This window comes from Roseobacter sp. N2S (genome assembly GCF_031454055.1).
Lineage (GTDB): Bacteria > Pseudomonadota > Alphaproteobacteria > Rhodobacterales > Rhodobacteraceae > Amylibacter.
The window spans coordinates 227,519-284,051 of the sequence record NZ_JAVDQB010000006.1 but is presented as its reverse complement, the minus strand read 5'-3'; the positions used below and the strand labels follow the sequence as shown (position 1 = coordinate 284,051).

Genomic DNA, 56,533 nt, shown 5'->3' with positions numbered 1-56,533 from the left:
TGAATATGAAAAACATCTGTCGGCCATGACGGGGCCAAATCCGGTGTGGCCCGAAAGTACGCGGGCGATTTCACAGTTGCGGCTGTCTTTAAAGGTCGCGCCTGCGGGGGTGCTGTCGGCGATCAAATCCGTGCGCACCATTCATATTGATATTGTGGACTACCCTGGCGAATGGTTGCTGGACCTGCCACTGCTGGAACAGAATTTTGCACAGTGGTCACAGGGCGCGATTGCCTTGGCCCAAAAACCATCCCGCGCGAAATTTGCCGCCCCTTGGCTGGCGCTGCTTGATCAACTGGACCCGAGCGTTGAGCTGGATGAACCCCAAGCGCAGAAGCTTTCGCAAGCGTTTACGGATTACTTGCAGGCAGCACGGGAATCCGGCCTGTCAGCCTGCGCGCCGGGGCGGTTTTTGATGCCCGGCGATCTGGCGGGGTCGCCCGCTTTGACGTTTACGCCGCTGCCAGGGGATAAATACCCGCGAAATTCTTTGGGGCGGGCGTTTTCACGTCGGTATGAGGCGTATAAATCCCGCGTTGTGCAGCCGTTTTTCCGCGATCACTTTTCCCGTATTGATCGCCAAGTGGTGCTGGTCGATGCGCTGGGCGCGATCCATGCGGGGCCACAGGCGGTGGGGGATTTGCGCGATGCGCTGGCGGAAATCCTTGGCTGTTTCAAAACGGGGCGGAACGGGTTTTTATCGGCGTTGCGCGGTAAATCTGTGGAGCGAATCTTGTTTGCGGCCACCAAAGCGGACCATCTGCACCACAGCCAACACCCCGCTTTGACCAATATAATGGGCGCGCTTGTACGCAGTGCGCGGGACAAGGCGACCTATCAGGGGGCGCAAACCGATGCGATGGCGCTGGCCAGTTTGCGCGCCACAGTAGAAGAAACCCGCACCCATAACGGTGAAAGCCTTGATCTGGTGCGCGGGCGTTTGTTGTCTACGGGCAAACAGGCGGCGATGTATCCGGGGCTGTTGCCCACGGACCCTGCGGCCCTGTTAAAACCCGCAGATCAGGACGCATCGCAGTGGCTAAACGGGGATTATGCCATCATGGGGTTCGCCCCGGCCGAGGTTTCCCTGAAAGCGGGGGACGGGCCGCCCCATATCAGGCTGGACCGCGCGGCTGAATTTTTGATCGGGGATCGTTTGGGATGACACAGAAGCTTTCAAAACCTGTGGTGATTGATCTGGAAGACGCGCCGCAAAAGACCGTAACGCCAGCCACAGTGCCACCTGTGCCGGATCTGGATACCCCGCATCACACATCCGCAACCGAGGTCGGCTTGCGTTTTGCTGCAAGCAAACGATCCCTTGTATCGCGGGTATTTTGGTCGGCGCTGGGCGCGCTGGTTACCTTTATGATCGGGGTTTTCGTCTGGGATTTTGTCAGCGGATTGTTGTCGCGTAATATCTGGCTGGGGCGCACGGCATTGGTGCTAATGGTTCTGGTGGCCGGGGCTTTACTGGTGGTCGCTGGCCGCGAGTTGGCAACGTTATCCCGATTGCGCCGCATCGACGGGCTGCGCGCCGAAGCAGAGCACCTGTCCCAAGACGGCAGTCTGCCTGCAATCCATGTCTTTCAGAAAAAGCTGGAACGTTTGTATAAGGGGCGGGCCGAATTGCGTTGGGGGTTGGCCCAAATGCAGGACCGCCGTAGCGATGTGATGGATGCTGACGGGGCGCTGGCGTTGACTGAAACCACGTTGTTGCGCCCGCTGGATGATTTGGCCCGCAAACAGATTGAATCCGCCTCGCGGCAGGTAGCGACGGCCACGGCGATTGTGCCCTTGGCCTTTGCGGATGTGATTGTGGCGCTGACCGCAAACCTGCGGATGATTCGCCAGATTGCGCAGATTTACGGCGGTCGGTCGGGCACCTTCGGGTCTTGGCGGCTGACCAAGGCGGTGGCCGCCCATCTGGTGGCCACGGGGGCTGTGGCGATTGGCGATGATCTGATCGGTTCCGTTGCGGGGGGCGGCGTTCTGTCGAAAATCTCGCGCAGGTTTGGCGAGGGGGTGATCAACGGTGCCCTAACCGCCCGCGTGGGGGTGGCCACGATGGAGGTCTGCCGCCCGATGCCGTTTCAGGTTGAACCCAAACCCCGCGTGACCAACATCATCAAACGCAGCCTGACGGGGTTGTTTGGCAACTGATTAATTCAAAATGGGCGGTCCGACATGGATGCCGCTGGTGCCGCGGCTTTCCACACCCATGCGCAGCCCGCGCCCGATGCGGTGGGCCAGTGCGGACCATTGCTGCGCCACGGGTTCGGGCAGTTCCTGTGCCAATGTGTCGTCAAACAGGGCCAGCCAATGGGTGAACATTTCAGGACGGATGGCGGAAATGCCCGAATGTACCATCATGGGATTGCCGTCATAGCTGCGTTCATAAAGGATCGCATTGGCCCAGAAATTTGTGATCTTTGCCTCATGTATACGCCAGATTTCAGCGTCCTTTGACAGGCTTTCCAAAAACACAGGGCCGATCACCGGATGCAGGCGCACGTTGGCGTAAAAGCGGGTTACAACGCGTTCGATACCCGCGCGGGTCAGGTCGATGCGCGGGGGGAGGGAGGCGCGGGGCAAGGTCTCTGTCGTCAATGGAATATCCAGACAAGCAGCAGGCCGATGGGCAACCAGACCAACATATTCAGATAGGATCGCAGCAATCCCAGTTCTCCTTTGGGATCAATGCCAAGGGCGGCACAGATTCTTGTGCCGGGCCATAAAATCAGGTTTGCGAGTTTTTCCATCATTCGAATCCTTAATTCGTATTTCGGATGCGTATTTATTAGGCTTGTTTAATCCGCATTTCAAATGCTAATTATGTCGCATGCAGATGACGAAATTCACAGACTACGGGTTGCGCGTGCTGATGGCGCTGGCGGTGACACAGGAACGCGCCCTTGGCGCAGGGCAGATTGCGGCGCAATACGGGATTTCCCAACATCATGTGGCCAAGATCGCAACCGCGCTGGTGGCGGGTGGCTTTGTGGTGTCCGAGCGGGGGCGCGGCGGCGGGTTGCGGTTGGCGCGGGGGGCGGATCAAATCAGCCTTGGTGCGGTGGTGCGGCATCTGTCTGCGGGGGATGTTCTGGTGGAATGTCTTGGGGTCGGGTCAACCTGCTGCATCGCACCGGCCTGCGGGTTGCGCGGGCCGTTGCAATTGGCGCAAGAGGCATTTTATGCCACGCTCGACGGGTATTCGGTGGCAGATACGGTGGGTCAACGGGCGGCGTTGCGCGGGCTGTTGACCAATTGACCCAGTGACACCAATTCGCCGCTGACCATTTGTTGCAGGATGCTGCGCACAATTGGCAGGCCGCTGACAGGGGCCAGTACATGGTCCCGCAGGATCGGCAAAACCGTGCTGTCGGATTGGTAAAACGGGGTAAAAATCCGGCTAACCCACTGATACACCCGCACATGCCAGCGGCGGTTGCGGGCGTAGATGTCGAGCGCCTCGGGGATTGTGCGATGGTGCAGCGCATCGGCCAGTGCCAGCGCATCCAATAAGGCCATATTCGCACCTTGCCCCAATTGCGGGCTGGTGCGGTGGGCGGCGTCACCGATAAATGCCAGCCGCACATCGGTTGGATTGCGTAGGGTGCCATGGCTGTAACGGGCCATTGTCAGGTCGTCATGGCCGTTCAATTGATCCACATAAGGCGCGAAATCTGGCCAAAGTCTGGCAGCCGCGTTTTTCCAATCGTCAAACGGCGCATCCCGCCAATCGCTGTAACTGTCACGGGGCAAAGACCAGAAAACGGACGTTTTATGCTGGTTTCCATCGGGCAAAAAACCGACAGGCAGCACCCCCGCCATGGTCGAGGCTTTGTGGTAACATTGCGCAAGGGTGTTTTCAGGCGCAAATGGCGTGTTCACCACCCCCCAAAGCGCCCCATACCCCAGCGGGATCGGGCGCATGGGGGATAGGGGGGAATCCACCCCGCTGCCATCAATCACCAGATCATACAGGCCCAAATCGCGGGTATGACTGCGCAGCAAACGCCCCTCGGTCCGGTTTTCGCTGTCAGTGATCGGGGTGGCTGAAACCACAGTTGCCCCTGCCGATGTTGCCGCGTGGTGGACGCAGTCGAACAAGCTGGCGCGGTGCATTGCCAGCCCGAACCGCGCATGTTTGCCGTGATCGTAGCTGACGTTCAGAACCCTGCGTCCGGAACGGGCCTCGACGCCGATCATATCGTGAATGACGTTACCATAGGCCATCGCACGGTCGCCAACCCCAAGGGCGTGAAGCACCATCAGGCCGATGGGTTGCATCACCAACCCTGAACCCACGGGGGCAGGGGTGTCAAACTGATCAAAAACCGTAACACTATGGCCCGCGCGCGCCAGAAAGGCAGCGGCGGCAAGCCCCCCGATACCCGCGCCCGCCACGGCGATTTTGTATTTAACGCTCATCGCTTTTGCATAGCCCGTTTCCCCAGGTTTGTCTTTGCTTGATGTGTCGCATTTCGGTGGCTGGACGGGGCGGTTTTACAGGGCTATAACGCGCCCATGACACGTATATTCGGCAAAGTTCTTCGAATTACCTGCCCGGCGCTCTGATCCAATGAGCGGCCGGGAAAAGGCGCATGGACCCCACCGCGCCGCCCTTTGAAATGACATCAGATAATGACGGAGCCACAAATCATGTGTGCCGAAACCCCCGACTACAAAGACACCCTGCGCCTGCCAAAAACCGATTTCCCCATGCGGGCAGGTCTGCCCAAACGGGAACCCGAATGGCTGGAAAAATGGGCCAAACTGGACGTTTACCACAAACAACGCGCCGAAGCGGGCGACCGCACGCCGTTCATCCTGCATGACGGCCCCCCCTATGCCAACGGGCATTTGCACATCGGCCATGCGCTGAACAAGATTCTGAAAGACTTTATCGTGCGCAGCCAGCAAATGATGGGCAAAGACGCGCGTTATGTGCCGGGCTGGGATTGCCACGGTCTGCCGATTGAATGGAAGATCGAAGAGCAATACCGCAAAAAAGGCAAAAACAAAGACGACGTCCCTGTGATCGAGCTGCGTCAGGAATGCCGCAAGTTTGCCGAGGGCTGGATTGACATCCAGCGCGAGGAATTCAAACGCCTTGGCGTGCAGGGCAACTGGGAAGACCCCTACCTGACGATGAATTTCAGTTCCGAAGCGGTAATCGCCGAGGAATTCATGAAGTTCGTGATGAATGGTGCGCTGTATCAGGGATCAAAGCCCGTGATGTGGTCCCCCATCGAGAAAACCGCTTTGGCCGAGGCCGAGGTGGAGTATCACGACAAAGACAGCTTTACGGTTTGGGTGAAGTTCAAGGTTGTAGAGTCGAATGTAGACGAGACATTGGTAGACGCTGTCGGTGATATCGTAATCGGCACGGAAAAAGTTAAAGAAGAGGCGCGGGAATATGTTCGTCACCGCAATGATGACCTACTAAACTCTTATGTCGTTATTTGGACAACGACCCCTTGGACCATGCCTTCAAACAAGGCTGTGGTTTATGGCAAAGACATTTCCTATGGCTTGTATGAAGTCACGGGCACACCGGATGAAAGCTGGGCCAATGTTGGCGATCGTTTTGTGCTGGCGGATAATCTGGCCGCTGATGTGATGACCAAGGCGCGTCTTGAAGACGGGCAATACACCCGTCTGCGCGATGTGCCCGCGTCCGATCTAGAAGGTCTGGGTCTGTTGCACCCGCTGGCCGGTGCCGAAGGTGGCATGGGTGAATGGGATGACGTGCGCGATTTTCGTGCGGCTGATTTTGTTACAGACACCGAAGGCACAGGTTTTGTTCATTGCGCCCCGTCCCACGGGATGGAGGAATATGAACTTTACCGCGATCTGAACATGCTGGAACAGGTCATCACCTATAACGTGATGGACGATGGGTCTTATCGCAAAGACCTGCCGTTCTTTGGTGGCAAATACATCCTGAACCGCAAGGGCGGCGAAGGCGATGCCAATAAAGCAGTGATCGACAAACTGGTCGAAGTGGGCGGATTGCTGGCACGGGGCAAGGTCAAGCACAGCTATCCCCATTCGTGGCGGTCCAAAGCCCCTGTGATCTATCGCAACACACCCCAGTGGTTTGCAGCGATTGATAAACCCATTGGCGGCGATGATACCTACGGTGAAACCATCCGTGAACGGGCGCTGAATTCCATTGATCAACTGGTGAAATGGACCCCTGTAACAGGGCGTAACCGCCTGTATTCCATGATCGAATCCCGTCCCGACTGGGTGTTGTCCCGTCAACGGGCCTGGGGTGTGCCGCTGACCTGTTTCACCCGCAAAGGGTCACTGCCCACAGACGCAGATTACATCCTGCGCGATGATGCCGTGAACGCCCGCATCGCCGAGGCGTTCCGCGCTGAAGGTGCGGACTGCTGGTACGAAGACGGCGCCAAGGCGCGGTTCCTTGCAGATGACTATCCCCATGAAGACTGGGAACAGGTGTTCGATATTCTGGATGTGTGGTTTGATTCCGGTTCGACCCATTCTTTCGTGGTGCGGGATCGTCCAGATGGGTCGCCCGACGGGATTGCGGATGTGTATCTAGAAGGCACCGACCAGCATCGCGGCTGGTTCCATTCATCCATGTTGCAGGCCTGTGGCACCAAGGGGCGTGCGCCCTATAAGGCGGTTGTGACCCACGGGTTCACGCTGGATGAGAAGGGCATGAAAATGTCCAAATCCATCGGCAATACCATCGTGCCTGAAACCATTGTTAAACAATACGGCGCGGATATTCTGCGGCTTTGGGTGGCGCAAACCGACTTTACAGCAGACCAGCGGATCGGGCCGGAAATCCTGAAAGGCGTGGCTGACAGCTATCGCCGTTTGCGCAATACCATGCGGTTTTTGCTTGGGAACCTCGATGGGTTTAGCGACGCGGAAAAGGTTGATCCAAGTGAAATGCCCGAACTGGAACGTTGGGTGCTGCATCGTCTGGCAGAGCTGGATGACGTGGTGCGCAAAGGGTACGGCGCGTATAATTTCCAGAACGTGCTGCAGCAGTTGTTCCAGTTCTGCACCGTCGATTTGTCCTCGGTCTATTTCGATGTGCGCAAAGATGTTTTGTATTGCGACGCCGAAGACAGTCTGGCGCGGCGCTCGGCGCGTACGGTTTTGAATCTGCTGTTTGAGCGGCTGACCACATGGCTGGCACCGATGCTGGTATTCACCATGGAAGATGTCTGGCTGGAACGGTTCCCGGGCGCGGAAAGTTCAGTGCATTTGCAGGATTTCCCGGACACCCCAAGCGCATGGCGTGATGAGGATCTGGCCGCGAAGTGGGAAAAAATCCGCCGCGTGCGCCGTGTTGTGACCGGCGCGATTGAGGTACAGCGCCGTGACAAGGTGATCGGTGCTTCGTTGGAAGCCGCACCAATTGTTCATATCGGGGATGCCGATGTTCTTGCGGCGCTAAAATCCACGCCGTTTGCCGATCTGTGCATCACCTCTGGCGTGACCCTGACCGACGATCCAATTCCGGCCGAGGCTTTCCGCATGCCGGAAATCGACGGGGTTGGCGTGGTGTTTGAAACCGCTGAGGGTGAAAAATGTCAACGCTGTTGGAAAATCCTGCCAGACGTGGGAACCCACAGTCATGCGGGGACCTGTGGGCGCTGTTCTGACGCGCTTTCTTAAGGATTGCGTAGATTGGATTTTTGATTGGGGCCCTTCGGGGCCCCTTTTGAGTATTTGGGGAACATTGAAGCAGGCGGGTTAAGGCCAGAGCATCGGTTGTGTCGCGTAGGCGATGTAAAGCGGGTGTTTGGGGTGGCCTGCTTTGGACAGGCCGAGGTGGTAGAGCGGTTTGTCTTGGGCGCGCAGCACTTGTTCCATGGCGGGGCCACGGTTCTGGTGCGCGCCGTGGGTGCCCCAACCGCAGACGATACGGTCGGCGGTTTTGGCGGCGGCGAGGATCGCGGCATCGTTTTCCGGGCCGATAGGATCAGGCGCGGCGCGCATGTCGCGTGGGTCGGTGGCGCGGTAGGCGAAGATATTGCAGACGGTAAACCCGCCGAACCCCAGCGTGCGGGCACGGCGCTCGCAGCGTTCAACGGTTGGGTCGTTCTGGACTTCGGTTGCGGTGGACGGGTTGAGCATGACAAACAGCACATGCCCGCCGCTTGTGCTCCATTTACGGGTCAAAGTGTAGCGGAACTGTTCGCAGTCGGAATAGACCGCGACAGAGGCTGCATCGTCTTTCTGGTGGCTGCGTTCAATCGTCATTACGGGGGACAAAGACGCGGTTTGGGTGCAATTCGCCTGCTTTATAGACGCCGATTGCGATGGGTTCGTCGTTGCAGGCCACCCATGCCTCGTCGCCGTATTCAAGATCAGAGGCGATGACCATGGCAGGGTTGCCGTTGCGCAGGCGGGCGGCATCCTCAACGCGGCAGGAAAGGCGGGGCAGGTCGGTCAGGCCCGTTTCCAAAGGCAGCAGGTATTGATCCAGATCAGGTGTTTTTGCCAGCGCGTCGATGGTTTCCAGTGTGATCCCGTCCGAGGTTTCAAACGGGCCGGACCAGATGCGGCGCAGGTGGTGGACGTGGCCGTAACAGCCCAGCATCGCGCCCAGATCACGGGCGATGGCGCGGACATAACCGCCTTTGCCACAAGTGAGTTCCAATTCGACGTGGTCTGCATCCGGACGGGAAACGAAGGTCAGATCCTCGACCCAAAGCGGGCGGGCGGCGAGTTCAAAATCATCGTCACCGCTGCGGGCCATTTTATAGGCCCGTTGGCCGTCGACTTTGACGGCGGAAAACTTTGGCGGGACTTGTTCAATATCGCCAATAAACGCGCCAAGGGCGGCTTTGATCTGATCATCCGTTGGGCGCTGATCGGTTTCGGCAATCACTTCGCCTTCGGTATCGTCGGTGTTGGTGGCCTGCCCCAGACGCACGGTGAAAGTATAGGCTTTCAGCGCGTCGGTGATATAGGGAACGGTTTTTGTGGCCTCGCCCAATGCCACAGCCAGAACGCCGGTTGCATCAGGGTCAAGCGTGCCTGCATGGCCCGCTTTATTGGCGTTCAGCGCCCATTTCACTTTATTCACCACCGCAGTAGAGGTGATTCCAGCCGGTTTATCCACCACCAGCCAGCCCGAAATATCGCGGCCTTTTTTCTTGCGTCCCATAAGCTTGCCCTACTTGTCTGTCACAACACCGATGATCGGCCCCAGCGTAGTAAAGCCAAAGTCCGAACGGTTAAGGTTGGGGGCATACAGGCGCGAAATGTTGCCGTCAAAGTAAAGTGCCTGTGGCAGCTTTAAATAATCGCGGAAAAAGCTGGCGAAAGCGTGGAATGTGACCGAGACATTGGAAATCACAAAGGCTGCGGTCTTGCCATCCGCCGAGGTGCCCACCCCGTTGCGGATATAATGGCTGTCACTGTCAGGCAGAAAGCGCGGGTGCAACGCGCCGTCGATCACCAGCATCGGGCCGGATTGGGTGGCGTGGACGCAGTTGGGTTTTTCATCCAGATACCGCAGGGTTTCAAACACATCGGCACGGTTTTGGCGGATGCACAATACGCCATTGGGCAACAGGCCGAAATTGCCCGGACCTGCATTGGGGATTACTCTTTGCAGTTCTTTACCATCTTCGATGTAATGCCCCACAGGCGCGCGGTCCTCGTGGTACATGCCTGCGTTCATTGCAAAGCCCAGCTTTTTCCCCTGGTCCAGCAACATGCGATCCAGACTGGCGAACTGGCCATAAGGCGTGCCGTCGTCATTGTATAAAAACAGCCCGATCTGATCGGTGGTCATATCAACGGTGCAAACCGTATAGCTGTTGGTCAGATAGGTGACATCGCGGCAAGGGCTATGATCCGTTTGCGCCTGAACAGGGCCAAAAGCGCAGAGCATCAGGAAAACCAGAAAATGTTTCATGCGCTTTATCCTTGATCTTCGGGCTTGGCTTGCAGGTGCGGGGGCTAGTCTGTGTCCCGTTCCAAATCCTGTTTCACACTGGCTTGATCCAGCAGACGACGGGTCTCGTCCATTTGATCAAAGGTGCGGTCATAGACGAACTTTAACTCGGGTGAATATTTCAGGTCGAGGTTTTTATTAATGGAACGGCGCAATTCATAGGTGTTGCGGTTCAGCGCCGCCACGATCTGATCTGCGTTCACGCCGCCAAGGGGCAGCACATGTACGACCGCTTTGCGCAGGTCCGGGGTCGGGCGAACCTCGCCCACGGTAATGGAAACATGGGCCAGTTCGGCATCATGAATGTCACCGCGTGACAGGGTTTCTGCCAGACTGCGACGGATCAATTCACCCACGCGCAACTGGCGCTGGCTGGGGCCGGAATTTGAATCTGATGTACGTTTGGCCATGGTATCCTCTTTTCCTGCCCATTTATGGCAGAATCAGCGCGCGCACAACATGGCTTTGCGTCACGGGGGTTTGACTTTGGCTATGGGCGGGGTAAAGCCGATGCAACACATTAGAAGGAAGAGTACCATGTCAGACCTACCAGCAATTGCGATTGTGGGGGCCTCGGGGCGGATGGGGCAGATGTTGATCCAGACCGTACTGGACAGTGATCGCGCCACTTTGGCCGGTGTCACGGAACGGGCAGGGCATGACTGGATCGGCAAGGATCTGGGGGCCTGCATGAATGGTGCGGATTTGGGCGTGCTGGTGTCGGACGACCCGTTGGAAGTCTTCGCCAAAGCGCAGGCGGTGATTGATTTTACCCGTCCTGATGCCACGGTAGAACATGCGGCACTGGCGGCGCAAGCCCGCGCGGTGCATGTGATCGGCACCACAGGGATGGACGACAGCCACCTTGCAAAACTGTCCGCTGCTGCGCGTCACGCGCCGATTATCCGCGCGGGCAACATGAGCCTTGGGGTTAATCTGTTGATGCAGCTGACCAAGAAAGTTGCCGCAGCGCTGGACGCGGATTTTGACATTGAGGTGGTCGAAGCCCATCACCGTTATAAAGTAGACGCCCCAAGCGGCACTGCCCTGATGCTGGGCGAAGCCGCAGCCGAGGGGCGCGGCGTTGCGCTGGGTGATGTATCAGATCGCGGGCGCGACGGGATCACAGGCGAACGCAAACGGGGCGACATCGGTTTTAGCGCCATTCGCGGCGGCGATGTTGTGGGCGAACATGACGTGATTTTTGCCGCAGACGGGGAACGGATTGTGTTGCGCCATCTGGCAACAGATCGTCGCATTTTCGCCCGTGGCGCGTTGAAAGCCGCGCTTTGGGGGCAGGGCAAAAATCCCGGTGAATATGATATGCTGGATGTGCTGGGCCTGTAATGGCCCAGGGTCGAAAGGGGGCGGATCAGAAGTCTGACACGATCCCTTTCTTTTCCCAATCGCCGAAGCGGGTGGGTTCCGGCCCGTCACGCCCGCCCAGTTCAGACGGCAAATCCTGCGGCTTGGCGGCCGCGCGGCGGGCTTCAGCCTCGGCCAAAGCGCGTTCTGCGGCGGATTGCAGTTTTTTCTGTTTTTGATCGTCGCTCATTTGTGTCTGCCCAATGACTGCTCTATGGATGCTTTTGCACTTTATCCGATTTGGGTTGAATGTAAAAATACACAATTCACCGCATTAATCCGCCCCAAAGGGTTATGATTGGCGTTTCAGCAAAGGGATAACGGATGGCGAAATCATCGACCTCGGCCAGATTTGGCGCAGTTGCGCTGCTTCATGCGGTTCTGATGGAACATCAAATGCTGGGCGATTCGGTCGCACGCGAGGACGGGCCGTTGGCGAAATTGGTGCCATCGGATCGGGCGCGGGCGCAATCACTGGCGGCGCTGACCCTGCGCCATATGCCACGGATTGATGCGGTTTTGGCTGAATTTATGGATCACAAACCACCTTTGCGCGCGCTGAACGCGCTGCGGGTCTGTGCGGCGGAAATTGTTCTGGATGGTATTCCAGCCCACGGCGCAGTGAATGCTGCGGTGGAAATCGCGCGGGCCAGCCAAAAGACCAAACATCTGGCAGGTATGGTGAATGCGGTGGGGCGCAAGCTGGGGGAGTTGGATGTGTCCGCGCTGCAAGACCTGCCCGTGCCCCAACTGCCCAAAGCCCTGCGCGGCGCGGTGGTAAAGGCCTTTGGCGACGGGGCCACACAGGCGATTGAAGCCGCCCATCTGGTGCGCCCGCCGATTGATTTAACCCTGCGCGACCCGTCAACTGCGGCGGAGTGGGCTGAAAAACTGGGGGCGGTTCTGCTGCCCACTGGCAGTTTGCGGCTGCATCAACCGGGGCAGATTTCCACGCTCGAGGGCTTTGACGAGGGCGCGTGGTGGGTGCAAGACGCCGCCGCCGCCACGCCTGTGCGCTTGATGGGTGATATTGCAGGCAAACGGGTGCTGGATGTTTGCGCGGCACCGGGGGGCAAGACCATGCAGCTGTGTGCGGCTGGGGCGGATGTCACGGCGCTGGATCTGTCACCCGAACGGATGCACCGTGTAATGGAAAACACCCGCCGCATGGGGTTTCGCCCTGTAATGGAGGTGGCCAATGCCATGCATTGGACCCCTGACGGACAATTCGACGCCATCCTGCTGGATGCGCCTTGTTCGGCCACAGGCACCATTCGCCGCCATCCCGATCTGCCCTACGTGCGGCCCTCGCTGGATCTGAAACCGCTGCTTAGTTTGCAACAAAACATCCTGCAACGCTGTGCAGGCTGGCTGAAACCTGGCGGGCAGTTGGTCTATGCCACGTGCAGTTTGATCCCCGCCGAAGGGGAACGCCAGATCGCCCGCGCGCTGGAAAATGATACGCTGGTAGAGGCCGAAGTAGACGCGCAGGCGCTGGGTCTTGATCCTGCGTGGCAGATTTCAAGCGGCTCGATCCGCCTGCGGCCCGATTATTGGCCCGAATTGGGTGGAATGGACGGGTTTTACATGGCGCGACTGCACAAGCAGTGATGACAGCGCAGCCCTAACCCCCTATATCTTGTGGAAAATATGGGCGTGGGGCTGATATGACAGGGGTGACACACCTTCTCTGGTATCCAGCGGCGATGGGCGAGGCTTGTCGCCGTCGATGGTTGCGGTTGCGCGACTATCTGGCCCTGCGCGTCGCCCGTTTCGCCGCCCCTGCCACTGCGTTTAAATCCCAGCCCGAACCCCGCTCTTATGGCCTGTCCACCCGTGGGTTGCAGATGCTGGCGGGCAATCATCTGGTGCAGGGGGATGTGGTTGAAATCGGCAAAGATTCCCTGTGGGGGCCGTTGTTGAAAGACCCAGAAACCGCCGCTGATTTGCATGGCTTCGCTTGGCTTGACGATGTGGTTGCAGTGGACACGGCCGAGGCGCGTAAACAGGCGCAGGTCTGGTTGTTTCACTGGATTTCTGAATTTGGCGGCGGGCGTGGTGCGGGCTGGTCCCCTGATGTGACAGGGCGGCGGGTGGTGCGCTGGATCAACCACGCCATCATGATCCTGCATCAGGCCGAAGGTGCGGATTCCCGTGCCTATTTCCGCAGTTTGGGCCATCAATCGCGGTTTTTGATGAAGCGGTGGAAATCCACCCACGCAGGTTTGCCCCGATTCGAGGCGCTGACAGGGCTGGTTTATTGCGGCCTCGCACTTGAGGGCCAAAGCCATGTGCTGGCCCCTGCCTTGCGGGCTTTGGGGCGGGAATGTCAGCGGGAAATATCCGAAGACGGCGGCATCACCAGCCGAAACCCCGAAGAATTAATGGAGATTTTCACCCTGCTGTCATGGGTCAATCAAGCGGTCAGCACGCAAAGCAGTGGCATCAACCCTGAAATCATCCGCGCGCTGCAACGGATGGCCCCTGCCATTCGCGCATTGCGTCTGGGGGATGGTGCGATGGCGCGGTTTCACGGCGGCGGTGCGGGGCAGGCGGAACGGATTGATCAGGCGCTTGCGGATGCGGGAATCGGATCGCCGGCCCGAAACGGTGGCGCGATGGGATTTGCGCGATTGTCGGCAGGCGGCACAGTGGTTTTGATGGATGCGGACAAAGTTCCGACCACGGGGGCACCGGACCGCGCCCATGCCTCGACTCTTGCGATTGAACTGTCATCTGGGCGGATACCTGTGCTGGTGAATATGGGCGCGGCCAAGGGGTTTTCCGCCAAGCTGCGCAGTGCCGCGCGGGCCACGGCGGCCCATAGTGGTGTGACTGTGGCGGGCGCGTCCCTTGCGCGGTTCGCAGGTGCGGGGTTTGTGCGGCGCATCTACGGGCAACAGTTGATCGAGGCCCCGCGCAAAATTACCATTCAGCGCGACAATAACCAATACGGGCAGGCGGTTCGGAGCTCTCATGATGGGTACGGCCAGTCCCACGGGTTGATCCACAGCCGTGAAATCGCCCTGCTGCATTCTGGAAACGAAGTTCAGGGCCACGACCGTATCATAGCCCAGACCACCGCTGAAAAAGTCCGGTTCGCCAAAGCCGCAGAACAACGGGATTGGGATCACGAGCTGCCTTTTGCCGTCCATTTCCGTATCCATCCAGATGTGAAGGTGGATCTGGATATGGGGGGGACTGCGGCATCGTTGACCCTACCCAATTCGGAAATCTGGATTTTGCGGGCCTCGGGGCTGAAAATGGCGTTGCACGACACCATATTCTTTGAACATGGCAGATTGGTGCCCCGCGCGACAAAAGAGGTTGTGGTCACGGGCGCCGTTGTTGCGTATGAGGGCGCCATACGCTGGACTCTGTCGCGCCCGGCTTGATGGAACGGTCTGATTGAACGGGCTGAACTGCCCCCAAACGCGCGGCCTTTGACACAAGGAATGAACTGCTCTCATGTCCCAAAACCTGCAACCGATGCGCCGCGCGCTTTTGTCTGTTTCCGATAAAACCGGATTGATTGAACTGGCCACGGCCCTGAATGCCAAAGGTGTGGAACTGCTGTCCACGGGCGGCACAGCCAAAGCAATCCGCGATGCAGGCCTGCCTGTCAAAGACGTGGCGGATGTGACGAAGTTTCCCGAAATGATGGATGGGCGGGTGAAGACCCTGCATCCGATGGTACATGGCGGGTTGCTGGCCCTGCGCGATAATGCGGATCACACAGCCGCTATGGATGAACACGGCATTGATGCAATTGATCTGCTGGTGGTGAACCTCTATCCGTTCGAAGCCACGGTTGCAGCGGGTGGCGATTATGAAACCTGCATCGAAAACATCGACATCGGTGGCCCTGCGATGATCCGCGCCGCTGCCAAAAACCACGGGTTTGTATCGGTTGTGGTTGATGTCGAAGATTACCCTGCATTGCTGGCCGAGTTAGAGGTCAACGCAGGCCAGACCAGCATGGGGTTCCGCCAAAATCTGGCCCAAACCGCTTATGCGCGCACGGGCGCCTATGATGCGGCGGTGTCCACATGGATGGCTGGCGCGATCAAACAGGACGCACCACGGCGCAAGGCGATTGCCGGCACGTTGGCGCAATCCCTGCGCTACGGTGAAAACCCGCATCAGTCTGCGTCGTTTTACACCGATGGCAGCACGCGCCCCGGAGTGGCAACAGCCCAGCAGCATCAGGGCAAGGAACTGTCCTACAACAACATCAACGACACGGATGCGGCCTTTGAACTGGTGGCGGAATTTGATCCGGCAGACGGCCCTGCCGTTGCCATCATCAAACACGCCAACCCCTGCGGCGTGGCCCGCGGCGCGACCTTGGCTAAGGCGTATCAGGCCGCGTTTGACTGTGACCGTACTTCGGCCTTTGGCGGCATCATCGCGCTGAACCAGACGCTGGACGAAGCCACCGCCAAGCAGATCGTGGAAATCTTTACCGAAGTGGTGATCGCCCCTGATGTAACCGACGAAGCCAAAGCCGTTTTCGCCGCCAAAAAGAATCTGCGTTTGCTGACCACAGGTGGTTTGCCAGATGTGCGCAGCGCGGGCCAGACGTGGAAACAAGTGTCGGGCGGATATCTTATTCAGGACCGCGACAACGGGTTTATCATGCAGTCTGATCTGAAGGTTGTGACCAAACGCGCCCCAAGCGCGCAAGAACTTGCCGATCTGTTGCTGGCGTGGAAGATCGCCAAACACGTTAAATCTAACGCCATTGTCTATGTCAAAGACGGGGCCACTGTGGGCGTAGGTGCCGGCCAGATGAGCCGCGTTGACAGCACACGGATTGCCGCACGCAAATCTCAGGATATGGCTGACGTTCTGGGGCTGGATGCACCGCTGACCAAAGGGTCTGTTGTGGCATCTGACGCGTTCTTCCCGTTTTCTGACGGATTGCTGACTGCCGCCGAAGCAGGCGCAACAGCGGTGATCCAACCGGGCGGGTCCATGCGCGACGACGAAGTGATTGCAGCAGCGGATGAGGCGGGCTTGGCCATGGTCTTTACCGGCATGCGCCACTTCCGCCACTAAAGGGAATTTGATCATGCGGCGCATTTTGACCATGAGCCTTGGGATTTTCGGGCTGGATCAGGCCACCAAATTTTTGGTGGTCGAAATGCTGGATCTGAAAACACGGCTGGCAATCAACGTGCTGCCGCCGCTGATCAATTTTCGAATGGCGTGGAACGAAGGTATTAATTTCGGGCTACTGTCTGGCCTGCAAATCGACGCCATGCGCTGGATTTTGATTGTGATCTCGATCATTGTGTCTGTTTGGGTGCTGTGGTGGGGGCGTAAATTCACCAGTTGGTTCGGCGCGTTTCTGATTGGCTGTATCGTTGGCGGTGCGCTGGGCAATACGGTGGATCGGCTGGTCTATGGCGCTGTTGCGGATTTTCTGAATATGTCTTGTTGCGGCTTTAGAAACCCGTTTTCCTTTAATGTGGCAGATATCGCTATTTTCATTGGGGCCTTCGGTCTGGTACTGTTTTCCGAGCGGCTTCACAGAAAGGCGTGACGACAGATGAAAACTGCGATAAAACACCAAAAATCGCGTGGGTGAGAACATGAAAGCCATGAAAATTTCCGGTTTGAAATGGATAAGCGCACTTGTCGTGGCAAGTGCGGTGGCCGGGTGTGACACCTCGCAAGGCATTGGCCGGTTTTTTGCGGGGGATGTTTCTGATGTTGGCCCCGATGAATTCGGGATCGTTCCGACAAAACCGCTTGAATTGCCTGATGATCTTGTGACCTTGCCCGAACCCACACCGGGCGCGCGCAATCGCACGGATTTGCTGCCGGAACATGACGCGGTTGCAGCCCTTGGTGGTAAGCCGGAACGTCTGGACAGCACCACCGTTGGCGCTGGTGAAGGCGCTTTGCTGGCGGCAGGCACCCGCAATGGCACAACCCCGGAAATCCGCACAGTTCTTGCCGAGGAGGATGCAGATTTCCGTGAAAACAACGGTCCTTTGTTCCTGCAACGTCTGTTTAAAGTGAACACATACCTTAAGACCTATGAAGGTCAGACCCTGAAAGCGCGCAACACAAACGAGCTGATGCGTCGCAGCAATGTGAAAACCCCAAGCGTTTCACCGGAAAGTGAACGTTAAACGCCGCTTGCGACGTTATTTCCGTGCATCAGCGTTGAATGTGGCAGGCAAAACTCTACTGTCTGGGTATCTTTCATTCACAATGGGGGCCCCATGATTTTCAGGGCTTTGAGTATCGTGTGTTCTGTGGTTGCGCTGCCCATGATGGTGCAGGCTGAAACAGGCAAAGTCAGCACATTTTCGCTGGATAACGGATTAAAAGGCATCGTGATCGAAGATCACCGTGCGCCGATTGTCACCAATATGGTCTGGTATAATGTGGGTGCCGCGGATGAACCGCCCGGCATGTCAGGTGTGGCGCATTTTCTGGAACATCTGATGTTCAAGGGCACCAAAACCTTGAAGCCCGGTGAATTCAGTAAGATCGTCAAGGACAACGGCGGCGTGGATAATGCGTTCACCTCGTTTGATTACACTGGGTATTTTCAACGGGTTGCGGTGGATCGCCTGCCTTTGATGATGCAACTGGAAGCAGACCGGATGCGCAATCTGGTGCTGACCGAAAATGAAGTCCTGACCGAACGCAATGTGGTGCTAGAGGAACGCAACTCGCGCACAGAAAGTGACCCCGGCAGTCTGTTTCAGGAACAACGCCGTGCGGTGATGTTCATGAACCATCCCTACCGCACCCCCGTGATCGGCTGGCGGCATGAGATCGAACAGTTGAATCTGGACGATGCCATCGCCTTTTACAAAACCTATTACGCGCCCAATAATGCCACGCTGGTTGTGGCTGGGGATGTGACCCCCGAACAGGTGAAAACACTGGCCGAAGAGTATTTCGGCGCCCTGAAACCCTCGGAGAATATCCCGCCGCGCATTCGCCCACAGGAACCGCCCCATCTGTCACCGATCCGCATGACTTTCAGCGATCCGCGCCAGTCCCAGCCCTATATCGTGCGCAGCTATCTGGCCCCCAAACGGGTGTCTGGCGATCAATCCGAGGCAGCGGCCCTGACCATGTTGTCCTATCTGTTGGGCGGCTCTGGCATATCGTCGGTTCTGGGGCAAAAGCTGCAACTGGATCAGAAACTGGCCGTGTATACGGATGCTTGGTATGATTCCATGTCCTATGACCCTGAAACCTTTGGCATGTACGCCATGCCCCGTCCGGGTGTGACGTTGGAACAGTTGGAAACCGCGATGGATAAAGTGCTCGCCGATTTCCTGAAAGAAGGCATTGATACCGAACATCTGGCCCGCCTGAAAACGCAGATCGCCGCCGAAGACATTTATGAACTGGACGACCAATCCGGCGTGGCGCGCACCTACGGGCAGGCGATTACCGCAGGTCTGACAGTGGCTGACGTACAAAGCTGGTCGCAAACCCTGCAAGCGGTTACGCCTGACGATATTATGGCGGCTGCGGCCAAGGTTCTTAACTTGAAAAATTCGGTGACTGGCCTGATGCTGGCCCCAACGGAGGAGCGTTCAGAATGATCCGGTTTATCGCAGCGGCCTGCTGTACGGTTGTGCTGGCATTGCCCGCCACCGCCCAGCAAAAAATCGAAGAAGTCACCAGCGCGGGCGGGATTAAAGCCTGGCTGGTGAATGAACCCTCTATCCCGTTTATTGCCCTGCAAATCGCTTTTCGCGGTGGCACCTCGCTGGATACAGACGACCGTCTTGGCGCAACGAACCTGATGGCAGGCCTGTTGGAAGAAGGTACAGGCGATATGGATGCGGCGGCCTATCTGCGCGCCTCTGAATCGCTGGCGGCCAACTTTGGCTTTGACGCGGGGCGCGACAGCGTGCGGGTCAGTGCCCAAGTACTGAAATCCAACGCGGATGAGGCTTTGGCCCTGCTAAAACAGGCGATTGTATCCCCCGCATTCAACGAAGCGGCGATTGATCGGGTGCGGGGTCAGGTGATTTCCAGCATCGAAAGCGCGCTGAAGGACCCTAGCGCGATTGCTGAAAAGACCATGGCCAGAATTGCCTTTGGCGATCACCCTTATGGCCGCCCGTCTGACGGCACCGTTGAAAGCGTCACATCGCTGACCCAAGCCGATTTGATCGCTGCCCATAAAGCAGCGCTAAGCCGTGATCATCTGGTGATTGGCGTGGTGGGCGATGTGACCGCAGCGGAACTGGGGCCAATGCTGGATGCCTTGCTGGGCGATCTGCCCGCAACCGGTGCCGCGTTGCCGAAAGCCGTGAAATTTGCGGCCCCTGCGGGGGTGACTGTGGTGGATTTCCCGACGCCCCAATCGGTTGCAATCTGGGCGCAGGATACGGATATCAACCTGCAACACCCTGATTTCATGCCAACGTATGTGATGAATCACATTCTGGGTGGCGGTGGTTTTGGGTCACGCTTGACCGAAGAAGTGCGCGAAAAGCGCGGGCTGACCTATGGCGTTTATTCCTATCTGAATTGGATGGAAGCGACGGAATATATGGGTGGCTCTGTGGCCTCGGGTAACGGGACCATCGGACAGGCGATTGACGTGATACGGCACGAATGGGCGCGGATGGCGTCTGGCGGTGTGACTGCTGAAGAGTTGGAAAAAGCCAAGAAATACCTAACGGGCAGCTACGCCCTGCGCTTTGACGGCAATTCCAAAATCGCGCGGATTTTGGTCAGCAGCCAGATGGATCACTTCCCGATTGATTATGCCGCCACCCGCAATGATCGGGTGAATGCGGTCACCGTCGAAGACATCGCCCGCGTTGCCAAAGAAGTATTGCACCCCGATGCCCTGCAATTTGTGGTGGTCGGGCAGCCCGAAGGCGTTGTCAGTACCGAGTAAACAGCTGATAAAACCGGGGTCGCCGATCTGGCGGCCCTAATGTTTCATTAACTAAATCCCCATGTGCGAATCGCGGGGGTTCCTGCTATTTGTAGTGGTATGAACGTGCCAGACCCCCAAATACAGCCAACCCGCCCGCCGATCCGCCAATTGGATGACGCCGCCGCTAACCGTATTGCGGCAGGCGAGGTGGTGGAACGCCCCGCCAGTGCCATCAAGGAGCTGGTGGAAAACGCCATTGATGCCAATGCGCGGCGCATCGAAATTGCTTATGGCGATGGCGGCAAAACTCTGTTGCGGGTCAGCGATGACGGATATGGCATCCCTGCCGATCAACTGACGCTGGCCCTGTCGCGCCATGCCACATCAAAAATTGACGGATCAGACCTGCTGAACATCCACACTTTTGGCTTTCGCGGAGAGGCTTTGCCTTCCCTTGGGGCGGTTGGGCGGTTGTCGATAACATCCCGCGCCGAAGGGTCGGACTCTGCGGCGCAGATCGCTGTGAACGGCGGCGAAATGTCGGCGGTGCGCCCTGCGGCCCTGTCGCGCGGCACCGTGGTGGAATTGCGCGACCTGTTTCATGCGACGCCTGCGCGGTTGAAATTCCTGCGTACCGATCGGGCCGAAAGTGGCGCGATCATTGATGTGATCAAACGGCTGGCCATGGCCGAACCGCTGATCGGCTTTACCCTGCGGGATGTTTCGGGCGGCGGTGAAGGCCGCGTGGTGTTTCAGGTGGAACAACAGACCGGTGATCTGTTTGACGCGCTGCACGCACGGCTGGCGAAAATTTTGGGCACAGATTTCGCCGCCAATGCGCTGCGCATTGATGCGGAACGGGAAAACATCGCAATTACCGGATTTGCCAGCCTGCCAACATATTCCCGTGCTTCTGCTACGGCGCAATATATGTTTGTGAATGGCCGCCCTGTGCGCGACAAAGTGTTTTACGGCGCGATCCGTGGGGCCTATTCCGACTTTTTGCACCGCGAACGCCACCCTGCGCTGGCGCTGTTTCTGGAATGTGATCCCACCCTTGTGGATGTGAACGTCCACCCCGCCAAATCCGAGGTCCGCTTTCGCGATCCGGGGTTGGCACGCGGGTTGATCGTCAGCGCCCTGCGCCACGCTTTGGCAGAGGCTGGACACCGTGCATCGACCACAGTAGCAGATGCAACCCTTGGCGCATTTCGCCCCGAAAACACCCCCGTTGCGCCCGTTTACCAGATGGAATCGCGCGGGACGTCATTCATGCCGATGCGCCCGCAATCCTACGCGCCACCACCGCCCCAAAACGGCTTTGGCGAGGTCAGTCCAACCTATTCCGCGCGGGTCGAAGTGATCGACGAAACCCCCGTCACTGCCAGCCAGCCACTGGGGGCTGCGCGGGCGCAAGTGCATGAAAACTATGTGATTGCCCAGACGCCCGACGGGATTGTGATCGTCGATCAACACGCGGCCCACGAACGGCTGGTCTATGAACGGCTGAAACGCCAGATGGAGCAGAATGGTGTGGCCGCCCAAGCCTTGCTGATCCCTGAAATTGTCGAACTGGATGCCGGCACCCAAGCCAATGTTCTGGCCGCAGCGGATGAACTGGCTCAATTCGGGTTGGTAATCGAAGACTTCGGCGGCAACGCCATTTGTGTGCGCGAAACCCCCGCTTTGCTGGGCGAGGTGAACGCAGCAGCCTTAATCCGTGACATCGCCGATGAGCTGGCCGATCTGGACCAGACCCAAACGGTGAAAGACCGGATTGAGGCAATCCTCAGCCGTGTGGCCTGTCACGGTTCGATCCGATCGGGTCGTTTGATGCGGGCCGAGGAAATGAACGCCCTGCTGCGCGAAATGGAGGCTACGCCCCATTCCGGTCAGTGCAACCACGGACGGCCCACCTATGTGGAATTAAAGTTGACCGATATTGAAAAGCTGTTTGGCCGTCGATGATTACACTTGGAACGTATGTGATTGAACCGATGATGCTGGCCCTTTTGGGGGGCGCTGTTGTGCTGCTGATGTTGCTGTTTTTCGGCCTGCGGGCGTCAAACCGTGCGGCGCGGGCGGCAGAGCCTTTGGCCAATCAGATGTTGATGATGGGCGACGCGCTGCGCATTCTGAACGAAAGCCAACATGTGTTAAAAGGCGGGCTGGACAGTCTGTCCCAATCCCAAGCCCAATCCATGCAGACAGTAGAGGCGCGGTTGTCAGGGGTGCAACAGCAGATGCAGGAAAAACTGCATGAAAACGCATTGCGCTCTGCGCGGTCTTTGGCGGATTTACAGGCGCAGATGCGCGACACGCTGCATGGCAGCAGTGAAAAAACCACCAAATCCCTGACCCAGTTGCAAGAGCGTCTGGCGACCATAGATAAAGCGCAGGTGAATATCGAAAAACTGTCCAGCAACGTTTTGTCTTTGCAGGATATCCTGTCCAACAAACAAACCCGCGGGGCCTTTGGTGAAATTCAGTTGAATGACATCGTGCGCAAGGCGATGCCGCCCGATGCGTTTTCGTTTCAACAAACCTTAAGTAATGGCAAAAGGGCGGATTGCCTGATCCATTTGCCCAATCCACCGGGTCCGATTGTGATCGACAGTAAATTCCCGCTTGAAGCCTATGAAGCGATCCGCGCGGCGGAAAATCCGGCGCAGGTGCAACTGGCCGCGCGGGATATGCGCACGGCTTTGCGGGCCCATATCAAAGCCATTTCTGAAAAATACATCATTGAAGGCGAAACTGCTGACGGTGCCTTGTTGTTCCTGCCGTCCGAGGCGGTTTACGCTGAATTGCACGCAAACTTCCCCGAAGTGGTGCGCGAAGGATTTGCAGCGCGGGTCTGGATCGTGTCGCCGACCACCTGTATGGCCACACTGAACACCATGCGGGCGGTTCTGAAAGATGCGCGGATGAAGGAACAGGCGGGTGCGATCCGCACCGAACTGGGCCTGTTGCACAAAGATGTGGAACGGCTGGAATCCCGCGTGTTCAATCTAGATCGCCATTTTGGTCAGGCGTCAAAAGACATTGAGGAAATCAAGATTTCTGCCACCAAAGCTGGCGGGCGGGCGCGGCGGTTGGAAGCCATCGATTTTGACCCGATTGAAGATGACATCGCCGACCCTCTGACGCCGATTGCAGGCGATAAATAGCGAACGCTGCGTCAAGTTGCGTCTTGCAAGCGGGCCCGTTGCGGTTTTGACTGCGAAACCTTTCAAGTTTCGGAACTCAACATGCCTTTGTCCTCGATCACGCCCCATCCAGACCGCATTGCGCTCAGCAATGAACTGCACGCGCGGCCGTTTCCAGTGTTGCAGGCGCCCAGCCGTGCGGCCTCTATTGCGGTGGAGCGGGATACAACCCACCCCGACAGTGATCGCGACCATCTGATTGCCCTACTGGATAGATACGGCGCGCCCCACCCAGCACCTGATGCGGCCCATCACGGGGTTGATCTGGGCAAGGTTCATTTGAAATGGGAACGGCATTCCGAATTCAACACCTACTCGCTGTTTGCTGATGGCCTGTCCGAGGTGCCGTTTGACGGGGCTTTGTTCGATTATTTTCCTGACAAATGGCTGGCTGCCAGCAAAGGGCGGCTGTTGTCCTCGGTTCTGGTGCGTTTGGAATATGCGGCCAGCGAACAGGATGTCAGCGCCCGCGTGGCAGAAGTGGCCGCCGACTGGTTTCACGCCGAGGCCACAGCGGCGTCGTTTGTGTTGGAACGCGGGGCGGCGATTGTCGGGGACTTTCGGCTGGATGCGAAGGAAAACATCCGTTTTGCAGTGTTCCAGATCGGTGCGACGGGCGCGAACCGTATGGGGCGGATCGTGCAGCGTTTGATTGAAATCGAAACCTACAAAGCCATGTCCATGCTGACCCTGCCCATCGCGCGGGACGTGTTTGCGCGGCTGTCTGATCTGGATCGGGATTTGGGGCAGGTGGTCAACGAAATGACTGATACTTTTGAAAATTCCCACGATGAACTGGATCGGTTACTGGATATTTCCAGTCGGGTTGAAAGCTTTTCCGCTGACACCGCCTATCGGTTTACCGCGGCCGAGGCCTATTCTGCGCTGGTACACCAGCGTGTCACAGTCCTGCACGAGGAACGTTTGGCGGGGTATCAGTTGTTTTCCGAATTCATGATGCGCCGCTTTGAACCTGCCATGCGCACTTGCCAGTCTGCGTCCAAACGGCTGGCAGATATTTCGGCCCGTGCGGCGCGGGCGTCCGATTTGCTTAGCACGCGGGTCAGTGTGGACGCCAATGACCAGAATCGCCGTATTTTGAAACAGATGGACACCCGTGCCGCCCTGCAATTGCGCTTGCAGGAAACGGTCGAGGGTCTGTCCGTGGTGGCGATCAGTTATTATGCGGTGAACCTTCTGGCCAAGCTGCTGGATCCCGTGGCCGGCACCTTGAATATATCGTCCAAATTACTGGGGGCAGGGCTGGTGGTTCCTGTCGTGCTGGTGGTCTGGCTGATGGTGCGCAACATTCGCAAGCTGGCGGAAAAGCGGGCTAATGGGGCGGCGCCGCCCAGTTAGGTGCCAAACCAACCGTTTAGCGGCCTGTTCAGATGCGGAAAATCGGTTGCAGCAGGCGGGGGATCAGGCTGTTGAAACGCAAAGGCGCATCTGTGGCGGCCAGACAGATGCAATCCGCATCCTCGCTGGCGATCGGCTGGTGGTTCAGGTCTTCGTTGGCGATTTCAATGTCGCCGCGCGCAAAGGTATCCACCTCGTCTGAAAAAGCGCCTTGCAGAACCAGCGTCAATTCGGTGCCACGGTGGCCGTGATCGGGAACGGCGGCGCCTGCGGGAATGAACAACAACCGCGCCTGTGCTTTGCCGGATGTGCGCAGGATGGCCTGTTTCACACCGCCGCCAAGGGGGCGCCATTTTATTTTATCCACATCGCCGCCCACGTAATCTTGCAGAGGCTCTGGCAGGATGCCGGGTTTTGCGTGTTTGATGGCAGGTTTGCTCTGAACCGTCCCTTCGGATTTGATCCGTCCCATCACAGAGGCCAGCGCATCCGCGCCCATTTCAACTGCGTCGCTGTCTTCCATGACCGCGCCGCCAATGGCTTCATAGCCGCCAAGCATGGCGCGGCTTTCGTCAGACAGGCTCAGGTGGGATGCCACAACCAGATCAAAGGCTTCGGGCAGGATGCCAGCGGCATATCCCATCAACAATTGTTCGTTTAAGATGTGTTTTACAGTCATCGTACAGGCTCGTTTAGTGTCTGGCGCAGGCGCTCGAGCGCCAATCTAATGCGGGATTTGATGGTGCCAAGGGGGAGGCCGGTTTCTTTGGCCAGCTCTGAATGGGACAGATCGCCGTAATAGGCGCGTTTCACGATGTCCCTTTGTGATTCGGGCAAAGCGTTCAGGGCTTCGGCCAGTTGTGCGGTTTCCTGGCTTAGAGCCAACGCATCTGCAGCCTCGGGTTCCGGCTCGGGGCCCCATGGCAGGTCTTCGGGTTCCACACGAGCCGCACGGCGAAAGGCGTCGATTTTTTTATTGCGCGCGATGGTAAAAATCCACGTGGCCGCAGAGGCTCGGGACGGATCAAACAGATGCGCCTTATGCCAAAGGGTAATCATGGTTTCTTGAGCGCATTCTTCGGCCATGGTGCCGCTGGCACCCGAATTGACCAAAAATCCCTTAATGCGGGGGGCAAAGTGGTTGAACAACGCGGCAAATGCGGTCTCGTCACGGTGATTGCGCACACGCAGGATTTGCGCATTCCAATCGTCACCATGACTGCGCGTTTGCTCAGTAGGGCTCATCTTCAACTTTCGCTTCGACAATCGCCAAGGCGCTGCCATCTGGCTGCGGGCAAAGGCGGTGTCGGTTTTTTCCAACAATGGTGTTGCATGTATCATAAACCTTCTACGTGCGACAAACCCTGTTGGATCAACGGACTGAAATAAAAATCTAACGTGATTAATGTGATCCAAGTCAATTTGCGGCACGTATGGTTTTTACAACAAGAACAAGGAAGACACAGATGCCATTCGAATTTGCCCCCACTGCTCCGGTGAAGATTGCTGTTATCGGTGCGGGCGTGTCTGGCATGGGGGCGGCGCATATGCTGTCCAAGGCACACTCAGTGACGCTGTTTGAAACAGAAAAACGGCTGGGCGGTCATGCGCGCACAGTGATTGCGGGGAAAAACGGGGATCAGCCAGTGGATACGGGGTTTATCGTGTTCAACTATGCCAATTACCCGCGCCTGACGGCATTGTTCAAAGAACTGGATGTGCCGGTCGCCAAAAGCAACATGAGCTTTGGGGTATCTGCGGATGACGGGCGGATTGAATATGCGCTGAACGATCTGGCGGCGCTGTTTGCGCAAAAACGCAACATCGTGAACCCGCTGTTTTTGGGGATGCTGGTGGATATCATGCGGTTTAATTCAAAAGCCGTGGATATGGCGGCGGACCCTGAAATCACCTTGGGGGAATTGATGCGCCGTTTGCGTCTGGGGGAGTGGTTTCAGAAATACTATCTGCTGCCGTTTTCAGGCGCGATCTGGTCCACGCCGCTGGAACAGATGTTGTCGTTTCCTGCCCAAGCCCTGACACGGTTTTTCCAGAACCACAATTTGCTAAACATTTACGGCCAGCACCAGTGGTACACAGTGGAAGGCGGCTCTATCCAATATGTCACACGGCTGGAATCGGCCCTACGTGTACAGGGCTGCGATATCCGTCTTGGGACGGATGTGATCGGCGTGCGTCGCCATGACAACGGTGTTGATGTGCGGGTAAAGGGGGGCGAGTGGGAACATTTTGACCGTGTGGTCTTTGCCTGCCATTCGGATCAGGCGCTTGCCATGTTGTCTGATCCGTCACCCGAGGAATCCGCCACCCTTGGCGCAATCAAATACCAGCCGAACCGTGCCGTGTTGCACGCGGACCCGTCGATCATGCCCAAACGCAAATCCTGTTGGGCCAGTTGGACCTATACCACCACGAAACAGAACCGCGCTGATCCAGTTGGCATCAGCTATTGGATGAACACGCTGCAATCCATCCCCCATAACGATCTGGTGCTCAGTTCCCTGAACCCCACAGTGGCGATCAAGGATGAGCTGATCTTTGAAGAAAACACCTTCATGCACCCCGTTTTTGATCGGGCTGCGCTGCACGCGCAATCGCGGATCAAAGCCTTGCAAGGCACACGCAACACGTGGTTTTGCGGCGCGTATCTGCGCAATGGATTTCACGAGGACGGCTATTCCAGCGGGGTGGATGTGGCACAGGATATGGGGTTGATACCGGAATGGGCCTAACCCCCGAACATATCTGCGGCAGCACCTATCACGGGCGGCACGGGGCGATTAAAAACGCCTTTCGCTATCGCGTGGATTATGTGTTGTCCGATCTGTCGGACGATGGCTCCAAACCGTTGCTGTTTTCGCGTAATCGCGCAAATCTGACCGCTTTGCATGATGTGGACCATGGTGGCATTCGCGGGCAGGGGCGCGGTCTGGACTGGGCGCAAGAGGTGTTGATCGCGCACGGGTTCGACGCATTGACCAAAGGCCGCATCCTGCTGTTGGCCCAGCCTCGCGTTCTGGGCCATGTGTTCAATCCGGTCAGTTTCTGGCTGGTGTTTGACGCCCAAAACATCCTGCGTCTGGTAATTGCCGAGGTGAATAACACCTACGGCGACCGCCATTCCTATCTGTGTTATCACAAAGACCTTAGCCCGATCCGTGCCAGTGACCGGCTGAAAGCCCGCAAAATTTTCCACGTGTCGCCGTTTCAACCTGTCAGTGGCGATTACACGTTCCGTTTTGATGTGACCGATCGGCATATCGGCATCGTGATTGATTTTCGCAGCACGGACGGCGGGGTTTATGCCAGTTTTCATGGCCGCCGCCGCCCGCTCAGCAACCGCTCCATTCTGGCTGCCAGCTTTGCGCGGCCCTTTGGGTCTTTGCGGGTGGTGGGGCTGATCCACTGGCAGGCGCTGCGCCTGTGGTGGAAGGGGGCCGGATTTCGCGCCCGCCCTGACGCCCCTGACAATGAGGTGTCGTCATGAAGGATATTATGTTCACAGCTGCAATTGTCTTTGGCCTGTTGGTCTGCGGCATCGCAAGAGCGCAACCCGTGCCAAAGGAAATATCTCGGGAGTTGGGGACGGCCCACTTGCAAGGGCAGGCTGCTTCGCGGCTTTGGGGGTTTAAGCTCTATGATGCTCAATTGTGGACGGGATCAAACGGTGCTTTTGATCAAAACCAGAAATTCGCACTGTCCCTGCGCTATGCCTATGATTTCAGCGCCGATCTTTTGGCCCGCACATCAATCAAGGAAATCGTCCGGGTCGAGGGCGGAAATGTCAAAGATCATAAAGCGTTAGAAGACCAGTTGCGCACCTGTCTGGTAGATGTCAGCGACGGGGTGCGGGTGACAGGCGTGTCCGAAAGCGCCAGCCGTGCCAGCATGTATGTGAACGGGCAGAAAACATGCACTTTTTCCTATCCGCGTCTGCGGGACCGGTTTTTTGGCATCTGGCTGGCCCCGACGTCGCGCGATACACGGGCCGCGTCCAAGCTGCGGGGGCATAGCTGAATGACGCCACGCACGACCACAGGTGCAACCACCCGCTCCAAGAACGGCCTGCACCGCTATTCGGCCTTTGCGGGAGTTCTGGCGGCGGCGGGTTTGCCGCTTTATATTCATGCGCCGAAATATTACGTGGATACCTATGATCTAAGCCTGTCCACAATCGGTGTGGCTTTGCTGGGGTTGCGGGTTCTGGATTTTGTGCAAGACCCTGTACTGGGCTGGGTCGTCGATCATTTAGGCCCGTGGCGCGGTGTCTTTGCAGGCGGGATGACCGCATTGCTGGCGCTCGCCATGGTGGCGCTGTTTGCGGTCACCGCCCCGATCAACCCGATTGTCTGGTTCGTGCTATGCCTTGCGGTTCTGTTCACCGCTTTCAGCGCCCTGTCGATCCTGTTTTATGCCCGTGGCATCGTCAAAGGTGATACACTGGGGGCGGACGGGCATTTGCGGCTGGCGGGCTGGCGGGAAACCGGCGGGCTGATCGGTATTTGCCTTGCCGCGATCTTGCCGACGGTTTTCTTGGGCATGGGGGCGAGTGCGCCTTTGGCAGTGTTTGCCGTGGTGTTTTGCATTGCAGCCCTGATTGGCGGCGCGATGATGCGGCATGAATGGCGGGGCGGCGCCGAGGTAGACCATACCAGTATATTAACCCTTCTGGCAGACCCGATCCTGCGCCGCCTGTTGCTGGTGGGCCTGTTGAATGCCGCGCCCTCGGCGGTCAGTGCCAGCCTGTTTCTGTTTTTTGTGGAATACCGCCTTGGCAATGAAACTGCCGCAGGCCCCTTGCTGTTGATCTTTTTTCTGGCGGCGGCGGTTTCGGTGCCGTTCTGGGCCAAGGTCGCGCGTCAACGGGGCGCTAAATGGACGTTGTTGCTGGGCATGACCCTGTCCATCGTCGCCTTTAGTTTTGCGATCACCCTTGGCCAAGGGGACGCGGGTCTGTTTGCGGTTGTATGCCTTGCGTCCGGTGCGGCGCTGGGCGCGGATATGACCCTGTTACCGGCGTTGTTTTCCGAACGGGTGGAACGGGTTCACGGGGCTGGCGGGCAGGCGTTCGGCTTGTGGAATTTCTGCTCCAAGCTGACCCTTGCGGTGGCAGCGGCTACGGTTTTACCCGCGTTAGATCAATCGGGGTTTTCCACCCATCACCCCAATTCACCGCAGGTATTGATGGTACTGACCTTTACCTATGCGGTGGTCCCGTCGATCCTGAAAACTATCGCTTTGGCGGTCTTGTACTGGACCCCGATAAAGGAGACTTGCCATGTCTGATCTTGCGCTTTTCGCCCTTGGAGCTATCGCCGTACTGCTGTTGGTCCTGCTCAAAGAGCGCTTGACAGGGTTCGCCGCCCAACGCCCGCAAGATTATCTGGACGGCGGGCCTGAAATGGACATTCGCCGTCATTTGAACGGTCCGCTGATATGTGAGGGGGTGCTTTATGGCCCGCTTGGTCGGGTCTCGGCGCGGTTTGTGGCGCAGATGCATGGCAGTTGGGATGGCAACACAGGGCGTCTGGTAGAGGAATTCAAATACGACGGCGGCACACAACAACGCCGCGAGTGGTTTTTGACCAGCAAAAATGACGGCAGTTTTCTGGCAGAGGCCCCTGACGTGATCGGTGTCGGGCAGGGGGTGCAGATGGGGTCGGCGATCCGTCTGAATTATCGGATCAAACTGACGCAAAGTGCGGGGGGCCATGAACTGGACGTGACCGACTGGATGTATCTGCTCGAAGACGGGGCTTTGGTGAATCGCAGCCAGATGCGCAAATTCGGTGTCAAAGTGGCAGAACTGGTCGCCACAATCCGCCCCGTGACGCCCTGATGCAAGCGGGCAAAAAATATTGGCTGGTTGGCGCATCCGAAGGGTTGGGCCGTGCTTTGGCCGAAAAACTATCCGCACAAGGGATTGAACTGGCCCTCAGTGCGCGCAACGCGGATCGCTTGCAGGAATTAGCGGAAACCTTGCCCTCTGCGGCCAGCGTTCACCCGCTGGACGTGCGTGATCTGGCGCAAGTGCAGCAGGTGGCAGCGGAAATCGGCCCGCTTGACGGGGTGATCTACGGCGCAGGGGTCTATTGGCCGATGACGGCGCAGGAATGGGATGCGCGCGCGGTGGAAACCATGTGTGACATCAATTTCACTGGCGCGGCACGGGTGCTGGGCGCGGTGGTGCCCCAGATGATAGCGCAGGGGCGTGGCCATGTAGTGCTGATCGGCAGCCTGTCAGGCTTTCGCGGTTTGCCCGGCGCCATTGGCTATGGGGCCAGCAAGGCGGGGCTGATGCATCTGGCGGAAAACCTGCATGCAGAAACCCATCGCAGCGGTGTTCGGGTGCAGCTGGTGAACCCGGGCTTCATCAAGACCCGCCTGACTGACAAAAACGACTTTAAAATGCCCTTCGTGATGGGCACGGGCAAGGCTGCCGATCAGGTTATGGCTGCCATGCGTTCTTCACGGTTCCAAACCAATTTTCCACGGATGTTTTCGTGGCTGTTTCGCGGCGCGAACTTTCTGCCTGCGCCGCTGTACTATCGCGTGTTCGGCAGCCGTTAAACCTGCGCTACAAAAGTGTCGAACACGGTTTTTGCACGCCCCCAGACACCCGCATCAATCCGGTCCAGATCCAGTAAGGCAGGCAGCAATTGCGCTGCATAATCCTGTGAACTTTCCAGTGGTAGCATTGACGGTAGGTTGTCGATGGCCGTCACATCCAGCGGCGGTGGCCCTTGGGTCGCGCGGGTGAGCGGGGCGTCAAAGCTGGACGATTCGCTGTAGATCGGGATCGGATTGTATTGTGAACTGGGATCACAGCTTACATCAGCGATAACGGTCAGTTTGCGCGGGGCGGCCAAAGCGGATTTTGGCACAAAAACCGGTACATTCGGATTGGCTAGAATACAGTTCACAAAGATCGCATGATCCAGAATTTCAGGAAAGGGCCCGCCCTGGGCGGTTTCCGCCATGTCCCATTTGGTTACCGATAGGCCAAGTGTTGTGGCAAGGTCCACCGCCCCTGATCCTACGCGCCCCAAAGCGCCGATCACGATCATATCGGGCTGGGTGGCACCACCCTTTAACGCTATCGCCAGATCGGCCTGCAAATCCGCCACCAGCGCGTCGCGGTTGGCGTATACCCCGATGGAATCGGGGCCGGGTTGGTCACTTGCCTGTTGTGCGGCCCAGACTTTCAGCCCCACGGCCGCGCCTGCAAATCCGGCCCAATAGCCAAAGGCGGCGATGCGGCGTCCGTTCGGGTCTGTCAGATATTCCAGATCATAAAGCGCGCCGCCGCCATCGCGAAAGCGGCGCAACAGGGCGGGGCCGTCGGCTTGGCCTTTATAGGCGTGGCCGAACATAATGTGGCGGTGGCGCAGGATCGGGCCGTCGGGGTCCAGCTCTTTCAGACCAAAGATAATCGCGTCATCGGGGGCGGTTTGCCATGCGCCTGCCGGTGCAATATCACATCCCGTGGCGCGGTAGCCGTCAATTGGCACGGCGCGGGCGTCAGACTGTTCAACCGTCACGCGGTGCCCCGCAGCAAGCAGGGCCGCGACACCGTCTGGCATGATACCTACACGCTGTTCCGCGGGGCGCTGTTCGGCGCGAACCCAGAGATGTACCATTTTATGACCCTTCGCTTTTAGGCCAAGTTTTGACGGAATTACCCACAAGCTGCCAGTGGAAACTTTACCTGTGTAACGGGGCTAGTTCCGCGCTAGAAAGGCATTGATCGTGGTCAGCGGCGTACTGTTGCGGATGCGACGGTATTCCAGTTCCAAGCCCCCGTCAGCCAAGGTGCGGTCATATTCCTGCACCTCGTAGCCGCCTTCTTCGTCGATCAAAAGCGAATAGAGCGTCAGGGTATCGCCTGAAAGCCTGCTCCAGACATAAGGGTCGCCTTTCAACGGGTCGAGCGGTTCAGACTTGCCAAACACATTGGTTTTCATCGCCGAAGCGTAGATGTTTTCCCGCGCAGAAGGGACAAATCCGATGGTGTATTTCTTTTCCTTCAGGCGCCCATCCTGCTTGTGGGTGATCGAGGTCCATGTGACTTGAAAGCCCGCGTCGGTCTGGATGATCCGCACGCCCATGTCCCGCGCTACAGTGCCGCCGTCGTCTTCCACCTTGGCAGAACCGGTGTAAGCGCCGAAAAAGTCACTGATTTCCGCTGCAAACAGGGTTTGCCCGCTCAACAGGATCAGTATCGTCGCGAGGCTGCACAGTTTTTTCATTTTCGGGCCTTTTCGAAACCTTTGGGAATGATTTGGGTCATTCTCGCCGCTTTGCAAGTTTTTCGAAAGCGACAATTGGTTGGCGGATATTTTCTAGGGGCTTAGCGCAATTGCGTCCACAATGGTCGGTAATCCGCTTTGCGAATGGTTTGGTGTATGGTCTAACTGGATGAAACACACGAATAAGTCGGAGTCTTTGTCATGGCAGATGCAATTGAATTCACCCTTGATGGGCAGGTTGTTCTGGCCGGACCGGATGAAACCATTTGGGAGGTTGCCAAGCGCGAAGGCACCACCATCCCCCATCTGTGCCATTCGGGTGAAAAGGGTTATCGCTCGGACGGAAACTGTCGCGCCTGTATGGTCGAGGTGGACGGCGAGCGCACTTTGGTAGCGTCCTGTATTCGCAAACCATCAGACGGGATGGTGGTGAAATCCCAATCCAGCCGCGCAACAACTGCGCGCAAGATGGTGATGGAGTTGTTGGTGGCCGATCAGCCTGCTCGCGAACAGGCCCATGATAAATCCTCGCATCTTTGGGATATGGCCGATCTGCAAGGGGTGACGGACAGCCGTTTCCCCGCGATGGAGCCGGATCATATTCCGCTGCTGGATGACAGCCACGTGGCCATGCGGGTCAATCTGGATGCCTGTATCCAGTGCAATCTGTGTGTGCGCGCCTGCCGTGAAGTGCAGGTTAATGACGTGATCGGCATGGCAGGGCGTGGTCATGACAGCCAGATCGTGTTTGATATGAATGACCCCATGGGCGAAAGTTCCTGTGTGGCTTGCGGTGAATGTGTGCAGGCTTGCCCGACAGGGGCTTTGATGCCAGCAACGGCGCTGGATGACATGCAAGTGGGCGACAGTCAGGATTTCGACCGCGAGGTGAAATCCGTCTGCCCGTTCTGTGGTGTGGGGTGCCAGATCAGCCTGAAAATCAAAGACGACAAGGTGGCATGGGTCGATGGTATCGACGGCCCTGCAAACGAAGGACGGCTTTGTGTGAAAGGCCGTTTCGGTTTTGACTATATCCACCACGAACACCGCCTGACCAAACCGCTGATCCGCCGCGATGATGCCCCTGCCAAAGGGCTGAACGTGCATCCTGACAATGTTCTGGATTTCTTTCGCGAAGCGTCTTGGGAAGAAGCGATGAGCGTTGCGGCAGGCGGGCTTGGCAGCCTGCGCGACGAAAAAGGGGGCAAGTCCATTGCTGGGTTCGGGTCGGCCAAATGCACCAACGAAGAGGCCTATCTGTTCCAGAAACTGATCCGTCAGGGCTTTGGCCACAATAATGTGGATCACTGCACGCGGTTGTGCCACGCCAGCTCGGTTGCGGCCTTGATGGAAAACGTTGGCTCGGCTGCGGTGTCTGCCACATTCAATGAAATCGTAAACTCTGATGTGGCCATTGTGATCGGGGCTAATCCGGTGGAAAACCACCCCGTTGCGGCCACCTATTTCAAGCAGTTCACCAAACGGGGCGGCAAGCTGATTGTCATGGACCCGCGCGGTGTCGGGCTTGGCAAATACGCGACCCATCGTTTGAAATTCCGCCCCGGCACGGATGTGTCGATGCTGAACGCGATCATGCACACGATCGTCGAAGAGGAATTGTACGACAAACAATATATCGCCGCCTATACCGAAAACTGGGAGGCCCAGAAGGCCCACCTGAAAGACTTCTCGCCCGAAAAAATGGCCCCGCTCTGTGGGGTTGATGCCGAGGAGTTGAAAGAGGTTGCCCGTCTGTTTGCAGGGGCGAAAGCGGGGATGATTTTCTGGGGGATGGGCATTTCCCAGCACATCCACGGCACGGATAATTCCCGCTGTCTGATCAGTCTGGCGCTGATGACAGGGCAGGTGGGGCGTCCGGGCGCAGGGCTGCATCCGCTGCGCGGGCAAAACAACGTGCAGGGTGCATCTGACGCGGGGATGATCCCCATGTTCCTGCCCGATTATCAACCTGTGGGCGATGACGGTGTGCGCTCTGCGTTTAACGAAATCTGGAAGTCTGACGTGGATTTCGGGGCTGAAAAAGGCCTGACCGTGGTGGAAATCATGGACGCGATTCACGCAGGCGACATTCACGGCATGTATATTCTGGGCGAAAACCCTGCCATGTCGGACCCCGATGTGGAACATGCCCGCGACGCGCTGGCCAAGCTGGAACATCTGGTGGTGCAGGATATTTTCCTTACCGAAACCGCCAATTACGCCGATGTGATCCTGCCCGCCAGTGCTTTCGCCGAAAAGACCGGCACGGTGACCAATACCAACCGTCAAGTGCAAATGGGTCGCCCTGCCGTGCCTTTGCCCGGGGATGCGCGCGAAGATTGGGTGATCACCACCGAACTGGCCCAGAGGTTGGGGCTGGACTGGGACTATACCCATCCCCGTCAGGTGTTTGCGGAAATGAAAATGGGCATGAACAGTCTGGACAATATCACATGGGACCGGCTGGAAGCCGAGGCTGTGACCTACCCGTCGCTGTCCCCAACGGACCCGGGGCAAGCGATTGTGTTCGGCGATGGTTTCCCGCGTCCCGAAGGCCGCGCGAAATTCACCCCCGCCAGTATCATCGCTCCTGATGATGTGCCCGATGCAGATTTCCCGATGATCCTGACCACAGGGCGTCAGTTGGAACACTGGCACACGGGTTCAATGACCCGCCGCGCCACGGTTCTGGACGCCATGGAGCCTGAGGCAAACTGTTCCCTTCATCCCAAGACCCTGCGCAAAATGGGCGTGGAACCGGGCGGGATGATCCGCCTGACCACCAAACGGGGGACGATTGTGACAATGGCGCGGGCCGACCGTGCGGTGGCCGAAGACATGGTTTTCCTACCTTTCGCCTATGTAGAGGCGGCGGCGAATATCCTGACCAACTCGGCGTTGGACCCGTTCGGTAAAATTCCAGAGTTCAAGTTTTCTGCGGTGCGGGCGGAAAAGGTTGAGGACGCCATCGCCGCCGAGTGATTTGAGACACGGTGGGGTTTGAGTATTTTGGGAACATTGAAGATAAAGGGGCAGGAGTGGGATACACGGCTGCCCTTTTTAATAGGTTGCTTTTGTAAACGGTTGGCGTCTTTAATCTACCCAAGATGGTAAACGCGATTTTCATTCAAAATGTAGAATCAATTTATGATGACAAGCCTGGTGAGGCTTATCATTTCCCAAAGCGGTATCTGGGAACAGTGCGCCAAACTGTTGGGGACTGGGTCGTTTTCTATGAAAACCGCAAAGGGGCCTTTGGTTATGTCGCGGTTCAAAAGGTGTTGGACGTTGTACCAGACCTCAAAAATGATCAGCATTTTTATGCTATTTTAGATCGAGGCTCCCAGTGGCAGTTTGAACAGGTTGTACAGCGGGCGGATGCGAACGGTCTAGCCTACGAGACTTCGTTGCGTAAAGCAGATGGCAGCCCGATGTCAGGAGGTGCTTCGGTCTCTGCGGTGCGCAAGCTGACTCCCTTGGAGTTTGCCAATATTGTAGATGCGGGACTGGTGGAAATCGAAGGCGTAGACGCTATTCCAAGGCAAGATACTGTTGTGCCTGTGGTTGGTTTGTCGGAGCAGGCTGTGACATTTGAAGGGCTACAACCCGTCACGGAGCGAACAAAGGTATTAAGCTCGCGGCCTGCGCGTGATGCTTCTTTTCAAAGGCTGGTAAAGGCGGCTTATAAAGGGCGCTGTGCAATTTCGGGGCTGCAACTGCGCAACGGGGGCGGGCGGCCCGAGGTTCAGGCCGCGCATATACGGGCTGTCGCAGATGACGGTCCAGACGTGGTGCAGAATGGATTGGCATTATCTGGCACATTGCATTGGATGTTTGATCGCGGGCTGATTTCAGTGGCCAAGGATCATCGCATCTTGATTTCACACAATAAAGTGCCCAGCGACGTCGCTGCGCGGCTGATCACGCCAGGTCAGAAACTGCTTTTGCCGGATAACCCAAGGCATCACCCGCACCCCGAATACCTGCGGTTTCATCGGGAAAACTGCTTTGGCCACGGCGACCCTATGTAAGGCTACATAGGGCGCCACGGCTGCCTCTTTCTTCTTAGTTGATAAAATGCAGTTTGTTGAAATTCGCGCGGAACGCGGCGGTTTCGGGGGCGCGTGTTGCGGGGTCATTGGCTTTTAGGGCGCGGATCAGCAGATTGGCGAGTTCGGGGACGTGGTCGCGGGTGACGCCCCAGCGGACGATCTCGGGGGTGCCGATGCGCAGGCCGTTCAGGTCGTTTGCGACCTCGTCAATAGGCAGGCCGATGCCGCAGGTCAGAAAGCCTGCTGCGCGCAGTTTCTTGGCGGCGGTTTGCCCACCCCCATAGGCGGCGGCTTTTATGGCAAATTGATGGGACTGGGTGCCGCCTTTTTCGGCCTGAAACACAGGGATATCTTGGGCGGATAGGGCGGCGGCGAGGGCTTGGGACACGGCCACCATTTCTGCTGCATAAGCCGCGCCGTGGTCGCGCCAGTCCAGCAGGCACATGGCAAGGGCAGCGGATTTGGCGGCGTCAAAGTTGGCGGTCATGCCGGGAAAGGCGATGGCGTCCAGTTTTTCGGCCAGTTCGGCATCATTGCTGACGATCAGCCCGCCAGCGGGACCGCCGAGCGATTTATAGGTGCTCATGGTCATCAAATGGGCACCTTGGGCCAGCGGATCGGGCCAGGCTTGCCCTGCGATAATGCCGCATTGATGGGCCGCATCAAACAGCAGTTTTGCACCGACCTGATCCGCGATACTGCGGATTTCGGGGACGGGATGGGGGAACAGGTTCAGCGAGCAGCCGATGGTGATGAGTTTGGGGCGGGCCTTTTGGGCCATGGTGCGCAGCCCGTCCAGATCGACGGTATAACCGTCTGCGTCCACCGGTGCGTGCAGCACATTTAGCCCGTAAAGCCCCGCGCAGCCTGCGGCGTGATGGGTCACATGGCCACCGATGCTGGCGGGGGGGGCGATGATGGTGTCACCGGGTTTGCAGGTGGCCATAAAGGCGTAGAGGTTGGCGATTGCCCCCGACGGTACGCGGATTTCGGCGAATTTGGCGCGGAACACTTCGGCGGCCAGTTCGTCGCAGATAACCTCAATTTCTTCAATCGCTTCCAGACCCATTTCGTATTTGTCACCGGGGTAGCCGAGGGACGGACGCTCGCCGATGCCGCTCGATAGCAGGGCGGCGGCGCGGGGGTTGATCACGTTGGTGGCGGGGTTCAGGTTGAAACACTGCTGTTCGTGAATGGTGCGATTGTCCTGCGCCAGTGTTTCCAGCCGTGCGGCGATATCGGGTGATGGGGCGGCGGCGGTTTTTGTAGCGATGGATTGGATCAGGGTTTCGGACCGGGCTGGTACCCAGTTGCGATGTGTTAATGCGGTCATTTTAGGCCTCTTGCGGTTGTTTGACAAAAGGATCGCTTTTGGCCGTTGGTTTTGCAAATCAGAAATGCTAATAAATAGGCCTAGAAAAACTGGGTCTAAATCATGTCTGTAAATCCCCCAAGGCCATCTTTGCCGCCGCTCAATGCCTTGCGGGCGTTTGAATCAGCGGCGCGGTTAGGGGGATTTAAACAGGCGGCGGGGGAATTGAACGTTTCGGCAGGGGCGGTAGCCCAGCATATCAAGGGGCTAGAGGCGTGGTGCGGCGGGGCCTTGTTTGAACGTCATGCCCAAGGGGTTAGCCTGTCTGATCTGGGACGCCAGGTGCTGCCGGATTTTGTACGTGCCTTTGACGAGGTCAGTCTGGCCAGCCAGAAATTGCGCAAATTGGCGGCGCCGAATAATCTGGCGATTGCAACCTTGCCAAGCGTGGCGCAACTGCTGTTGGCACCGTGGTTGCCTGACTTGCGGGGGGCGATCAAAGGGGTGCAGATTTCAGTGACGGCGATGGAAACACCGCCCAATCTGGCCCGCGAGCCGTTTGATATCAGCCTGTTTTTCACCCCTACTGCCGATACGGGACAGCTTCTCGTGGGGCCGGATGCGCTGGTGCCTGTCTGTGCGCCTGAACTGGGAAAATCTATAAATTCGTTTACAGATTTGATGGGCGTGCCGCATATTTCCGATCAATTCTGGCCCCATGATTGGGCCGACTGGACCAAGGCGGCCTATCCTGATCAGGTCTACAGCGGTGCGGGGCCGAGCTATTCATTATACAGTGTAGCGGTGCAAGAGGCGGTCAACGGCGGGGGCGTTTTGATGGGGCATCGCAGTTTGGTCACGCCTTTGCTGGCGCGGGGGGATTTGGTGGTGGCGGTGGATCATCCTGTGCCGCTGGCGCTGTTTTTGACCCTGCACCGCAGCCCGATAACCGGGGCGACGGGGGTGGTGGATCAACTGGTTGAAACCCTGCAAGCCTTGGCAGGGCAGGGCTGATCACTGCCAGTGAACCTCGCCCAGAAAAATATAGCCAGCGCCGTATATGGTTTTGATAAGTTTGGGGTTTTTCGGGTCGTCGCGCAGTTTGGTGCGCAGGCGGGAAACCCGCACATCCATGGCGCGATCAAAGCTGTCGCCCGCTTCGCCCCCCAGCAGTTCCTGCATATGAGCGCGAGAGATCAGGCGGTTTGGCGCGTCTAGGAACAGACGCAGCACTTCGGCTTCGGCTTGACTGAAGGGCACAGGGGTGCCGTCTTGGGGGATCAGGATATATTGGTCGAAATCGGCGGACCAGCCTGTGAAACTGGCGATACGGGATTTGCTGCTGCTGGTGGATCTGCCACGGCGCAGCAAGGCGCGGGCGCGGGCGACCACCTCGGCGGGATCGAAGGGTTTGATGATGTAATCATCCGCGCCCAGTTCCAGCCCGGTGATTTTATCCTGCACCTGATTGCGTCCCGAAATGATGATGATCGCCGCGCCCAGATTGGTGGCCAGTCGATGGACCAGCGCCAGTCCGTCCTTATCGGGCAGGCCCAGATCCACCAGACAGATATCGGGGTTCATGCTGGCCATTGCGGCCTCGAACTCGGTGGCGCGGCCAAAGCTGGCAGTGCGGAATCCTGCGGCTTGCAGGGCGTCGGCCAGCATCAGGCGGATTTGTGGTTCATCGTCCAGAATGGTGACCAGATGGGCGCTTTGGGGGGTGCTCATGCCTGAACCTCGTCAAATTTATCGGCCAGATGGGACTCGCCAAAGGGTTTGGGTAACAGCGGAAACTGCGCCTCGGCTTGTTGGCGGATCGGGTCGTTGGCGGGCAGACCTGTCATCATAATGACAGGAACATTGATCCCCGTATCCAGCAGGGCGCGGGCCATGTCTAGGCCTGTCATCCCGTCCCCGAGCATAATATCGGATAGCACATGGCTGATTCCAGGCACTTGGGCCAGCACAAGCGCTTCTTCGGCGTTGTCGGTTTCCAGCACCACATGCCCCATAGCCCGCAGCATTTCGCGGGTTTGTACGCGCAGGTCTTCTTTGTCTTCGACCAGCAGGATCATCCCCAAGCCCGAGGCAAGCGAACCATAGCGCAGGGGCAGTTGCACCGTAACCTCGGCACCACTTTGGGGGCGGTTGGCAATGCGCACCCGCCCGCCGGATAGTTGGGCAAAGTCATAAACCATGGTCAGCCCCAGCCCCGACCCTTCAGAGGCCTTAGAAGTGAAAAACGGATCGAGTGCGTTTTGCAAACCCGTGGGAGAAAAGCCCGGGCCTGTGTCAGTGACCTGAAATTCAACCCAAGTGGTGCCACGCAGGCGGGCCGTGATGCCGATCTGGCCTGCGCTGCGATCTGCACCCAAAATGGCATCCCGTGCGTTCAGGACAAGGTTCAGCAACCCGTCCTGCATAAAGCCGCGATCCAGCATCACGGGTCTTTCGATACCGTCATTTGTCAACTCCAGCGTGATCGTGTCGGGCAGGGCAGCTTTGGCCAGTGCGGACAGATCGGCGAATAATGTGTCGATGAACACAGCCGAGACCGTAAGGTCGCGCCGCCCCGAAACACCTGACAATTTATCCAGCAACATCCCGCCCCGCAGCGCCGCTGCCTTGGTTGTTGCAATAGCTTCGAGCGCTTTTGCGGGCAGGCTTTCCATCCGTTCCAACTGACCTTGCAGGCCCAGAATAACGGTTAAAAGATTGGCGAAATCATGGGCCAGCCCGCTGGTCAGTTGGGCGGCCAATTCCCGTTTGCGGGTCTGTTGCAAGGCGGCGCGGGCCTGTGCCTCGGCGGTGATGTCCATAGATAAAACATAAGCCCCGACAATATTGCCATCAGCGTCAATATCGGGGGTAAAGGCGGCGCGCACGCGGCGGGTGCCTTCGTGCAGATCAAATTCGCTGACGTTGGGTTCGCCTGCCAAGGCTTTGTCAAACATCGGGTTGATCTGGCGGTGGGCGGCCTCGCCCAGGGCCTCGCGGGTGCTAAGGCCGATGATGTCACGGCGGGAATTTCCGATCACTTCGAACAGCTTGCGGTTGGAATAGGTGTATATTTTATTGCGGTCCACATGGGCGATATGGGCGGGGGTCATTTCGGCGGTGACCCTTGCGCGGGCCTCGGCCTCGGTCAGGTCGCGTTTGGTTTCTTCTAGGGCGATGTTGGTGGCGGCAAGGCGGCGGTTGGTTTCGGTCAGTTCTTCGGATCGGGTGATCAGATCGGCCGACAGCTTTTCCCCCTCGGATCGCAACAAGGCCTCTTGGCGTTTGATCTGGGTGATATCGGTATAAACCGTCACCCAGCCACCGGTGCGCAATGGGCTGCCCTCGACCGAAATCCAATGCCCGTTGGCGCGCTGGCGTTCCATATAATGGGGTTCAAAGGCGCGGGCCTGATCCACGCGCAGTTTTACAAAACCGTCAACGTCATCCACCACGCCATATTCCCCGCGTGAGGCAAGGTAATGGATGGTTTCGATAAAACTGGCCCCTGCAACCACCAGATGGTCGGGCAGGCCGAACAATTCCTGAAACCGCCGGTTCGATACCGAAAGTTCCAAGTCTTCGTTGTAGATGGTCAGGGCCTGACCAATCAGGTTCAGGCCCGCGCGCATCATTTGGGGGGTGGTTTGATCCGACATGCTTTATCGCTAGCAGAGGCGGCGCGGCTAAATCCAGCGAAGAATGCGCTTGTTACAATTTGATACAATCCTGTAAAATTTCAGAATAATTTTGACGTCAGGGTGGCGGCAATGAATGATGTTGTGCGGGGAATCATAGACCCTGCACACAAGTTTGTGTGCGAAAGGGAACGTGCACAGACATCTGGGAGGAAATTCTGTGACATCTGGACCGACACCGACAGGTGAGATCAATACGATTCCGCGTCTACTGGCGCGCAATGCGTCCGTCTACGCCAATAAACCTGCTTACCGCGAAAAAGAATTCGGTATCTGGCAAAGCTGGACTTGGCGCCAAGTCAGCGAAGAGGTCAACGCGCTGGCGCTGGGCCTGCTGGATATGGGGCTGTCCGAGGGTGACCATGTTGCCATCATCGGGCGCAACCGGCCGTATTTCTATTGGGCTATGGTGGCGATCCAGTCTTGTGGCGCAGTGCCGGTTCCATTGTACCGCGATGCGGTGGCCGAAGAGATGGCCTATGTGTTGGATCATTGTTCCGCCCGTTTTGTGATCGCTGAAGATCAGGAGCAGGTGGATAAGGTGCTTGAAGTGGGCGAGCGTCTGCCAACGCTGGAACAGATGATCTATCTGGATCCGCGCGGCATGCGCAAATACGACCGCACCAAATTGCATGACTACCGCGAAGTGCAGGACAAGGGTCGTGCCAGCGATCTGCAAGGGGCGCTGGATACCCGTCTGGCCAAGCAGGATTTTGATACCACCTGCATTATGCTTTACACTTCGGGCACCACAGGGCGGCCCAAAGGGGTGGTTCTGTCAAACCGCAACATCGTGAAATCCGGTCAGGCCGCGTCTGAATTCGACAGTCTGACCTCGGATGACAGGGTTTTGGCCTATCTGCCGATGGCCTGGGTCGGGGATTACATCTTTACTGTGGGGCAGGGGTTCTGGACCGGCTTTTGTGTGGCCTGTCCCGAAAGCCCTGACACCATGCAGGCGGATTTGCGGGAAATCGGGCCGACTTATTTCTTTGCCCCTCCCCGCTATTTTGAAGGCCTGCTGACCAACGTAATGATCCGCATGGAAGACGCCTCCCCGCGCAAGCAGCGGATGTTCAAGAAATACATGGATTTCGCCCGCGAGGTCGGGCCTAAATTGCTGGACGGTAAACCCGTCAGCTTTGGCGAGCGCCTGAAATACGCCATTGGCAATATTCTGGTCTATGGCCCGCTGAAAAACACACTTGGTCTCAGCCGGATGCGGGTGGGCTATACCGCAGGCGAGGCCATTGGTCCCGAGATTTTCGATTTCTACCGCTCGTTGGGGATCAACCTGAAACAGCTTTACGGCCAGACCGAAGCCACGGTTTTTGTCACAATCCAGCCGGACGGCGAAGTGCGCGCTGATACGGTGGGCGTGCCTGCACCGGGTGTAGAACTGCGCATCGCAGAAAATGGCGAGGTCTTCTACCGCTCGCCCGGGGCATTTGTGGAATACTATAAGAACCCTGAAAGCACTGCTGACACCAAAGACCCTGAAGGCTGGGTGGCCACAGGTGACGCGGGGTTCATCGAACAAGACACAGGACATCTGCGCATTATCGACCGCGCCAAAGATGTTGGCAAAATGTCCGACGGGGGCATGTTTGCGCCGAAATATGTGGAAAACAAGCTGAAGTTCTATCCCAATATCCTTGAAGCCGTTGTCTTCGGGAATAATCGGGAAAAATGCTGTGCGTTCATCAACATTGACCTGTCTTCAGTGGGGAACTGGGCAGAGCGCAACAACATTGCCTATTCGTCCTATCAGGAACTTGCCGGACATCCGCAGGTGATGGCCACGGTACAAGAACACGTCGAAGCGGTGAACCGTTCGGTGGCCGAAGACGAAATGCTGTCAGGCTGTCAAATCCACCGCTTCTGCATCTTGCACAAACAACTTGATGCGGATGACGGTGAATTGACCCGCACCCAGAAAGTGCGCCGCCGGATTATTGAGGAAAAGTTCAAGGATCTGATCGATGGGCTTTACGACGGCTCGACCGCAGTCTCGACCGAGACCGAAGTAACATATGAGGACGGGCGCAAAGGCTCGATCAAGGCAACGCTGGAAATGCGGGATGCGAAAGTGTTCCCGACGGCTGCGCAGAAAGTGGCAGCAGAATGAGCACAGCAGAAACATATCAAACCCCTGACGGGCGCACCATTGGTGCGCAGATGATGGAAATGAAAAACATCACGCTGCGGTTTGGCGGGGTGAAAGCGATCACGGATATTTCCTTTGATATCCGTGAAGGCGAAATTCGCGCGATTATCGGCCCGAACGGGGCGGGTAAATCATCTATGTTGAACGTGATGAACGGCTTTTATCACCCGCAGGAAGGCGAAGTCTGGTTTCACGGCAAGAAACGTGGTCCGATGAAGCCGCACCAGATCGCCAAGCAAGGTATCGCGCGCACCTTTCAGAACATCGCGCTGTTCAGTGGCATGTCCACGTTGGATAATATCATGACAGGGCGTCTGACCCATATGAATGCAGGCATCCTGAAACAGGCGCTGTGGTGGGGGCCTGCGGAAAAAGAAGAAACCGAAAACCGCGAAGTGGTGGAAAAGGTGATCGACTTTCTGGAAATCCAGACCATCCGCAAGACCCCTGTTGGCCGTTTGCCCTATGGTTTGCAAAAGCGGGTTGAACTGGGTCGTGCGCTGGCTGCCGAACCCAAGCTGTTGCTGCTGGATGAACCCATGGCGGGTATGAACGTCGAGGAAAAAGAGGACATGAGCCGCTTTATTCTGGATGTGAACGACGAATTTGGCACCACAATTGCCCTGATCGAACATGACATGGGTGTGGTGATGGATATCGCGGATCGCGTAGTGGTGATGGATTACGGCAAGAAAATCGGGGACGGCACCCCGGATGATGTGCGCAACAATCAGGATGTGATTGATGCCTATCTGGGGGTGGCCCATGACTGATTTCACTAAGATGACGGACAAAGTGGAGACAATCCGATGAGCGCTGGTTTTTACTTTGGAGCCGAGGTTTTTATCAACGGTCTGATGACGGGCGTGCTGTATTCGCTTGTGGCGCTGGGCTTTGTGCTGATTTTTAAATCTTCGGGGATTTTCAATTACGCCCAAGGGGTTATGGCCCTGTTTGCGGCGCTGACGCTGGTGGGTTTGCAAGACGGGCAAGTACCTTTCGCCCATCTGATCAACTCGATTTTTGGCACGCAGGTGCATCATTTCGGCTGGCATCTGCCCGCCTTGCTGGCGATCCTTTTGACGGCTGGGGTGATGGTGGTTCTGGCCATACTTGTCGAACGCTATATCCTGCGCCATCTGGTCAACCAGCCCGACATCATCCTGTTCATGGCCACCATTGGTATGGCCTATTTCATGGAAGGTTTCGGCGATCTGATGTGGGGTTCGGAAATCAAAAAGCTGGACGTGGGCATCCCACAGGGCGGCAATTTCTGGATCGAAGAGAATACCGCATTTTTGGGCGGCGAAGATTTCTACGGCTTTTATCTGGACAGTCTGGACATTGTGGCCGCGGTTTTTGCGGGGCTGCTGGTGCTGTCTTTGGTGCTGTTTTCCCAATACACCAAAACCGGCCGCGCCTTGCGGGCTGTGGCGGATGACCATCAGGCGGCTTTGTCTGTGGGGATTTCCCTGCGGTTCATCTGGGTCGTGGTTTGGTCGATTGCAGGCTTCATCGCGCTGGTCGCGGGGATCATGTGGGGCTCTAAATCCGGTGTGCAATTCTCGCTGTCTTTGATCGCGCTCAAAGCATTGCCAGTACTGATGCTGGGCGGATTTACATCCATCCCCGGTGCCATTGTCGGTGGTTTGATCATCGGTGTGGGCGAAAAAATGTTTGAATTCCTGATTGGTGCACCCTTCCTTGGCGGGGCTACAGAAAACTGGTTCGCTTATATGCTGGCGCTGTTGTTCCTTGTGTTCAGACCGCAAGGCCTGTTCGGCGACAAAATCATCGAAAGGGTGTGACGATGGCGTTATTTGCAGTCGTCGGAGCCTCCGGCGGGGATATTTCGGGAAAGAAGAAGGCCGGTGGTCTGGAAAATCAAAGAGGGCATAGCTGATGTTTTATCGTGAAGCGGGTGATTTCAAAACGTCTTATGCGGACGATAGCCAGACCTTTCCGATCAAGTTTGATCGCTATCGCTATTGGGCGGTTCTGGGTTTTGCCTTTCTGGTGGTGCCGTTTATCATCAACGATTACTGGCTGAACGCGGTTGTGCTGCCGTTTCTGATTTATTCGGTGGCGGCGATCGGGCTGAATATCCTGACGGGATATTGCGGGCAGGTCAGTTTGGGCAGCGGCGGGTTTATGGCTGTTGGGGCCTATGCCTGTTACAAGTTCATGACGTCTTTTCCGGGGATGGATATTTTCTCGGTCATTCTGCTGTCAGGCTTTGTCACAGCAGCGGTGGGCATTCTTTTCGGGCTGCCCAGTCTGCGGATCAAAGGCTTCTATCTGGCCGTTGCCACATTGGCGGCGCAGTTCTTTCTGGTTTGGTTGTTCAACAAAGTTCCGTGGTTTTACAACTATTCCGCATCGGGTCAGATCAACGCGCCAGAACGTACAGTGCTTGGCTATGCGGTGACAGGGGCAGAAACCCAAGCCTGGGCGGTTTACCTTGTGGCGCTGGTCTTTGTGGTGGTTCTGGCGGTGGTTGCGCGCAATCTGACGCGCGGATCACTGGGGCGCAAATGGATGGCCATCCGCGATATGGATATTGCGGCCGAAATCATCGGGGTGAACCCGATGACCGCGAAACTGTCGGCTTTTGCCATCAGTTCGTTTTACGTCGGGATCAGCGGTGCGATGTTCTTTGTGCTGTATCTGGGCGCTGTGGAAGTGGGCGAGGCCTTTGGGATTTCCAAGTCGTTTATCATTCTGTTCATGGTGATTATCGGCGGTTTGGGGTCGATCTTTGGGTCGTTTGCGGGCGCTGCATTTATGGTGCTGATGCCTGTTTTGCTGAAAAATATCATGGTGGGCCAGTTGGGCTGGGCCACCGATCTTGCCGCCCATTTCGAGTTTGTAATCGTTGGCGGTTTGATCATTGTATTCCTTATTCTGGAACCACACGGGCTTGCCCAATTGTGGCGTCTGGCAAAGGAGAAACTGAGACTTTGGCCTTTCCCACACTAAGGCCAAATTAATTGCCCTGAATTGGGGCTAAACCTGTGTCATTACCTTGGGAGGAAAGAACACATGAAATTTACGAAACTAGCAGTGGCAGCCGTGGCGGCTGTGATGACTGCGGCTCCTGTGGCAGCGGATTTGCTGCTGCCGTCGCTTAGCTACCGCACCGGACCTTATGCAGCGGGTGGTATTCCCTTTGCTGACGGCTATGCCGATTACCTGACGCTGATGAACGAGCGTGACGGCGGTGTTGGCGGCGAAATGATCAAAATGACCGAATGTGAAACCGGTTATAACACTGAAAAAGGTGTGGAATGTTACGAGGCCACCAAAGGCGGCGGCGCCTTGGTCTATGAACCGCTGTCCACCGGCATTACCTATCAGTTGATCCCCAAAGTGACTTCGGATGATATTCCGATGCACACGCTGGGCTATGGTCGGACCTCTGCCAAAAACGGCAATGTGTTCAGCCATGTATTCAACTATCCCGCCAACTATTGGGATGGCGCCTCTGGCATGATCAACTATCTGCTGGAAACCAACAACGACGACATCAATGGCAAAACCATTGCGCTGGTCTATCACAACTCTGCCTTTGGCAAAGAGCCGATCCGCACGTTGGAAGAGCTGGCCAAAAAGCACGGTTTCAAACTGACACTGTTGCCTGTGGACCATCCCGGCCAAGAGCAGAAATCACAGTGGCTGCAAATCCGTCGTGAAAAGCCTGACTATGTTCTGATGTGGGGCTGGGGCGTGATGAACCAGGTTGCTGTTCAGGAAGCTGCGAACATCCGCTACCCGATGGAAAACTTCATCGGTATCTGGTGGTCTGGTGCGGATCACGACGTTCTGCCTGCTGGCGAAGCGGCGAACGGCTATAAAGCTGTGACGTTCCACGGTGTTGGCAAAGACTTTCCAATTTACGACGATATTCAGAAATACGTTGTAGACACTGGCAAGGCTGCGGGCACAGGCGATACGGTCGGCTCGGTTCTGTACAACCGTGGTCTTTATGCCGCCATGCTGGCTGTTGAAGCCATCAAAGACGCCCAAGCCGCAACAGGCCACGCAAATGTCACAGCCCCCGAGCTGCGCGATGCGATGGAAAACCTGAACATCACCGAAGAGCGGATGGCGGGTCTGGGTCTGCCGGGCTTTGGCCCTGCGTTCCAGGTGACTTGTGAGAACCACGGCGGTGACGGTCTTGTGGGGGTTGCCCAGTGGGATGCGATGGCCAAAACATGGTCGATCATTTCCGACTTTAAGCCAACAGATTCCGAAGTGATCGACGCGTTGGTCAAAGAAGACTCCGAGGCTTATGCCGCTGAAAACAACATCGAGCCGCAGTGTAAATAAGGCCCGATCAATCAATTTCACCGGGCGGAGTACCCCGCCCGGTGGACCCAAATGCAAAAGCTTGGAAGTGAACGATGCTGGACGCTGGCAAAACAGAGACCTTGTTAGAGGTCAACAACATCGAAGTGATCTACAACCACGTTATCCTTGTGCTGAAAGGGGTCAGCCTGTCTGTGCCCAAAGGCGGGATCACGGCGTTGTTGGGCGGGAATGGCGCGGGGAAAACCACCACGCTGAAAGCTATTTCCAACCTTTTGCATTCGGAGCGGGGGGAAGTGACCAAAGGGTCGATTATCTACCGCGGCGATAATGTGGCCGACAGATCCCCTGCCGAACTGGTGCGGCGCGGGGTTATTCAGGTGATGGAGGGGCGGCATTGCTTCGAGCATCTGACGGTTGAGGAAAACCTGCTGACAGGCAGCTACACCCGCAACATCTCGCGCGCAGAATTGGCGCAGGATCTGGAAATGGTTTACACTTATTTTCCCCGTCTGAAAGAACGCCGCAAATCGCAAGCCGGCTATACCTCGGGCGGAGAGCAACAGATGGTTGCCATCGGGCGTGCGCTGATGTCCAAGCCGGAAACCGTGCTTTTGGATGAACCGTCAATGGGGCTGGCCCCGCAGTTGGTGGAAGAAATTTTTGGCATCGTCAAAGACCTGAACGAAAAAGAGGGCGTGGCGTTTCTGCTGGCAGAACAGAACACCAACGTGGCGCTGCGGTTTGCCCATTACGGTTATATTCTGGAAAGCGGGCGTGTGGTGATGGATGGTCCCGCGGCCGAGTTGCGGGAAAATCCGGACGTTAAGGAATTTTATCTGGGCATGTCGGATGACGGGCGCAAATCGTTCCGCGATGTGCGCAGCTATCGGCGGCGCAAGCGTTGGCTAAGCTGACGGATGGCGTCTGTTCTGGGCGCTGAGTTGAGTATTTAGGGAACATTGAAGCCGCAAGGGATATCCTTGTAGTGAGTTAAAAGGGCCGGATCATGGCATTTTACGACGAGTTGGAAACACGCAGTGCCGATCAGCGGGCCACAGATTTGGCAGTGGCGCTGCCGCTTCAGATTGCCCATGCGCAAGCAAAGGCCACAGGGTATGGCGCGGCCTTTGCGGCTGTGGATGCGGGGGCGGTTGTGGATCGGACTGCGCTGGCGAAATTACCTGTGTTGCGCAAATCCGATCTGGTTGCAGCCCAGAAAACAGCGGCGCCTTTTGGCGGGTTTGCGGCCCATTCTACGGCAGGGTTTGATCATGTGTTTCAGTCTCCGGGTCCGATTTACGAACCTGCTATGCGGGGGCGCGACTGGTGGCGTATGGGGCGTGGATTGTTCGCGGCAGGTGTTGGCAAGGGCGATGTGGTTCAGAACTGTTTTTCCTACCATCTGACCCCTGCGGGTATGATGTTTGAAAATGGCGCGACGGCTGTGGGGGCGACGGTTTTGCCTGCGGGCACTGGCCAAACGGAATTGCAGGTTCAGGCGGCCTTTGCGCTTGGGGTGACGACTTATACGGGCACGCCGGATTACCTGAAGGTGATCCTTGATAAAGCGGATGCGCTCGGGATTGATCTAAGCCGTTTGACCAAAGCGGTTGTGGGAGGCGGAGCGTTGTTTCCCAGTCTGCGCGCGGAATATGCCGATCGTGGGATCGCGTGTTTGCAGGGGTATGGCACGGCGGATCTGGGGTCTATCGCCTATGAAACGCCAGCCATGGAAGGCATGATTGTAGATGAGGGCGTGATCGTTGAAATAGTCACCCCCGGCACTGGTAATCCAGTGGCCGAGGGCGAAGTGGGCGAGGTTGTCGTGACCACGTTGAACCCCGATTATCCGCTGATCCGTTTTGCTACAGGTGACATGAGCGCGGTTCTGGCGGGGCAGTCCCCTTGCGGGCGGACCAACATGCGCATCAAGGGCTGGATGGGCCGCGCGGATCAGACGGCCAAGATCAAAGGCATGTTTGTGCGCCCTGAACAGGTGGCTGATCTGGTGTCGCGCCACGCCGAAATTATTAAGGCGCGTGTGGTGGTAACCCGCGACGGCGAAGCGGATTCCATGCAGATTTTATGCGAGGCTTCCGAGGGTGCGGATGTGGCTGCAATCGAGGCCTCGGTCAGAGACGTGTTGAAACTGCGCGGCGCAGTGTTATTGCATAACCGCGACAGCTTGCCCAAGGATGGTAAGGTGATCGACGACCAACGCAGCTACGATTGACCCTGCCTCTGCCTGATGCCGAGGGGGCTCGGCGTTAGAGGAGGTGAAGATGGGTTTGCGGAATTATGTGACGGGGGCTGTGCTGGCGTTGGTGCTGGCAACTCCTGCGGCGAAAGCTGAAAATGTGGCGCTGATCGTTGGGAACAGCCATTACCTGTCGTTCAATGCCGTGCCCAATGCTGCCGAAGTTCTGGACGCCGCGCCTGCCTTTGAACAGGCTGGCTATGAGGTGATCCAGATTGGCAATGCTACGGAGGCCCAGACCAAATCAGCCTTGGAGCGGTTTGAGACCCTGCACGATTCCGCCGAGCGGGTTGTGGTGGTTCTGTCTGGTCAGTTTATGCAGGCTGGAATGGCGACTTATTTTGCCCCTGTTGATCTGGCATCTCCGTCTTTGGCGAATGTGGCATATGACACGTTGCCACTGTCTGCTTTGCTGGCGTTTCTGGCGGAGAAGCCGGGTAAGGCTGCCTTGTTTTTAGGGGAATACCCGCCCGAAGCGGCGGTGGGCGTGCAGATCGACAAAGGTGTCGGGGCCTTTGATGTGCCTCAAGGGGTGATGGTGGTACGGGGCACACCTAAATCCGTGACCGAAGCTTTGCGCAGCCAATTCCTGCAAGCGGGTGTTTCCACGGCAAAAGGGGCCGCACTGGCGCAGGGGTTGACGGTTTCAGGATTTGTTTCCGATCTGGCCAGTCTGAACGGCAGTTCTGATCCCCAAGAAGATGACAGTCAGGCTGCGGAAACCATAGACCCTGAGGCCGCCTATTGGGGCGTGGCTGAAGATTTGGGCAGTAAGGCATCCTATCAGGCCTATCTGCGGCGTTATCCAAACGGAGAGTTCGCGGTGCAGGCTGTGGAGCGTTTGCAGGTGATTGCAGATGCAGTGCCGCAGTTTTCACCCGAAGAACAGGCAGAGCGCGATCTTGCCCTGTCGCGCAACGACCGGCGGCGGGTGCAAGAGCAGCTTTCGTTGTTGGGGTTTGATCCAAACGGGATTGATGGCGTGTTCGGGGCCGGATCGCGGGCTGCAATCGCGCGCTGGCAGGCGCAGAATGAACAGGAAGGTGAGGGGTTCTTGAATGCGCCCTCGCTGAAGCGCTTGCGCTTGCAAAGCGAGCGGCGTGCGGCGGATTTGGCGCAAGAAGCCCGACGGGCAAAACAAGCGCAGGATGCAGCGGATGCTAAACTGTGGGCGCAAACAGGGGCGCGGGGCACTGAGGCAGATTATCTGGCCTATCTGAGTAAATTTCCCGACGGACTATATGCAGAGCCTGCCGGAAAAGCGCTGGACCAGATTGAGGCGGAGAATCGCGAAAAGGCACTGGCGGCGGAACGTTTGGCTTGGGATCAGGCGCGACAAGCTAATACACTGGAAAACTATCGGGGGTTCTTGCGGGCCTATCCAAACGGCACCTTTGCTGCCAATGCGCAGCGGCGCATCGGTGAGTTGACGGCGCAGGATCAGGAAGAGGCAGATCAACAGAAGGCCGAATTGGAAGAAGAGTCCTTGCAGATGAGCACCGCGATGAAAATTCTGGTGGAGCGTAAGTTGAAGGCTTTGGATTTGAAGCCGGGTAAGCAGGACGGAGAGTTCACCAAAGCCACCCGTGGTGCAGTCCGAGAGTATCAGTCGGCCCGTGGATTGCCTGTCAGCGGCTTTGTCACCCGCCAGACCATTGTGCGTTTGATGTCTGAATAAGGTTGCGGGTCTAAGGCGGCGGCTAGGTAGGGGGTGGCGTCCGGTTTAGTGGTGTGCGGATTGGGTGCGGCGCTGGACTGGATATTTTACCCAAAAAGAGATCATAGCCCTGTGACCCGATTATGTGACCGGATTATGTGACGCGGTGTCCGGATTGATCGTGGCAGAGGGCGTTGCTAGGCAGGGGCAGCGCTTTTGCTAGGATTATTTGTTGGATTTTGTGATGCCGGACCTGCACCCTTTTGATGTTGCGACCCGTCTTGTTGAAAAAGAGGCAGGGCGCTGGAGCGGTCAGCCCTCGGCTGAATATGCCAATATGGTAGGGTCCTTTGGGGGCGTGACCACGGCCACCGTGTTGAATGCGGTGTTACAGGATGCGCGGTTTTTGGGTGATCCGGTGTCCATGACGATCAATCTGTTGTCGGCCATGGGGCCAAGCGGGTTTGAGGTATCTTCAAAACTGTGTCGGACGGGCAAATACACCCAGCACTGGAGTTTGGAACTGGAGCAAGACGGCAAGCTGTGCGCAACGGCCACGGTGGTGTGCGGCGTGCGGGGCGATGTGTTTGCCCACCAGTCGGTGCAGATGCCTGATGTGCCCCCTGCTGACGGTATCGCGCCAATGGACGGTCGCGGTGCGCTAAAGTGGCTGGACCGCTATGATTTCCGCTTTGTTGAGGGCGCGCCGGCCTGGACTGGTAAGCCGAATGCGGGGCCAGGGTCGGCCCGCACTGCGGTTTGGGTCGGGGATAATCCACCCCGCCCGCTGGATCACCTGTCCCTTGCAGCATTGTCCGACAGCTTCTTTCTGCGCTTGCTGCATGTCAGGGGGACGATGGAGCCGATGGGGTCTGTTTCGATCACAACCCATTTTCTGGCCAGCCGTGCGGATCTGGCAGCACAAGGCAGTCAACCGGTTCTGGGGGTTGCAGATGCCACGCGGTTTCAGGGAAATTTTCACGACCAGCAGATGCAGCTTTGGTCAACGGATGGCAAAATTCTGGCAACCGGCACGCAGTTGGTCTGGTATCGCCAATAAGGTAAGAGTCTAAAGGCAGGTGTCAGACAAACCAAAGGCCGCGGCGAAAGCTGCGGCCTTTGGTTTTTGCCGAGCGTGATCATCCGAGAGTGGGTTTTAATCCGATTGGTCAGGCCCAAAACACCGAAACCGCAGCAGTCGTTAAACTGCTACGGTTTCTGATAGCTTTAAGCGCTGTTCCGGTCCTAAGACCGATAACTCTGCTTAACCCTGACGTGCTTTAAAGCGACGCTGGGTTTTGTTAATCACATATACGCGGCCCTTACGACGAACCACACGGCAATCCCGGTGGCGCGCTTTGAGCGAGCGGAGTGAATTTTTGACCTTCATGGCCTTCTCCTTTTTCGCGGCGCGCGGGGAGGCGCCATTTTGTTTCAGTGATACCATTCCCAAGAAAGGAATGGTGGGCGTAACTGGGATTGAACCAGTGACCCCTTCGATGTCAACGAAGTGCTCTCCCGCTGAGCTATACGCCCGAATCCAAGCATCTGTCGAACCTGACAGAAATTCGTGTTCGCGGTCTATATGCGGGTTCTTGGACGGGTTCAAGAGGTTTTGCATCTGTATCAAGGCAATGATATCAATAGGCAACAAGCGAGACTGCCATGACCCCTGTAGAATACCACCTGCATTTGCCTGAAACCATCACATGTGGGGCTGTTTTTTCCTCTCCACACAGCGGGAGGGACTATCCGGCAGCTTTTTTACAAGCCTCTGTGTTGGACGCGGTGGCGATTCGCAGTTCGGAAGATGCCTTTGTGGATCAGTTGTTTGGCGCGGCTACAGATTATGGTGCGCCTTTGCTGGCGGCCTCGGCGCCGCGGGCTTTTGTGGATTTAAACCGCAGTATTGACGAGTTGGACCCCGCCATTGTGGACGGGGCGCGGCAATTGGGCAGCAATCCCCGCGTGGCCTCGGGGTTGGGGGTGATTCCCCGTGTGGTGTCCGAAGGGCGCGCGCTGATCAGCGGTAAAATCACCATGGAGGCCGCACGGCAGCGTCTTGAGCGGTATTACCGCCCCTACCACACGCAGTTGCAAGACCTGCTCCAGACCTCGCGGGCGGCCTTTGGGCAGGTGGTGCTGCTGGATTGTCATTCCATGCCACGGGATGCTGTGGCCAATGCCTCGGGGTTGTTCGGGCGGATGCCTGAAATTGTGCTGGGGGATCGATTCGGATCGTCCTGTGACAATGGTTATGTGGAAGAGATCGAAGGCTTTCTGAAACAGGCGGGGTTTCGTGTGGCGCGCAACACGCCTTTTGCGGGGGCGCATATCACGCAGGCTTACGGGCGTCCCAGTTCGGGGCAGCATTGCATCCAGATCGAAATTGATCGCTCGCTCTATCTGAACGAAAAGACGGTTACCAAAAGTGATCAGTTTGAGGATGTGCGGGCCAGTCTATCAGGCGTGGTGGCGCAGATATGCGAAATGACCGGCTGGCCGATGCAGATGGCCGCCGAGTAACGCGAATCGGTTAAGGTTTGGTCAGGCCTTCTAGGTACCACAGGTTCAGATCGCCTTTGCCTTTGATCATGACTTTGCCACGTTCTGCGAAATCAAACTGGGCTTCGAGAATCTTTTTGGTTTCCGCGGTGACCTGAATTTTGCCGTTGGTGCCAAAGGATTCCATCCGTGCAGCGGTGTTCACCGTGTCGCCCCAAACATCGTAAAACGGTTTCTTTGTGCCGATCACGCCAGCCACCACAGGGCCGGAATGAATGCCGATGCGTAATTCGATCTTCTCGCCCATTTCTTCTGCGAATTTATTGGTTTCGGCCACCATATCCAGCGCCATCTTGGCCACGCGGACCGCATGATCAGGCTGGGCTTCGGGCATTCCACCTGCCACCATAAAGGCATCCCCAAGAGTTTTGATCTTTTCCAGCCCGTGTTTATTGGCCAGATCGTCAAAGCGGGTGAACAGTTGGTTCAGGAATTTCACCAGCGTATCAGGGCTTAGGTGGGATGCACGGGGGGTGAAACCGACGATATCGGCGAACAGGATGGTCGCCTCTTCGTGGCTGTCTGCAATGGTGCGGCCCGGGTGGCGCTTTAATTGGGCGGCAATCGGGCCTGGCAGCATATTGGCCAGCAGGGCTTCGGAGTATTCATATTCCCGTTGCAAGGCGGATTCGGCGGTGCTGGCTTGTTTGAAGCCGTAGAATACCATGCAAAAGATGAACAGCATCGCAGTGGGGATCGACAGATAGTAGAACACATCAAGGAATGTGTCGGACACTTGGATAAAGGACGCAGGCTGCGAAAAATTGCGATCCACGATGATGAAACAGGCCAAGCCCAGAACAATTGAAAACACCGACAGCAGGTTTTGGCGGATGCCGAATATGGCAATGGCGGTTGTGGCACCTGCAAGCAGGTAGAAGTGCACGCCGGATCGCGCAGAGAACATCCAAGATATGCTCATGGCGAAGACCAGCCAAAGCGACAGATTGTACAGCCCGCCCGCATAGGGATTATAAGAGTGCAACAACGGGGTCAGTTGAAAGGCCAAGGCACAAGCCAGCGTCAGAACAATGGGAATCCAAAGGGCATGTGCGTCATAGATCAGGAAAAACAGGGCGTGGGGAATACATAAAGCCGTCGTCAACATCACCAGGATGTTGGTCATTATGATCCGCCGCTTTGCAGGCCCTTCGAATTTTTCAGTTCCGAAAGAAATCCATGCAAACAGGCGTGATTTGAGTACGTCACCCACGCTGTCACCAAATATATATGAAAAATGCCCTCACGTCATGTTGACGCAAGGGCATTTGGTGTTCAAGCGGTTTTTGAGTAAATCATTGTAAACAGAAATGATTTCACATTGTTTTCACGAAGTTTTCGCGGGCCTTTAGTCAGCAGTTAACAAAGGCGGCTTGGATTTCGGAATGCGCCGTTTTTCTGGCGGCTCCATCTTCAATTCCAACTTGCCGTCTTTGACCGATACTTTCACAAGTCCGCCTTTGGTCAATTTG

Annotated in this window: 52 protein-coding genes and 1 tRNA gene (2 of these 53 cut by a window edge); 34 read left to right on the top strand and 19 right to left on the bottom strand. The window is 57.1% G+C overall.

Annotated features, from left to right (window positions below):
- Positions 1-1,165: the 3' portion of a YcjX family protein gene (locus GGE09_RS15645; protein WP_405048563.1), read on the top strand. The gene continues 251 nt to the left of window position 1, outside the view; 1,165 of the gene's 1,416 nt are visible here — the last part of the coding sequence; its start codon lies beyond the left edge, outside the window; it ends in the stop codon at positions 1,163-1,165.
- Positions 1,162-2,163, top strand: coding sequence for a TIGR01620 family protein (locus tag GGE09_RS15640; RefSeq protein WP_309747091.1), 1,002 nt, complete (start codon positions 1,162-1,164; stop codon positions 2,161-2,163). The genes GGE09_RS15645 and GGE09_RS15640 overlap by 4 nt, the downstream gene beginning before the upstream one ends.
- On the opposite strand, the gene GGE09_RS15635 is transcribed toward GGE09_RS15640, so the two are convergent.
- Both GGE09_RS15635 and GGE09_RS15630 read right to left on the bottom strand, forming a co-directional pair.
- A complete protein-coding gene (locus tag GGE09_RS15635; protein ID WP_309747090.1) occupies positions 2,164-2,610 on the bottom strand; it encodes a group III truncated hemoglobin in 447 nt (148 codons plus the stop codon). It abuts the gene before it with no gap.
- Positions 2,607-2,762 carry a hypothetical protein gene (locus tag GGE09_RS15630; RefSeq protein WP_309747089.1) on the bottom strand — a complete coding sequence of 52 codons (156 nt, stop codon included), beginning with the start codon at positions 2,760-2,762 and terminating at the stop codon, positions 2,607-2,609. Before GGE09_RS15630 ends, GGE09_RS15635 begins: the two co-directional genes overlap by 4 nt.
- 86 nt (positions 2,763-2,848) lie before the next feature.
- On the opposite strand from GGE09_RS15630, the gene GGE09_RS15625 reads away from it, so the two are divergent.
- Positions 2,849-3,271, top strand: a complete 423-nt coding sequence (locus tag GGE09_RS15625) for an Rrf2 family transcriptional regulator (RefSeq protein WP_309747088.1) — start codon at positions 2,849-2,851, stop codon at positions 3,269-3,271.
- Here GGE09_RS15625 and GGE09_RS15620 read toward each other — a convergent pair.
- The gene (locus GGE09_RS15620) at positions 3,235-4,434 is read right to left on the bottom strand and encodes an NAD(P)/FAD-dependent oxidoreductase (RefSeq protein WP_309747086.1); all 1,200 of its coding nucleotides are present in this window, start codon (positions 4,432-4,434) and stop codon (positions 3,235-3,237) included. The genes GGE09_RS15625 and GGE09_RS15620 overlap by 37 nt on opposite strands.
- 231 nt (positions 4,435-4,665) lie before the next feature.
- On the opposite strand from GGE09_RS15620, the gene ileS reads away from it, so the two are divergent.
- Positions 4,666-7,668: an isoleucine--tRNA ligase gene (gene ileS, locus GGE09_RS15615; RefSeq protein WP_309747112.1), complete on the top strand. Its 3,003-nt coding sequence runs from the start codon at positions 4,666-4,668 to the stop codon at positions 7,666-7,668.
- A gap of 78 nt (positions 7,669-7,746) precedes the next feature.
- Here the strand turns inward: ileS and GGE09_RS15610 are convergent, their stop codons facing one another.
- The 4 genes from GGE09_RS15610 to rbfA are packed head-to-tail and all read right to left on the bottom strand — an operon-like array spanning position 7,747 to position 10,371.
- Positions 7,747-8,256 carry a DUF1643 domain-containing protein gene (locus tag GGE09_RS15610; protein WP_309747085.1) on the bottom strand — a complete coding sequence of 170 codons (510 nt, stop codon included), beginning with the start codon at positions 8,254-8,256 and terminating at the stop codon, positions 7,747-7,749.
- A complete protein-coding gene (gene truB / locus GGE09_RS15605) occupies positions 8,246-9,166 on the bottom strand; it encodes a tRNA pseudouridine(55) synthase TruB (protein ID WP_309747084.1) in 921 nt (306 codons plus the stop codon). The genes GGE09_RS15610 and truB overlap by 11 nt, the downstream gene beginning before the upstream one ends.
- A 9-nt stretch (positions 9,167-9,175) precedes the next feature.
- Positions 9,176-9,922, bottom strand: coding sequence for a phosphodiester glycosidase family protein (locus tag GGE09_RS15600; protein WP_405048560.1), 747 nt, complete (start codon positions 9,920-9,922; stop codon positions 9,176-9,178).
- Between the two features lie 44 nt (positions 9,923-9,966).
- Positions 9,967-10,371 (bottom strand): 30S ribosome-binding factor RbfA, encoded by a 405-nt coding sequence (rbfA, locus tag GGE09_RS15595; RefSeq protein ID WP_309747083.1) that lies wholly within the window; start codon positions 10,369-10,371, stop codon positions 9,967-9,969.
- Between the two features lie 127 nt (positions 10,372-10,498).
- Between rbfA and dapB the strand changes: the two genes are divergently transcribed.
- Positions 10,499-11,308 carry a 4-hydroxy-tetrahydrodipicolinate reductase gene (gene dapB / locus GGE09_RS15590; RefSeq protein WP_309747082.1) on the top strand — a complete coding sequence of 270 codons (810 nt, stop codon included), beginning with the start codon at positions 10,499-10,501 and terminating at the stop codon, positions 11,306-11,308.
- 25 nt (positions 11,309-11,333) lie between these two features.
- Here dapB and GGE09_RS15585 read toward each other — a convergent pair whose 3' ends face one another.
- Complete coding sequence (locus GGE09_RS15585) at positions 11,334-11,516, bottom strand: DUF1674 domain-containing protein (RefSeq protein ID WP_309747081.1); 183 nt, start codon at positions 11,514-11,516, stop codon at positions 11,334-11,336.
- Positions 11,517-11,650: 134 nt separating this feature from the next.
- On the opposite strand from GGE09_RS15585, the gene GGE09_RS15580 reads away from it, so the two are divergent.
- The 10 genes from GGE09_RS15580 (at position 11,651) to GGE09_RS15535 (ending at position 24,772) form a co-directional block, all read left to right on the top strand.
- Positions 11,651-12,937, top strand: coding sequence for a transcription antitermination factor NusB (locus GGE09_RS15580; protein ID WP_309747080.1), 1,287 nt, complete (start codon positions 11,651-11,653; stop codon positions 12,935-12,937).
- Positions 12,938-12,993: 56 nt separating this feature from the next.
- Complete coding sequence (locus GGE09_RS15575; protein ID WP_309747079.1) at positions 12,994-14,721, top strand: heparinase II/III family protein; 1,728 nt, start codon at positions 12,994-12,996, stop codon at positions 14,719-14,721.
- A 73-nt stretch (positions 14,722-14,794) separates the two neighbouring features.
- The gene (gene purH, locus GGE09_RS15570) at positions 14,795-16,387 is read left to right on the top strand and encodes a bifunctional phosphoribosylaminoimidazolecarboxamide formyltransferase/IMP cyclohydrolase (protein ID WP_309747078.1); all 1,593 of its coding nucleotides are present in this window, start codon (positions 14,795-14,797) and stop codon (positions 16,385-16,387) included.
- Positions 16,388-16,400: 13 nt separating this feature from the next.
- Positions 16,401-16,874, top strand: a complete 474-nt coding sequence (lspA, locus tag GGE09_RS15565) for a signal peptidase II (RefSeq protein ID WP_309747077.1) — start codon at positions 16,401-16,403, stop codon at positions 16,872-16,874.
- A gap of 49 nt (positions 16,875-16,923) precedes the next feature.
- Positions 16,924-17,469: a DUF3035 domain-containing protein gene (locus GGE09_RS15560; protein WP_309747076.1), complete on the top strand. Its 546-nt coding sequence runs from the start codon at positions 16,924-16,926 to the stop codon at positions 17,467-17,469.
- Between the two features lie 93 nt (positions 17,470-17,562).
- A complete protein-coding gene (locus tag GGE09_RS15555) occupies positions 17,563-18,909 on the top strand; it encodes a pitrilysin family protein (protein WP_309747075.1) in 1,347 nt (448 codons plus the stop codon).
- On the top strand, positions 18,906-20,222 hold the full coding sequence (locus GGE09_RS15550) for a pitrilysin family protein (protein WP_309747074.1): 1,317 nt from the start codon (positions 18,906-18,908) through the stop codon (positions 20,220-20,222). Before GGE09_RS15555 ends, GGE09_RS15550 begins: the two co-directional genes overlap by 4 nt.
- Positions 20,223-20,321: 99 nt before the next feature.
- Positions 20,322-22,172, top strand: coding sequence for a DNA mismatch repair endonuclease MutL (mutL, locus tag GGE09_RS15545; RefSeq protein ID WP_405048559.1), 1,851 nt, complete (start codon positions 20,322-20,324; stop codon positions 22,170-22,172).
- Positions 22,169-23,374: a DNA recombination protein RmuC gene (locus tag GGE09_RS15540; RefSeq protein ID WP_309747072.1), complete on the top strand. Its 1,206-nt coding sequence runs from the start codon at positions 22,169-22,171 to the stop codon at positions 23,372-23,374. Before mutL ends, GGE09_RS15540 begins: the two co-directional genes overlap by 4 nt.
- Positions 23,375-23,455: 81 nt before the next feature.
- Positions 23,456-24,772, top strand: a complete 1,317-nt coding sequence (locus tag GGE09_RS15535; protein WP_309747071.1) for a DUF3422 domain-containing protein — start codon at positions 23,456-23,458, stop codon at positions 24,770-24,772.
- A 28-nt stretch (positions 24,773-24,800) separates the two neighbouring features.
- On the opposite strand, the gene GGE09_RS15530 is transcribed toward GGE09_RS15535, so the two are convergent.
- On the bottom strand, positions 24,801-25,451 hold the full coding sequence (locus GGE09_RS15530; RefSeq protein ID WP_309747070.1) for a ChrR family anti-sigma-E factor: 651 nt from the start codon (positions 25,449-25,451) through the stop codon (positions 24,801-24,803).
- On the bottom strand, positions 25,448-26,017 hold the full coding sequence (locus tag GGE09_RS15525) for a sigma-70 family RNA polymerase sigma factor (protein WP_309747110.1): 570 nt from the start codon (positions 26,015-26,017) through the stop codon (positions 25,448-25,450). Before GGE09_RS15525 ends, GGE09_RS15530 begins: the two co-directional genes overlap by 4 nt.
- Before the next feature lie 221 nt (positions 26,018-26,238).
- Here GGE09_RS15525 and GGE09_RS15520 point away from each other — a divergent pair, with 221 nt between their 5' ends.
- From GGE09_RS15520 to GGE09_RS15495, 6 genes are read left to right on the top strand one after another with little or no spacing between them, the layout of a single operon-like run.
- On the top strand, positions 26,239-27,525 hold the full coding sequence (locus GGE09_RS15520; RefSeq protein ID WP_309747069.1) for an FAD-dependent oxidoreductase: 1,287 nt from the start codon (positions 26,239-26,241) through the stop codon (positions 27,523-27,525).
- Positions 27,516-28,280, top strand: a complete 765-nt coding sequence (locus tag GGE09_RS15515) for a DUF1365 domain-containing protein (protein ID WP_309747068.1) — start codon at positions 27,516-27,518, stop codon at positions 28,278-28,280. The genes GGE09_RS15520 and GGE09_RS15515 overlap by 10 nt, the downstream gene beginning before the upstream one ends.
- Positions 28,277-28,810 carry a hypothetical protein gene (locus GGE09_RS15510; protein ID WP_309747067.1) on the top strand — a complete coding sequence of 178 codons (534 nt, stop codon included), beginning with the start codon at positions 28,277-28,279 and terminating at the stop codon, positions 28,808-28,810. The genes GGE09_RS15515 and GGE09_RS15510 overlap by 4 nt, the downstream gene beginning before the upstream one ends.
- On the top strand, positions 28,811-30,079 hold the full coding sequence (locus tag GGE09_RS15505) for an MFS transporter (RefSeq protein WP_309747065.1): 1,269 nt from the start codon (positions 28,811-28,813) through the stop codon (positions 30,077-30,079).
- Positions 30,072-30,632 carry a DUF3833 domain-containing protein gene (locus GGE09_RS15500; RefSeq protein ID WP_309747064.1) on the top strand — a complete coding sequence of 187 codons (561 nt, stop codon included), beginning with the start codon at positions 30,072-30,074 and terminating at the stop codon, positions 30,630-30,632. The genes GGE09_RS15505 and GGE09_RS15500 overlap by 8 nt, the downstream gene beginning before the upstream one ends.
- Positions 30,632-31,363, top strand: coding sequence for an SDR family NAD(P)-dependent oxidoreductase (locus GGE09_RS15495; protein ID WP_309747063.1), 732 nt, complete (start codon positions 30,632-30,634; stop codon positions 31,361-31,363). Before GGE09_RS15500 ends, GGE09_RS15495 begins: the two co-directional genes overlap by 1 nt.
- Here GGE09_RS15495 and GGE09_RS15490 read toward each other — a convergent pair.
- Positions 31,360-32,433 (bottom strand): saccharopine dehydrogenase, encoded by a 1,074-nt coding sequence (locus GGE09_RS15490; protein WP_309747062.1) that lies wholly within the window; start codon positions 32,431-32,433, stop codon positions 31,360-31,362. The two genes, GGE09_RS15495 and GGE09_RS15490, sit on opposite strands and share 4 nt — an antisense overlap.
- 81 nt (positions 32,434-32,514) lie before the next feature.
- Complete coding sequence (locus GGE09_RS15485) at positions 32,515-33,042, bottom strand: hypothetical protein (RefSeq protein ID WP_309747061.1); 528 nt, start codon at positions 33,040-33,042, stop codon at positions 32,515-32,517.
- A gap of 201 nt (positions 33,043-33,243) precedes the next feature.
- Between GGE09_RS15485 and fdhF the strand changes: the two genes are divergently transcribed.
- Positions 33,244-36,024, top strand: coding sequence for a formate dehydrogenase subunit alpha (fdhF, locus tag GGE09_RS15480; RefSeq protein ID WP_309747060.1), 2,781 nt, complete (start codon positions 33,244-33,246; stop codon positions 36,022-36,024).
- Between the two features lie 425 nt (positions 36,025-36,449).
- Positions 36,450-37,073 (top strand): HNH endonuclease, encoded by a 624-nt coding sequence (locus GGE09_RS15475; protein ID WP_309747059.1) that lies wholly within the window; start codon positions 36,450-36,452, stop codon positions 37,071-37,073.
- Between the two features lie 34 nt (positions 37,074-37,107).
- On the opposite strand, the gene glyA is transcribed toward GGE09_RS15475, so the two are convergent.
- Positions 37,108-38,427, bottom strand: coding sequence for an aminotransferase class I/II-fold pyridoxal phosphate-dependent enzyme (glyA, locus tag GGE09_RS15470; RefSeq protein WP_309747058.1), 1,320 nt, complete (start codon positions 38,425-38,427; stop codon positions 37,108-37,110).
- A gap of 102 nt (positions 38,428-38,529) precedes the next feature.
- Between glyA and GGE09_RS15465 the strand changes: the two genes are divergently transcribed.
- Positions 38,530-39,420: a LysR family transcriptional regulator gene (locus tag GGE09_RS15465; protein WP_309747057.1), complete on the top strand. Its 891-nt coding sequence runs from the start codon at positions 38,530-38,532 to the stop codon at positions 39,418-39,420.
- Here GGE09_RS15465 and GGE09_RS15460 read toward each other — a convergent pair whose 3' ends face one another.
- Both GGE09_RS15460 and GGE09_RS15455 read right to left on the bottom strand, forming a co-directional pair.
- Positions 39,421-40,137, bottom strand: coding sequence for a response regulator transcription factor (locus GGE09_RS15460; protein WP_309747056.1), 717 nt, complete (start codon positions 40,135-40,137; stop codon positions 39,421-39,423).
- Positions 40,134-42,065 (bottom strand): PAS-domain containing protein, encoded by a 1,932-nt coding sequence (locus tag GGE09_RS15455; RefSeq protein WP_309747055.1) that lies wholly within the window; start codon positions 42,063-42,065, stop codon positions 40,134-40,136. The genes GGE09_RS15460 and GGE09_RS15455 overlap by 4 nt, the downstream gene beginning before the upstream one ends.
- 199 nt (positions 42,066-42,264) lie before the next feature.
- On the opposite strand from GGE09_RS15455, the gene GGE09_RS15450 reads away from it, so the two are divergent.
- The 9 genes from GGE09_RS15450 to GGE09_RS15410 all read left to right on the top strand — a co-directional run bounded on the left by GGE09_RS15450 (position 42,265) and on the right by GGE09_RS15410 (position 53,556).
- Entirely contained in the window at positions 42,265-44,232 is a 1,968-nt protein-coding gene (locus GGE09_RS15450; protein ID WP_309747054.1) for an AMP-binding protein, read from the top strand.
- On the top strand, positions 44,229-45,044 hold the full coding sequence (locus tag GGE09_RS15445) for an ABC transporter ATP-binding protein (protein ID WP_309747053.1): 816 nt from the start codon (positions 44,229-44,231) through the stop codon (positions 45,042-45,044). Before GGE09_RS15450 ends, GGE09_RS15445 begins: the two co-directional genes overlap by 4 nt.
- Positions 45,045-45,080: 36 nt before the next feature.
- Positions 45,081-46,079 carry a branched-chain amino acid ABC transporter permease gene (locus GGE09_RS15440; RefSeq protein WP_309747052.1) on the top strand — a complete coding sequence of 333 codons (999 nt, stop codon included), beginning with the start codon at positions 45,081-45,083 and terminating at the stop codon, positions 46,077-46,079.
- A gap of 94 nt (positions 46,080-46,173) precedes the next feature.
- Positions 46,174-47,250 (top strand): branched-chain amino acid ABC transporter permease, encoded by a 1,077-nt coding sequence (locus GGE09_RS15435; protein ID WP_309747051.1) that lies wholly within the window; start codon positions 46,174-46,176, stop codon positions 47,248-47,250.
- A 63-nt stretch (positions 47,251-47,313) separates the two neighbouring features.
- On the top strand, positions 47,314-48,600 hold the full coding sequence (locus GGE09_RS15430; RefSeq protein WP_309747050.1) for an ABC transporter substrate-binding protein: 1,287 nt from the start codon (positions 47,314-47,316) through the stop codon (positions 48,598-48,600).
- 74 nt (positions 48,601-48,674) lie between these two features.
- On the top strand, positions 48,675-49,496 hold the full coding sequence (locus GGE09_RS15425; RefSeq protein ID WP_309747049.1) for an ABC transporter ATP-binding protein: 822 nt from the start codon (positions 48,675-48,677) through the stop codon (positions 49,494-49,496).
- 92 nt (positions 49,497-49,588) lie between these two features.
- Positions 49,589-50,815 (top strand): AMP-binding protein, encoded by a 1,227-nt coding sequence (locus GGE09_RS15420; protein WP_309747048.1) that lies wholly within the window; start codon positions 49,589-49,591, stop codon positions 50,813-50,815.
- A gap of 49 nt (positions 50,816-50,864) precedes the next feature.
- Positions 50,865-52,517, top strand: a complete 1,653-nt coding sequence (locus tag GGE09_RS15415; RefSeq protein ID WP_309747047.1) for a peptidoglycan-binding protein — start codon at positions 50,865-50,867, stop codon at positions 52,515-52,517.
- A 223-nt stretch (positions 52,518-52,740) separates the two neighbouring features.
- A complete protein-coding gene (locus tag GGE09_RS15410; RefSeq protein ID WP_309747046.1) occupies positions 52,741-53,556 on the top strand; it encodes a thioesterase family protein in 816 nt (271 codons plus the stop codon).
- Between the two features lie 204 nt (positions 53,557-53,760).
- On the opposite strand, the gene ykgO is transcribed toward GGE09_RS15410, so the two are convergent.
- On the bottom strand, positions 53,761-53,886 hold the full coding sequence (gene ykgO, locus GGE09_RS23445; RefSeq protein ID WP_072746485.1) for a type B 50S ribosomal protein L36: 126 nt from the start codon (positions 53,884-53,886) through the stop codon (positions 53,761-53,763).
- Positions 53,887-53,957: 71 nt separating this feature from the next.
- A tRNA-Val gene (locus GGE09_RS15405) sits at positions 53,958-54,032 on the bottom strand.
- A gap of 129 nt (positions 54,033-54,161) precedes the next feature.
- Between GGE09_RS15405 and GGE09_RS15400 the strand changes: the two genes are divergently transcribed.
- Positions 54,162-55,022, top strand: a complete 861-nt coding sequence (locus GGE09_RS15400; RefSeq protein ID WP_309747045.1) for an N-formylglutamate amidohydrolase — start codon at positions 54,162-54,164, stop codon at positions 55,020-55,022.
- 10 nt (positions 55,023-55,032) lie between these two features.
- Here the strand turns inward: GGE09_RS15400 and GGE09_RS15395 are convergent, their stop codons facing one another.
- A complete protein-coding gene (locus tag GGE09_RS15395) occupies positions 55,033-56,274 on the bottom strand; it encodes an adenylate/guanylate cyclase domain-containing protein (protein WP_323780866.1) in 1,242 nt (413 codons plus the stop codon).
- Between the two features lie 135 nt (positions 56,275-56,409).
- Positions 56,410-56,533 carry the 3' end of an ATP-dependent Clp protease ATP-binding subunit ClpA gene (gene clpA / locus GGE09_RS15390; RefSeq protein ID WP_309747043.1) on the bottom strand. 2,198 nt of this gene lie beyond the right edge of the window, so 124 of the gene's 2,322 nt are visible here — the last part of the coding sequence; the start codon falls outside the window, past its right edge; it ends in the stop codon at positions 56,410-56,412.

What these genes read in the sequence shown, in the direction of transcription:
- GGE09_RS15435 (WP_309747051.1), top strand. Translation starts at nt 46,174, where the DNA reads ATGTTTTATCGTGAAGCGGGTGATTTCAAAACGTCTTATGCGGACGAT.
- GGE09_RS15535 (WP_309747071.1), top strand. Translation starts at nt 23,456, where the DNA reads ATGCCTTTGTCCTCGATCACGCCCCATCCAGACCGCATTGCGCTCAGC.
- GGE09_RS15600 (WP_405048560.1), bottom strand. Translation starts at nt 9,922, where the DNA reads ATGAAACATTTTCTGGTTTTCCTGATGCTCTGCGCTTTTGGCCCTGTT.
- ileS (WP_309747112.1), top strand. Translation starts at nt 4,666, where the DNA reads ATGTGTGCCGAAACCCCCGACTACAAAGACACCCTGCGCCTGCCAAAA.
- ykgO (WP_072746485.1), bottom strand. Translation starts at nt 53,886, where the DNA reads ATGAAGGTCAAAAATTCACTCCGCTCGCTCAAAGCGCGCCACCGGGAT.
- GGE09_RS15415 (WP_309747047.1), top strand. Translation starts at nt 50,865, where the DNA reads ATGGGTTTGCGGAATTATGTGACGGGGGCTGTGCTGGCGTTGGTGCTG.
- GGE09_RS15420 (WP_309747048.1), top strand. Translation starts at nt 49,589, where the DNA reads ATGGCATTTTACGACGAGTTGGAAACACGCAGTGCCGATCAGCGGGCC.
- GGE09_RS15625 (WP_309747088.1), top strand. Translation starts at nt 2,849, where the DNA reads ATGACGAAATTCACAGACTACGGGTTGCGCGTGCTGATGGCGCTGGCG.
- GGE09_RS15495 (WP_309747063.1), top strand. Translation starts at nt 30,632, where the DNA reads ATGCAAGCGGGCAAAAAATATTGGCTGGTTGGCGCATCCGAAGGGTTG.
- GGE09_RS15445 (WP_309747053.1), top strand. Translation starts at nt 44,229, where the DNA reads ATGAGCACAGCAGAAACATATCAAACCCCTGACGGGCGCACCATTGGT.
- GGE09_RS15580 (WP_309747080.1), top strand. Translation starts at nt 11,651, where the DNA reads ATGGCGAAATCATCGACCTCGGCCAGATTTGGCGCAGTTGCGCTGCTT.
- GGE09_RS15500 (WP_309747064.1), top strand. Translation starts at nt 30,072, where the DNA reads ATGTCTGATCTTGCGCTTTTCGCCCTTGGAGCTATCGCCGTACTGCTG.
- GGE09_RS15410 (WP_309747046.1), top strand. Translation starts at nt 52,741, where the DNA reads ATGCCGGACCTGCACCCTTTTGATGTTGCGACCCGTCTTGTTGAAAAA.
- GGE09_RS15525 (WP_309747110.1), bottom strand. Translation starts at nt 26,017, where the DNA reads ATGAGCCCTACTGAGCAAACGCGCAGTCATGGTGACGATTGGAATGCG.
- GGE09_RS15640 (WP_309747091.1), top strand. Translation starts at nt 1,162, where the DNA reads ATGACACAGAAGCTTTCAAAACCTGTGGTGATTGATCTGGAAGACGCG.
- GGE09_RS15515 (WP_309747068.1), top strand. Translation starts at nt 27,516, where the DNA reads ATGGGCCTAACCCCCGAACATATCTGCGGCAGCACCTATCACGGGCGG.
- GGE09_RS15505 (WP_309747065.1), top strand. Translation starts at nt 28,811, where the DNA reads ATGACGCCACGCACGACCACAGGTGCAACCACCCGCTCCAAGAACGGC.
- GGE09_RS15620 (WP_309747086.1), bottom strand. Translation starts at nt 4,434, where the DNA reads ATGAGCGTTAAATACAAAATCGCCGTGGCGGGCGCGGGTATCGGGGGG.
- GGE09_RS15425 (WP_309747049.1), top strand. Translation starts at nt 48,675, where the DNA reads ATGCTGGACGCTGGCAAAACAGAGACCTTGTTAGAGGTCAACAACATC.
- dapB (WP_309747082.1), top strand. Translation starts at nt 10,499, where the DNA reads ATGTCAGACCTACCAGCAATTGCGATTGTGGGGGCCTCGGGGCGGATG.
- purH (WP_309747078.1), top strand. Translation starts at nt 14,795, where the DNA reads ATGTCCCAAAACCTGCAACCGATGCGCCGCGCGCTTTTGTCTGTTTCC.
- GGE09_RS15575 (WP_309747079.1), top strand. Translation starts at nt 12,994, where the DNA reads ATGACAGGGGTGACACACCTTCTCTGGTATCCAGCGGCGATGGGCGAG.
- GGE09_RS15585 (WP_309747081.1), bottom strand. Translation starts at nt 11,516, where the DNA reads ATGAGCGACGATCAAAAACAGAAAAAACTGCAATCCGCCGCAGAACGC.
- rbfA (WP_309747083.1), bottom strand. Translation starts at nt 10,371, where the DNA reads ATGGCCAAACGTACATCAGATTCAAATTCCGGCCCCAGCCAGCGCCAG.
- GGE09_RS15510 (WP_309747067.1), top strand. Translation starts at nt 28,277, where the DNA reads ATGAAGGATATTATGTTCACAGCTGCAATTGTCTTTGGCCTGTTGGTC.
- glyA (WP_309747058.1), bottom strand. Translation starts at nt 38,427, where the DNA reads ATGACCGCATTAACACATCGCAACTGGGTACCAGCCCGGTCCGAAACC.
- GGE09_RS15465 (WP_309747057.1), top strand. Translation starts at nt 38,530, where the DNA reads ATGTCTGTAAATCCCCCAAGGCCATCTTTGCCGCCGCTCAATGCCTTG.
- GGE09_RS15610 (WP_309747085.1), bottom strand. Translation starts at nt 8,256, where the DNA reads ATGACGATTGAACGCAGCCACCAGAAAGACGATGCAGCCTCTGTCGCG.
- GGE09_RS15555 (WP_309747075.1), top strand. Translation starts at nt 17,563, where the DNA reads ATGATTTTCAGGGCTTTGAGTATCGTGTGTTCTGTGGTTGCGCTGCCC.
- GGE09_RS15400 (WP_309747045.1), top strand. Translation starts at nt 54,162, where the DNA reads ATGACCCCTGTAGAATACCACCTGCATTTGCCTGAAACCATCACATGT.
- lspA (WP_309747077.1), top strand. Translation starts at nt 16,401, where the DNA reads ATGCGGCGCATTTTGACCATGAGCCTTGGGATTTTCGGGCTGGATCAG.
- GGE09_RS15560 (WP_309747076.1), top strand. Translation starts at nt 16,924, where the DNA reads ATGAAAGCCATGAAAATTTCCGGTTTGAAATGGATAAGCGCACTTGTC.
- GGE09_RS15455 (WP_309747055.1), bottom strand. Translation starts at nt 42,065, where the DNA reads ATGTCGGATCAAACCACCCCCCAAATGATGCGCGCGGGCCTGAACCTG.
- GGE09_RS15490 (WP_309747062.1), bottom strand. Translation starts at nt 32,433, where the DNA reads ATGGTACATCTCTGGGTTCGCGCCGAACAGCGCCCCGCGGAACAGCGT.
- GGE09_RS15460 (WP_309747056.1), bottom strand. Translation starts at nt 40,137, where the DNA reads ATGAGCACCCCCCAAAGCGCCCATCTGGTCACCATTCTGGACGATGAA.
- GGE09_RS15485 (WP_309747061.1), bottom strand. Translation starts at nt 33,042, where the DNA reads ATGAAAAAACTGTGCAGCCTCGCGACGATACTGATCCTGTTGAGCGGG.
- GGE09_RS15520 (WP_309747069.1), top strand. Translation starts at nt 26,239, where the DNA reads ATGCCATTCGAATTTGCCCCCACTGCTCCGGTGAAGATTGCTGTTATC.
- GGE09_RS15430 (WP_309747050.1), top strand. Translation starts at nt 47,314, where the DNA reads ATGAAATTTACGAAACTAGCAGTGGCAGCCGTGGCGGCTGTGATGACT.
- GGE09_RS15550 (WP_309747074.1), top strand. Translation starts at nt 18,906, where the DNA reads ATGATCCGGTTTATCGCAGCGGCCTGCTGTACGGTTGTGCTGGCATTG.
- truB (WP_309747084.1), bottom strand. Translation starts at nt 9,166, where the DNA reads ATGGGACGCAAGAAAAAAGGCCGCGATATTTCGGGCTGGCTGGTGGTG.
- GGE09_RS15530 (WP_309747070.1), bottom strand. Translation starts at nt 25,451, where the DNA reads ATGACTGTAAAACACATCTTAAACGAACAATTGTTGATGGGATATGCC.
- GGE09_RS15440 (WP_309747052.1), top strand. Translation starts at nt 45,081, where the DNA reads ATGAGCGCTGGTTTTTACTTTGGAGCCGAGGTTTTTATCAACGGTCTG.
- fdhF (WP_309747060.1), top strand. Translation starts at nt 33,244, where the DNA reads ATGGCAGATGCAATTGAATTCACCCTTGATGGGCAGGTTGTTCTGGCC.
- mutL (WP_405048559.1), top strand. Translation starts at nt 20,322, where the DNA reads ATGAACGTGCCAGACCCCCAAATACAGCCAACCCGCCCGCCGATCCGC.
- GGE09_RS15630 (WP_309747089.1), bottom strand. Translation starts at nt 2,762, where the DNA reads ATGGAAAAACTCGCAAACCTGATTTTATGGCCCGGCACAAGAATCTGT.
- GGE09_RS15540 (WP_309747072.1), top strand. Translation starts at nt 22,169, where the DNA reads ATGATTACACTTGGAACGTATGTGATTGAACCGATGATGCTGGCCCTT.